A 55353-nucleotide genomic window follows, 5' to 3' on the forward strand; every position below is an offset into this window, starting at 1 on the left:
CGCATCGAGCACAGCTCGGATGCTGTGCCGGGACATGCCCTGGGCGGACTCGATCGCCCGTCGCGACAAGCCTTGATTACGCAGCTGCAGGATCTGCTTCGCTTTGATCTTCCGTACCATTACCGGTACTCCTTCCACCATGTGTCCGTCACATGGTGGGAGGAGCTTTTCAGGTGGGGCTCAACTACGCCGGTGGTGGGGCTGAACGATACGAATCACGCATCTGAACAGTGGGGCTCACTCGCACCAGAGGTGGTGCCCATCGAAGCCAATATTCAGGCAAGATCGACTGGCGGTCCATCTCTACCTGCGCTTCGTAACGTGTCGGATTGAATGCCTCATCGGCGATTGTCATCGATCCGCCTCGACGCCTCTGATTCCAGGAGAAGTCGACCCACCCCTTGCGCTGCCCGACAATGGCTACAACAGTGATCACGGTGATGACACCTGCAACGATTATCCAGTTCACCCTTCAAATCTAGTTTGATTACATTCCGAGGTGGCGAGTCTCTTGGGGCCCCTTCCCGGAGCTGTTGCGGTCAGGCCAAGTCCTTGAAGCTGTCCTCGCCGGGGCGCCAGACCATCCACGCTTCGTCGTGGAATCCCCTGAGCTCGGCGATCTCAACGTAGACGTCTTCTTTCTCAGGGTGGATCACGATCGCGCCCGTGTCGAGGTCAATGCGGATACCTGCCCCGGTGGATTCGCGACGTCACCGTGCCAGGGGTCAATCGGCGTAGAGAATCTGCGTAGCCACGGTCCTGCTGCGGCAGATGCGAACGGCTTCTAGAAGAAGTCGAAAACGAAGCGGCCAAGCGCCCGCAGAGATCGGCCAAGACTGCGCACCCACCCGATACCGCGACGTCTCGATTCTGCCCAAGTGGCGCCGGCCACCATCACTGCGGCAACCAATGCGACGAGCAGCGCGACCTCGACAATCGGGCCGGGCAGACGGACTACACCATCAAGGGCGATGACGATTCCGGCTGCGAAAAGAACTACAAGCCCGAGGACGGTCGTCCACAACGGCCAACGGGACCTTGGTCGGTGTTCCTCGGGCGGCAGCACAGGCCAGACGCTAGCACGCGAACTCCCATTCCATGCAAGCATGACACTCATGCGTGACGCCGACTGCCCGGCATCTAGAGCGGCCTACGTCACGCGTTTGAAGGAGGGCTGCCAATTCCGAGCTCCCACGGGCCCGCACCCGACCAGATCAATACGAATGCGCACGACTGCCCCAGCGTCGAGCCCTGCTTCGCCTTGCCCACCAAATCAACCGTCATCAGCTTCGGGGAGATATCGGAGGCACTGCTCATTTCCCGTCCAACCGGAGAGATCTTGGAACACTGTTCGAAGACGACACCCGCACTCTCGGCAGTGTATGCCGACGCTGCGGACGTGAAGAGATCCTGGAGCGCCTGCTGGTCCCCGGCGTCAATGGCCGCGATCACCTGCTGACGAAGCTCTCTTGCGGATCCGTCAGGGGGCAAGGACATCGTGGGCTCATCGAATACGGTGCACCCGGAAAGCACCAATCCTGCGAACGTTACAACGAAGCACAGGAGTAAACGCTGGGGGTGACCGCGATCCCTACTGGACGATATCGGCATTAGATTTCGCGGACTGACCGGGCGTCGTCGATTCCGTGGTCAAGCGTCGTGCCGGCTGCCAACTCGTTGACTTTGTTATTCGAACTCATCTCGACACGCGGCCACGCAACACGCCCAGAATTCAGTACGGCCGAGTTAGAGAGGGATCGTTGCATCGCGCTCTTCATCTTCCCCATGGGTTTGATCATTGCAGCCCCCGCGGGCATTGCCCAGAAGTGCGCAGACTCACTGCGGTGCAAGGCTGTCGACCCGGCCCAAACCATTTCCTTTTGGGTACACACGTAGGTACACGCATAGACCTGGACAGAAACGGCGGATACCAACGGTCCAAGTCACCGGAAACGCCGATAAGGCCCGGTTCGGCGTGAAAAAGTGTGCCCCTGGAGGGATTCGAACCCCCAACCGTTTCCTTAGGACGGAACTGCTCTTCCGTTGAGCTACAGAGGCTGGCTGTCAAAGTTTAGCTGGTGCGAGCCCGATCAGGATTACGCGGGCGGGTATAGGAACAGCGCGACGTCGGTCGGCGAGACCGTGCGCTTGTGATACGCGTGGCTGCCCATCCAGTTGTACTCCTCGAGCACGACGGATCCGTCACCGCCGATCGACTGCACATAAGCGACGTGGTTGTAGTTGAACCAGGCGACCGCGCCGACGACGGGGGTCTTGCTCGTGGTCCAGCCGTGGTTGGACCACGCACTCGCCCAGGCGCTCGCGTTGCCGCCGCCGGGGGTCAGGCTGTTCCAGGTCCAGCGCCAGGAAGAGCCGGTCGAACCGGCGTCTCGGTTCAGGCGCCAGGCCACGAAGTCGACACACTCGCGGTAGTAGTAACTGAGCGGGGATAGGCCGCCACCCTGCGACTCGGTGGGCATGTTGTACCAGGGGTAGTCATCACCCTCCGCACGCACGCCGTAGACGGCGAAGGCCGCCGCAGCGGCACGGGCGGTCGCCACCTGCTGGGCAGCGAGGGCCTTCTTGGCCGCGAGCGCCTGCGCCGCGAGCTGCTCTTTCGTGGTGGCAGCGAAGCCGTCACGCGAAACAGTGACCGCGGTCGCCGCTGCTGCGACGGTGAGGCCCTGCACGGTCTTGTTCCCCGACGAGTGCGTTGCGCTCGTCATGTCACCGGCTGCGCGCGGAGTGAAGGCGTACGCGGGCAATGCCGCGGTGAGGAAAATGGCCGGGATGGCGAACACGGCGATCGCGATCTTGACCGGATGCCGCCGCTTGCGTGGGAAACGACCGACCGGCTTCGCGGGCGAGGCCGAAAAACGGCTACGCGGCCTCACTGCGGGAACGACGACGGATTCGGGCTTCGGTGCCAGGAATTGCTCCGTGGCCGGGCTCAAAGCCGGGAGCGCCTCGCGCTGGGCCCGGAGTTCGCGACGAGTGAGAAAGACCTCGGGGCTCGCTTCGGAATCGGACACGCCAGACTCGGGCAACAGGATTCCTCTGGATCGTGGCGTATCAATCGGGTTCATCCCACCCTAGGGGAAACCGTCGAAGAAGTCACCCCCGGCGTTACACATCCGTTACATTGCCTGATCAGGCGGCAGGCGCAAGATACTCGTCCCATTGCGGCAATGGTCGCTCGACTCCGCGCACGACCCAGCTGGACCCGATCGGGATCTTCGGGTGGAAGAGCAGATCCCAGCCCATCTCGGCGGGAGTGCGATCGCTCTTGATGTTGTTGCAGCGCAGGCAGCAGGCCACGAGGTTGTCCCAGCTGTCCCGGCCACCGCGGGAACGGGGCTGCACGTGGTCGATCGTATTCGCAGTCCGGCCGCAGTACGCGCAGCGATGGTCATCCCTGCGGAGTACGCCGCGCCGGCTCACCGGCAGCGAACGGGAGCGCGGGAGATGCACGTACCGCGTGAGGATGATCACGCTCGGTCGATCCCACGAGCCGGTCGTCGCCCAGACCGGGTGGGCCTGGTCGGCGGCCACAATGGTGGCCTTCTGATTCATGACCAGCACGATGGCCCGTTTGAACGAGACCACGGCGAGGGGCTCGTAGCCCGCGTTCAGAACAAGTGTGCGCATTCGTTCCCTTTCGAAAAGGGCTGGACGGCTTCCAGCCATTCGATCTACTCCCTCGCACCGAGAGTCAGGGGCAAACGGGCAAACAAAAAGGGCGCTGTCACAATGACAACGCCCTACGGTCTGAAACGCGAGAACACGCGCAACTCAGACAATTTTGACTGCCGTGCCGCAACGCAAAGCGGCAGCGCACATCCATGGTGTGGATCGTGCATCGCTCGCGCATTGGCTCTCCCAAAAGACTCGCAGTACTACAGAGCATCAGGTTAACGCACAAGCGACACGCCGCGCAGCACCCCACAACACTTCGTGGGCAAGCTGTTACGCATTGTTCACATCGTTGCCGCCCGGCGAGGCCACGTCGCGGCCTCGCCAAGCCCCGTCCGAGCGACTCAGATCCCGAGGCGGACGATGTAGTACGAGCTCGTCCAGATGGGCTGCACCCTCACGGAAGCCCCCTCATAGGGCGCGTGCAGAATGTTGCCATTGCCGGCGTAGATGCCGTCGTGACCGTCCATGATGACAAGGTCACCCGGCTGCGCATCGGCGAGGGAGATGCGGGTGCCCGCGGCGCCCTGTCCTGCTGCCGAGTGCGGCAGGCTGATCCCGAACTGGGCGTAGACGTACATGACGAAGCCCGAGCAGTCGAAACCGGCCGGGGTCGACCCACCGTAGACATAGGGAACACCCTGGTACTGCAGGCCGACGTTATAGACGGATGCGAGGCTGAACGTCGGGTAGGACGGGTTCGCCAGGAAGTCGGAGACCGACGGCCCCGAATACGCGGCCGCATACGTCGTCATGGAGGCGGCCGCGGCGACGCGGCGCGCTTCGGCTGCTGCTGCGGCAGCCGCAGATGCTGCTGCCGCCTTTGCCGCGGCGATCTCTTCCGGCGTCGTGGCGCTGAAGCTGTCGCGGGCGACGCTGACGGTCGAGGCCTGGTCGGCGACGGTGAGCGACTGGGCGCCGGACCGGGTGAGGGCCGTGGATGCCGTCGTGCCGTGCGCGATATCCGTGCCGGGAGAACTCGGCGCGAACGCGTATGCGGGGATCGCCATGGTGGCGACGAGTCCGCCGGCCAGGGTCATCATCACGATGTTGGCGATGGCGCCGCGCCGGCGTGACGGGCGGGTGAAGATCCCGCGCGCGGGGGCCTCTTCACGCTGCGCCGGCGTCGGGGCCGGCCGTGCGGGTGTCGGGGCAGAACCTCGACGGGACAGTCTTCTACCTAATTCTTCGGCCAAAGTGTGTACCTCCGGCGCCTCGACAACACTAGGTAGTTGCCCCGTCCAATGCGTTGGTCGCATGTGTTACCGAACCAGGAGACGGGAAGAGAGACGTCCTGCTTCGAGCCCGGCGGCCGGTTCTGGCCTGTGGGACTCGTCCGACAGTACGTGAGGTTTCTCCGTTTGTCACCCCTTGGTGACGATTTAATAACGAACGCGTAACGAAAGGGTCATCTTTCGACCGCCGAAAACCCGGCATCCGTTCGGGTTTTGCCCCGCGAAACGGGCGGTTAGAGAGCGGCGACCGGGGTAGCCACGAAGATGTGGCTCGCGACTTCATTGGGCAGTTCGAGACCCTCAGCGAACCCCGCGACCTCGACGAGAACGTAGGAGCCGAGTGCCGAGAAAACCGCCGAATTGCCCGGCATCACGCCGGCGTTCTTGAGCTGGGCGAGGAGTTCCGGGTCGAACTGCACCGGTTCGCCGAGGCGGCGGATGACGGCGGTCACCGGGGTCGTCGACCCCGCGACGACCTCGACGAGGTTCGTGACTCCCGCCATGAATGCGACGGCGGGCGAGTCGCCCAGTTCGTCGAGCCCAGGGATCGGGTTGCCATACGGTGACTCGGTGGGATGCCCGAGCATCTCCAGGATCTTGCGCTCGACCTGTTCGCTCATGACGTGTTCCCAGCGGCAGGCTTCGTCGTGGACGAACTCCCATTCGAGGCCGATCACGTCGCTCAGCAGGCGCTCGGCGAGGCGGTGCTTGCGCATGACATGCACGGCCTTACGGCGCCCGTTGATCGTGAGTTCGAGGTGGCGGTCGCCGGACACGACGACGAGCCCATCCCTCTCCATGCGCGCGACGGTCTGCGAGACGGTCGGGCCGGAATGGCCCAGTCGTTCGGAGATCCGGGCCCGGAGGGGGACGATGCCCTCCTCCTCCAGATCGAGGATGGTGCGGAGATACATTTCGGTCGTGTCGATCAGATCAGTCATCGCCGGCCTCCCAGTGCCTCCGTGTGCGTCACAACCTTATCGCCGTGTTAGGGGTCGTTAGAATCGCCTCATGTCGAATCTGATAATTCCCTCCGAACTCTTGCCCGTTGACGGACGATTTGGCTGCGGCCCGTCCAAAGTCCGTCAGGAACAGCTTGAGTACCTCCTTAAATCTGGCACGTCCATTATCGGTACCTCCCATCGTCAGGCACCGGTGAAGAACCTGGTCGGCCGGGTCCGAACCGGCCTGGCGGAGCTGCTCCGCGCTCCGGAAGGCTACGAAGTCGTCCTCGGCAACGGCGGGTCCACCGCCTTCTGGGATGCAGCCGCGTTCTCCCTTATTTCCAAGAAGGCCCAGAACCTCGTCTTCGGCGAGTTCGGCGGCAAGTTCGCTGCCGCGGCGAGCGCACCGTTCCTCGAAGCACCCGACGTGATCAAGGCCCCGGCGGGCTCGCGCAGCGAGGCCGTTCCGACCGAGGGCGTCGACGTGTACGCCTGGCCGCAGAACGAGACCTCGACCGGTGTGATGGCGTCCGTCACCCGCGTGCACGGCGACGCCGGAGCACTGACCGTCATCGACGCCACGAGCGCCGCCGCCGGCATCGACTACGCCGCCGATCAGGCGGATGCGTATTACTTCGCCCCGCAGAAGAACCTCGCCTCCGACGGCGGCCTCTGGATGGCGCTCTTCTCCCCCGCGGCCATCGAGCGCGTCGAGCAGATCGCCGCGAGCGGCCGGTATATCCCGGAGTTCCTCAGCCTGAAGAACGCGATCGACAACTCGCGCCTCAACCAGACCCTGAACACCCCGGCCGTGGCCACCCTGCTCCTGATCGAGAACCAGCTCGACTGGATCAACGGCAATGGCGGCCTCGCCTGGGCCTCCGCACGCACCCGCGAGTCCTCCTCGGTGCTCTACGACTGGGCAGCGACCGTTGACTACGCGACGCCGTACGTCGTCAACCCCGACCACCGTTCGCAGGTTGTCGCGACGATCGACTTCGACGACGCGATCGATGCCTCCGCCGTAGCCAAGGCGCTGCGCGCGAACGGCATCTCCGACACCGAGCCCTACCGCAAGCTCGGCCGCAACCAGCTGCGCGTCGCGACGTTCACGGCGATCGAGCCGAACGACGTACGCCAGCTCGTCAAGTCCATCGAATTCGTCGTCGCCAACCTGGGCAAATAGCGGTCCTCGTGCGCCTCTGGCTGAGAGACAGCGAGCGCCGGCCCGATCCTGAGCCGGCGAAAGCGGATGCGCGCACGCCGATCCTGATCGGAGCACTCGCCTGGCTCGTGGCCGCGGGTCTCGCCCTGGTTTTCCAGGGTGAGCTCGCGGCCCGCGGGCTCGGCTGGTGGCTGTGGTGCGCGGTGGCCGGGGTCGGCCTCGGCGTCGCCGGGCTGGCCTGGCTGCGCGTGAGGCGCCGGTAGTTCGTCAGACGCTATTCGTCTTCGTCGATGTCGTCCGGGTCGATGTCATCGTCTTCTTCTTCTTCATCATCGTCGTCGTCTGCGTCGTCGTCGTCGTCGTCTGCGTCGTCGTCGTCTGCGTCGTCGTCGTCTGCGTCGTCGTCGTCTGCGTCGTCGTCATCGGTGTCGTCGTCATCGTCATCGGTGTCGTCGTCATCGTCGTCGGTGTCGTCGTCGAGAGCGTCGGCGGCCGCGGTCGCAGCGACCAGGTCCTGGGCCGTGCGGTAGTCGGCGAGGCGATCGGACCACGGGATCCACTCGGGTGCGACGAGGGCCTCGTCCCCCGGCGTGAGCTCGGTCTCGAGCACCTGCGGCAGGGATTCCCCGTCGATGCGCGAGAGCGTGACGGTCCAGCGCCAGCCCGGATACCCGGTCATGGTGCAGTCGAAGAGCAGCGACACGACCCGGTCACCCTCGACGACGTGTCCGAGGGGGTCGCCGATGGTGTCTTCCGGCGTGAAGGTAAGGAGGGCGGCCCTGGCCACCTCGACAGCCGCGACGAGTGTCTCGTCGGTGGGAACGGCATCCGCTGCCGGCGACTCGGCGTCGTCGGCCGCGGCGTCATCGGCGACGGCGTCGACAGCCGGTACGTCGAGTGTGGTGTCTTGGATCTGCTCAGGCATCGAGTTCCTCTGCGACCTTGCGAAGCATGGCGGCGATCTTGTGGCTGTGGGCGCTATCGGGGTAACGGCCGCGACGCAGGCTCGCACCGATGCCGTCGAGCACCTTGACGAGGTCCTCGATGATGATGGCCATGTCGTCAGCGGGCTTGCGGCTGAGCTTGACGAGGCTCGGCGGCGCTTCGATGATGCGCACGGACAGCGCCTGGGCGCCGCGCTTGCCATCGGCGATGCCGAATTCGAGCTTCGTTCCTGGCTTGACCGTCACTCCGGTGGGCAGCGCAGAAGCGTGGAGAAAGACCTCCTGGCCGTCATCGGAACTGATGAAGCCAAAACCCTTCTCCTCGTCGTAGAACTTGACCTTGCCGGTGGGCATCTGGACCTCGCTGAATTCCGGGCGCGCGACATGCGCGCCAACCGCACCCAGCTTATTCGGTTGCACTCGTCCCCGCCCCGTATCCTTGACACTGTGACCAATCAAACTCCACACGCCGCCGGCCGGCCGGAACGCATCCTCGCCTATATGGTCGCCGCCACCGTCGGCCTGTCGATCCTCGCGTTCTTCGCCGTCATCATCGGCACCTGGCTCGGCGCCGGCGCCAACAACGGCTTCGGCGAGGGTGTCTGGCCCGCGATCCTCGCGCTCCCGCTTGTCGGACTGCCGATTGGATTCATCCTGATCATCGTTCTCCTGGTGACGACCACCGTCCGCCGCGCTCGCGAGGCACGACAGAACGGGGAGTAACGCCGTGCTGACGCTCGCTTCACGCCTTCGTGCCCTCGACGACGCGGCGTTGCGCCGCACGATCGAGATCCGCGCGATCTCAGCCCACGGCATCCGTGATTTCTTCGACCTCGCCGAAGCCCTGCTGAACCCGGCCGCGGTCCAGGCAGCCCTCTCCCGGCTCGACCGGTCGACTCTGGCCGTGCTTGCGATCACCGCCACCGAGGCGCCCGCCGAACCGACCGAGCAGACGGGTGTACCCGGCGCGTCCCTCGGCCTCGATGCGCTCACCTCCCGCCTCACCGAGCTCGGCGGCCTGCCCGTCACCCGAGCGGATGTCGCCGCGCGCGCAGCCGTGCTCGACGAACTGATGCTCGCACTCCTGTCCGACGACGGCCTCAGGGTGTATCCGGCGGTCGCCGAGCACCTGGCCACCTGGCCCGACCTCGGCCTGCCGTCCGCCCTCGAGCTCGCATCGACACCCGCGCCCTCCGCGCTCGCGACCGTGATCACGACCGACAGCCGCTTCACCGACCGCCTCGCCGCCGAACGTGCCTTCGCGGCGGTCTCCTCAATCGCCGAGCTCGTCACCGAACTCTCCCGGGAGCCCGTGCGCGAGCTCAGCCGGGGCGGACTCGGCCTGCCGGACACCAAGCGCCTCTCGTCCGTCATGGGCATCGATATCGACGCCGTCGCCACCTACGTCGCGACAGCAGCCAGGGCGCAGCTCATCGCGCACTCGACCGGGTACTGGAACGAGACGGAGGCCGGCGAGGCCTGGCTCCTCGAGGGCACTGCGCACCGCTGGGCGGCCCTGGCCGGCTCCTGGCAGGCGGCACTGCCCGCCGACGTGCGCAGCATCCTCGCGCACCGCCCCGGCGTCTCCTGGGGCGAGGGACTGCGCAGCTTCGTGACCTGGCTCTACCCAGCAGGCGGCGAGTGGATGGACACCCGCGTCACCGAGTTCGCCCGCGACGCCGAGCTGATCGGCATCACCGCTCACCAGACCACGAGCCCGGCCGGTGCCGCTGTCCTCGCCGAAGACCTCGACGGCGCCATCGCCACGATCGGGGCGTCCCTGCCTGCAGAAGTCGGCGCCGTCTACCTGCAGAACGACCTCTCGATCGTCTCCCCAGGCCCCCTGGCTCCCTCCATCGACGCCCGGCTCCGCGGCCTCGCCGACGTCGAGAGCCGCGAACTGGCCCTCAGCTACCGAATCTCGGCGACCTCGGTCAACCGGGCGCTCGCCGCGGGTGAAACCGCCGAGTCACTCCTCGACTTCCTGCGCACGATCTCGCTCACCGGCATCCCCCAGCCCATCGAGTACCTGATCCGGGAGTCCGCAGGCCGGTATGGACGGATCCGGGTCGGCGAGGTGGCCGCACCGACCGCGCTCAGCCGGAGCTACGTCCGCTCGGACGACGATGAACTCCTCGGCACCCTCGCCGTCGACCAGACCCTCGGCCCGCTCGGACTCGTCCGCGCGGACGCCCACCGCCTCACGAGCCGGTTCACCTCGGACGTCGTGTTCTGGGCGCTCAACGACGCCAAGTACCCGGTCGCAGCGGAGAGCTCCGACGGAGAGGTCCTGCACCTCCGCAGGCACCAGCTCGCCAGGGTCCTCCCCCCTGAGGCCCCTGACCTCGCACTCATCCTGGTCGAAAAACTCCGTGCCACGGATGGCGGCGAAGACGTCGCCGCCGACGCCTGGCTCGCCCGCCAACTCGATTCGGCGATCAAGTCCAAGCAGACCGTCATCGTCAGCATTGCGATGCCGGGCGGGGTCGTCGTCGACTACCTGCTCGAACCGGCCAGTGTCGGCGGAGGCCGATTCCGCGCCAGGGACCGCCGTGCCGACATCGAACGCACTCTGCCGCTCTCGAGCATCATCAGCATCACACCTGCCCCATAAGCGGGGGTGGGCCGATGGGAGGCTCCCAGCCATGCGGGCGTAGGATTAACGGCTATGTCTGATGGCCCACTGATTGTCCAGAGCGACCGCACGGTTCTGCTCGAAGTCGCCCACCCCCTCGCCGAAGATGCGCGCCACGACCTCGCCGTGTTCGCCGAGCTGGAACGGGCCCCTGAGCACATCCACACCTACCGGATCACCCGGCTCGGCCTCTGGAACGCCCGCGCGGCGGGACATGCCGCCTCGGACATGCTCGGGACCCTCGAGAAGTATTCCAAGTTCGCGATCCCGCAGACCGTGCGGATCGACATCGAGGAGACCGTCGGGCGCTACGGCCGCCTGATCATCGAGCGCGACGACGAGGGCCAGCTCGTGCTGCAGAGCAACGACCGGGCTGTGCTGATGGAGATCTCCGGCGCCAAGCGGATCGCCCCCCTGCTGATCGGCCACCCGACCCCGGATTCCTTCCTCGTCGAACCCTGGGCCCGCGGCCAGCTCAAGCAGGAGCTCGTCAAGCTCGGCTGGCCGGCCGAGGACCTCGCCGGCTACACGCCGGGGACCCCGCACGACATCGCGCTGCTCGAGAACGGCTGGGCGCTGCGCGACTACCAGAACAAGGCCGTCGCGAGCTTCTTCGACGGCGGTTCCGGCGTCGTCGTCCTGCCCTGCGGAGCGGGCAAGACCCTCGTCGGCGCCGGCGCAATGGCCACGGCGAAGACCAACACGCTCATCCTCGTGACCAACACCGTCTCGGCCAGGCAGTGGCGCGACGAGCTCCTCAAACGCACGACCCTCACCCAGGACGAGATCGGCGAGTACTCGGGGCAGGTCAAAGAAGTCAAGCCCGTCACGATCGCGACGTACCAGATCCTCACCGCGAAGCGGAAGGGCGAGTACGCCCACCTCGAACTCCTCGACGCGATGGACTGGGGCCTCGTCATCTACGACGAGGTGCACCTCCTTCCCGCGCCGGTGTTCAAACTCACGGCCGAACTGCAGGCCCGCCGCCGCCTCGGCCTCACCGCGACGCTCGTCCGCGAGGACGGCCGCGAGGGCGACGTGTTCAGCCTGATCGGCCCCAAGCGTTTCGACGCACCATGGAAGGAGATCGAGGCCCAGGGCTTCATCTCCCCCGCCTCCTGCTACGAGGTACGGATCGACCTGCCGCAGTCCGAGCGGCTCACCTATGCCGCCGCTGCGGACGACGAGCGATACCGCCTCGCCGCGACCGCCCCGGCCAAGCTCGACGTGGTCAAGCGTCTCGTCGCCAAGCACCCCGGCGAACGCATCCTCGTGATCGGCCAGTACCTCGACCAGATCGACGAACTCGCCGACGCCCTCAACGCGCCGAAACTCACCGGGGCGACCCCCGTCGACGAACGCGAACGGCTCTACCAGGCTTTCCGGGTCGGCGAGGAGAACCTGCTCGTCGTCTCCAAGGTCGCGAACTTCTCCGTCGACCTGCCCGAGGCGACCGTGGCCATCCAGGTCTCCGGGTCGTTCGGCTCGCGCCAGGAGGAGGCGCAGCGGCTCGGCCGGCTGCTCCGTCCCAAGGAGTCCGGCCTCGCCGCCAACTTCTACACGCTCGTCGCCCGCGACACCGTCGACCAGGACTTCGCACAGAACCGCCAGCGCTTCCTCGCGGAGCAGGGGTACAGCTACACCATTCTCGACGCGAACAACCTCGACACCGACGCCCTGGTCGACGAGGCCGCAGCAGGCATCCGCTGACCTGCCCTGACCGATCCGACGGAATCGGTCAGGGCGACGGGCGCGTGTAGCGCAGGAAGAGCATGTCTCCGGCAGTGAGCACGTGGCCGAGACGCATCGGGCGTGACGCGGCCGCGGCACTGTGCGCGATACGGCCAGAGGTGCCTGCCTCGAGAACCGGGCTCAGGCTCAGGCAGAGTTCGTCAACGGCATCGGCCGTGAGCAACGCCCCGAACAGGCTCGGGCCGCCCTCACAGAGCACCTGGCGCAGGCCCCGCGCGGCAAGCTCGCGGAGCGCGAGCGGGAGATCGATCGTCGCCGCCCCGCAAACGAGCACGTCGGCCACAGCCTCGAGGTCGGCGCGCTTGTCGGCCGGTGACCCCGCGTGCGTGATGACGATCGGGCGCGTCGCGGCGTCCGTGAACAGCGGATGCCCGGCCTCGAGATCCAGGCGCCCGCTCACGACCGCGATCCGCGGCTGCGGCGGGAGCCCGTGCGCGACGCGCCAGGCCTCGACTGCGGCATCCAGGCGGATGCCACCGTAGCCCTCGGCGCGGACCGTTCCGGCGCCGACCAGGATCACGTCGGTGAGGGTCCGGAGCGTGTCGAAGACGAGCTTGTCGTCGGCATTGTTCAGGCCACCGCTCAGGCCGTCGTGGGTCGCGGCGCCGTCGAGGCTCGCGATGAAGTTCACCCGCAGCCGCGCGGCGGTCCTGTCCTCGATGCGGTAGGCGTCGAGGAGACTCGCCTGGCTGAAGTCGGTCATCGTTCAGGCCAGGTTGTGGCGCTCGTACGCCGGTTCGCGGAAGCCCAGGATCGCCTCGGTCATCCGAACGGCGTCCACGGCGGCGCGCACGTTGTGCATCCGCACGATCCGGGCGCCCTGCATGATGCTGAACACGGCGGCGGCGAGGGAGCCCTCGACACGTTCGTCACGGGCGCGGCCGAGGGTCTCGCCGATGAAGTCCTTGTTGGAGACCGCGACGAGGGTCGGGTAGCCGAGCGCGGCGATCTCGGGGAGGCGCCGGGTGAGCTCGAGCGAATGCCGGGTGTTCTTGTTGAGGTCATGGCCGGGATCGATGATGATCCGCTCTGCGGGGATCCCCCGGGACAGGGCCAGCTCGGTGCGCTCACGCAGGAACGCGGCGACCTCGCCCACGACGTCGCCGTAGCGCGGGGCCGGGTGCGGCATCCGCGGGCGAGCGAGGCTGTGCGTCACGACGAGGGTCGCGTCGCTGTCCGCGACGATGTCCGCCATCAGCGGGTCGTGGATGCCGGTGGTGTCGTTGATGACGTCGGCGCCTGCCGCGAGCGCCGCCCGTGCGACGGCCGGCTGGAACGTGTCGACGGAGATGACCGCGCCGGCGCCGCGCAAGGCGAGGACGACCGGGACGACACGGTCGATCTCCTGTTCGACGGGGACGGGCGGGCCGGGCGCGAACTTGACCCCGCCGATGTCGACCCAGTCCGCGCCATCGGATATCGCCTGGTGCGCGGCAGCGACGGCCTTGTCCAGGGCGAAGGTGGCGCCCTGGTCGAAGAACGAGTCTGGAGTGCGATTGATGATCGCCATCACCGCGATCTCGCGGTCGAAATCGAATTCGCGGCCGCCGATCATGCGCCGGGGATGGATCAGGACGGGAAACGCGGCGGTGCCGCCCGCCATCAGGAACCCACCCCTGGCGTGTCGGCGACCGCTCGACCGGCGTCGGCGCCGTGGCTCCGGGCGGCCGCGGGGCCGAGGAGGCTGTCGAGGCTGCGGGATTCGTCCCGCAGCGCGGACACGTCGACGCGCACGCGCGACCTGATCAGGTTCTGGACGGATTCGTTGACATCCCAGACATTGACGTTCATGCCCGCAACCACGCGGCCGTCGACGACCCAGAACGCGACGAACTCGCGGGCAGTCCGGTCTCCCCGGAACACCAGCTCCGCATCCCTCGCCAAATCGCCATATCCCGAGTATTCCATTCCGAGGTCGAATTGATCCGTGTAGAAGTAGGGAATCTCCTCGTAGCTCACCGCACGGTCGAGCATGGAGAGTGCGGCGGCCCGGCCGGCATTCTCGGCGTTCGCCCAGTGTTCGACCCGGAGGTGGTGCCCGAGAACGGGATGGAACACGCTCGCGACGTCACCGACCGCGAAAACCCCTGGCTCGTTGGTGCGGAAGGCCGCGTCGACGACGATGCCGTCTGCGACCTCGAGCCCCGCGTCGAGAGCGAGCCGCGTATTGGGTGTCGCGCCGATCCCGACCACGACGACGTCCGCGAGCACGACCTCTCCGGACGACCCGTCCTGGCCGGGGGTCCCGTCCGTGGCCGCCTGGAGCCGGACGCCCGTGACCCTTCCGTCCGTGCCGAGGATCTCGGCCACGCCGGTCTCCATTCGCAGGTCTACCCCGTTGGCCCGGTGGAGCGCGGCGAAGACTCCGCCGATCTCCGCGCCGACCGCGCGCTGCAGCGGCACGGCGCCCTGGCCGAGCACCGTCACGTCGTTGCCGTAGCTGCGGGCGGCCGCCGCAACCTCGAGTCCGATCCAGCCGGCTCCGACCACGACGATCCGGCGTCCCCCTGGCGCGAGCGCCGCCTTCAGCCGGGTCGAGTCGGCCACGGTGCGCAGGAGGTGGACGCCGTCCAGGTCTCCCCCGGGGCCGGGGAACGGCCGGGCGGCCGCCCCGGTCGCGAGAAGGAGCCGGTCATAGTGCAGCGTCCCGCCGCCGGCGTAGCTCAGCTGCCGCGCGTCGAGGGTGAGCGCCGTCACCGCGCGACCCCGCACGACCTCGATGTCCTGTGCGGCATACCAGTCGGCCGGGTGCACGTCGATCGAGTCGCGGGCGGATGTCCCGGCGAGGAAATCCTTGGACAGCGGCGGCCGGATATAGGGGTACTCGGCCTCCTCGCCAAGCAGAACGACCCGTCCGTCGAAGCCTTCGACGCGAAGCGCCTCTGCCGCGCGCGCCCCGGCGAGGCCGGCCCCGACGATCACACATGTTGCGATTTTCATGGCGTTCTCCCGTTCGAATCCGTCGCGGCGTCCACCTCCGATCAGCCCCGGCGGCTCCGCTCCCCACCCACAATCTACTCACGTCCGAACCACACCGGTCACTCACAGCAAAGGTCCAGCTAACGCGCAGATACTGGTCCAATGACTGATGGCCCCCGCATTCTTATTGTCGACGACGAGCCCAACATCCGGGATCTCCTCACCACCAGCTTGCGCTTCGCCGGCTTCGCCGTGCGGGCCGTCGGCAACGGCGCCCAGGCGATCTCCGCCGTGCTCGAAGAGGAACCCGACCTGATCATCCTCGACGTCATGCTTCCCGACATGAACGGCTTCGGCGTGACCAAACGCCTGCGTTCCGCCGGTTACACGGCGCCGATCCTGTTCCTCACCGCCAAGGACGACACCGAAGACAAGATCACCGGCCTCACGGTCGGCGGCGACGACTACGTGACCAAGCCGTTCAGCCTCGACGAGATCGTGGCCAGGATCAAGGCCATCCTCCGCCGCACGATGCACGCCGACGAAGACGCCGTCATCCGCGCGGGCGAACTGACCATGGACCAGGACACCCACGAAGTCCTCGTCGGCGAAGAACCCATCGAGCTCAGCCCGACCGAGTTCAAGCTGCTCCGTTACCTGATGCTCAACCCGAACCGGGTGCTCTCGAAGGCGCAGATCCTGGACCACGTCTGGGAATACGACTTCAACGGCGACGCCGGCATTGTCGAGTCCTACATCTCCTACCTGCGCCGCAAGGTCGACGCGCACTCCTCGGAGCCGCTGATCCAGACCAAGCGCGGCTTCGGCTACATGCTCAAGGCTGCCAAGGCATAGTCCCAGACTGCACAAATAGACTGGCAGCCTGATGCATCAGTCACTCACGGAGCGGTGGAACCGCATATCCCTCAGGTCCAAGATCACCGGCGTGACCGTTCTCATGCTCACGCTCGGTCTCCTGGTCTCCGGGATCGGCACGATGGCCATGCTCCGGCAGTACGTGATCCAGCAGGTCGACGCGCAGCTCCAGGCGGATGCCCAGACGACGTCGGTCGCATACACCGCGAACGCCCTCGGGCAGAATACCGGCACCGTCGTTCCCTCGGACTACTTCGTCGCCCTGTACGACGAGAACGGCGAACTCCGCTACCATTCCTGGACCGACGTGCCCGCACGCGAGCTGCCGCAGATCACCATGCCCCTTGACCTCCAGTCGGTCAACGCGCTCAACGGCCAGACCATGCGCCTGCAGGACGCCTCGCACGACACCGAGTTCCTCGCGGTCGCAGTGCCGCTCGTCACCAACGTCCACGGCACCTACGGCACCCTCGTCATGGCCGTCTCGCTCAAGCAGTCCGAGAACACCGTCGGCACCTACCTCACGATCTTCCTCGGCTTCGGCCTGGGCGTCGTGCTCCTGGGCGGCCTGATCACCCGGTTGCTCGTGACGAGCACGTTCGCCCCCCTGCGCGAAGTGGAGCGCACGGCCGCGGCGATTGCTGACGGCGACTTCAGCCAGCGGCTCGGCGGGGCGACCCCGAACACCGAGGTCGGCCGGCTCAACCGTTCCCTCAACACCATGCTCAGCAGGATCGATCGCCTGTTCAAGGAACGGGCGCGCACGATCGACCAGATGCGCCGCTTCGTCGGCGACGCGAGTCACGAGCTCCGCACCCCCCTCGTCTCCGTGCGCGGCTACGCCGAGCTCTACCGGATGGGTGCCCTGCAGACTCCGGAAGAGGTCGCCCAGGCGATGGAGCGCATCGAGAAGGAAGCGATCCGGATGGGCGGCCTCGTCGAGGACCTCCTCGAACTCGCCCGTCTGGACGAGACGAAGCCACTCGCCCTCACCCCCGTCGACCTGCTCCCCCTCGCCCGCGATGCGGCGCTCGACGCGATGGCCTCCGCCCCCGGTCGCACCATCACGGTCGTGACGGCGGCTCCCGACACGGACGAAGAGCCTGTCGTCCCGTTGGCCCCCGCCATCGACCTCGCGCACTCCACCGGCGAGGTCCCGACCTCCGCACTCGTGACGGTCCCCCAGCGGGCAGGCGAGGCCGTGGCCGTCCCGCACACGAACACGGTTTCCTTCGCCGGTGCGACCCTCGCGCGACTACGGACCCGTCGCCCCCGTAAAGCGGATGCTCTCGCCATCCTCCCCGAGCCAGTGCCGACCGCTGCCCCGACCGCCGCGATCCCCGCCGTCGTCATGGCCGAAGAGAACAAGATCCGACAGGTCATCACCAATCTGATGGGCAATGCCCTTCGCTTCAGCCCCGCTGACAGCCCCATCGAACTCGAGATCGCCGTCGACCGGCGGAACCAGCGCGCATCCGTCGCCGTGATCGACCATGGCGAGGGCATCCCGCCGCAGATCCGCGACAAGATATTCCAGCGCTTCTGGCGCGCCGACACCTCCCGTGCACGCGAGACCGGTGGCAGCGGACTCGGCCTGGCGATCGTCGCGTCGATCGTCGCCAGCCACAACGGCACCGTCCAGGTCGTCGAAACCCCGGGCGGCGGCGCGACCTTCCGGGTCTGGTTCCCTCTCGCAGAGTCCCCGAACGCGCCGCAGCGCCTCGCGATCACCCCGGCGCCCTGACCCCGGCGGCTCCTCCCCTGGCGCGGGTGGCGGTGAGTTGTCCCCAGCCGGGGCGTACTCGCCGGCCCGGCGCGGCATCCGCCATACGGTGGCAGCACACCCCTCGAAAGGACTGCAGATGCCCCGGTACCAGGTAGACAGTGAACTCGTGCTCAGCACCACGACGACGGCCAGGGCGACGCTCGGTCGGATTCAGGCGGAGGTTGCCGCGCTGCTCGGCCAACTGACCGGGCTGGAGGGTTCGTGGACCGGGCAGGCCGCCGCCGCGTTCCAGGCCGCCGTGACGGACTGGCGGGCGACTCAGCAGCAGGTTGCGCAGAGCGCTGAAAGCCTCGGCCAGGCGCTCAACCAGGCCGGCCAGCAGTATGCCGAGATCGAGCAGGCCAACGCGCGGCTCTTCGCCCGGTAGCGGCGTCCGCCGCATTGTGGCGCATGCCGGGACGCGGCGGATGCCGGACGTGCGGAGACCGGATCGGGATCGTGCCTGTCCGGACGCGAAAACAGGGCGCCTCCCGGAGGAGACGCCCTGTTGGCGGTGAAGCGGTGAAGCGGTCTAGCTATCGAGCAGGGTGGACTTAGAAGTCCATTCCGCCGGACGGGTCGCCGACCGGAGCAGCGTTCTTTTCCGGCTTGTCGGCGACAACGGCCTCGGTGGTGAGGAAGAGTCCGGCAATCGACGCGGCGTTGAGCAGCGCGGAGCGGGTGACCTTCACCGGGTCATTGATGCCGGCGAGGAGCATGTCAACGTACTCACCGGTCGCGGCGTTGAGGCCCCAACCGATCGGCAGGTTGCGCACCTTGTCGGCGACGACGCCGGGCTCGAGACCCGCGTTGAGGGCGATCTGCTTGAGCGGGGCGTCGATGGCAACCTTGACGATGTTCGCGCCGGTCGCCTCGTCTCCGACGAGCTCGAGCTTCTCGAACGCGGTCTTGCCGGCCTGGATGAGGGCGACGCCACCACCGGCGACGATGCCCTCTTCGACAGCAGCCTTCGCGTTGCGGACGGCGTCCTCGATACGGTGCTTGCGCTCCTTGAGCTCAACCTCCGTCGCGGCGCCGGCCTTGATGACGGCAACGCCGCCGGCGAGCTTGGCGAGACGCTCCTGGAGCTTCTCACGGTCGTAGTCGCTGTCGGTGTTCTCGATCTCGTTGCGGATCTGCTGAACGCGACCGGCGATGGCTTCGGGGTCTCCGGCGCCTTCGACGATGGTCGTCTCGTCCTTGGTGATGACGATCTTGCGCGCGTTGCCGAGCAGGTCGAGGGTGACGTTCTCAAGCTTGAGGCCGACCTCCTCGGAGATGACCTGGCCACCGGTGAGGATGGCGATGTCCTGCAGCTGGGCCTTGCGACGGTCGCCGAAGCCGGGAGCCTTGACGGCGACCGACTTGAAGATGCCGCGGATCTTGTTCACAACGAGCGTGGCCAGAGCCTCGCCGTCGACGTCCTCGGCGATGATGAGGAGCTGCTTGCCGGTCTGGATGACCTTGTCCACGATCGGGAGGAGGTCCTTGATGTTAGAGACCTTGGAGTTGACGATCAGGATGTAGGGGTCTTCGAAGACCGCTTCCTGACGGTCGGGGTCGGTCACGAAGTACGCGGACAGGAAGCCCTTGTCGAAGCGCATGCCTTCGGTGAGCTCGAGCTCGGTGCCGAGGGTGTTGGACTCCTCGACGGTGACGACGCCTTCCTTGCCGACCTTGTCGATCGCCTCGGCGATGATCGCGCCGATTTCAGCGTCGCCGGCAGAGATGGATGCGGTGGCCGCGATCTCTTCCTTGGTCTCGACCTCTTTGGCGTTGGCGATCAGCTCTGCGATGACCGCAGCGGTGGCCTTTTCAATGCCGCGCTTGAGGCTGATCGGGTCTGCGCCGGCTGCGACGTTGCGCAGGCCTTCGCGGACGAGCGCCTGGGCGAGGACGGTCGCGGTGGTCGTTCCGTCGCCGGCAACGTCGTCGGTCTTCTTGGCGACCTCTTTGACGAGTTCCGCACCGATCTTCTCGTACGGGTCGTCGAGTTCGATTTCCTTGGCGATCGAGACACCGTCGTTGGTGATCGTGGGGGCGCCCCACTTCTTCTCCAATACGACGTTACGTCCGCGCGGGCCGAGGGTGACCTTGACCGTGTCAGCGAGGATGTTCAGGCCACGCTCAAGGCCACGACGGGCCTCTTCGTTGAAAGCAATGATCTTTGCCATATGTGTTTCTCGTCCCTCCCGGACGTTACCAAAACGGTGATGGGTTGGCACTCAAAAGGAGAGAGTGCCAAGTCGATTCTGGCACTCAGGGGTCGAGAGTGCAAGTGAGCGCCGGGAAGCGTCGGGAGGCTACGGGACGAGTTCGACGGAGCCGGTGCCGTTCGGGATCAGTTCGATCCAGGTATTGCCCGGGGCGAGGCGAATGGTGACCCCGTTGTCGTCGATCAGCCGGATCGGGTCGGCCTGCCCGGCCTTCGACCACGTCGCGTGCACGGTCTTGCCGCCGGCGGACACCGAGCCCTCCCCCGTACCGATCATGACGGTCTTGGGCACCTCGCCGTAGGTGCCGTCGATGTCGACCCGGAGCACGAGGACGTTGGTGGCGCCCCTGCGGGCGCCGGTCGTGTCGAGGTCCGGGGCGCCCTCCTGCGAGCGCAGGTAGGCCTGTGAGGCGGTGTCCCAGCTCCAGCCGGGATAGCGCGATGCGGAGAACCGCGCGTTGATCTGGGTGATCGGGGTGCCATCGACCCCGGCGGTCGATGCCGCGATGCTGCCCGCGTACGCGAACTGCTGCACCGGCGGCGCGACAGAAGCGTTGCGCCCGACGAGTTCGGCGGCCTTCAGCACGACGTTGTGCGGCGCCTCCCTGTCGGCGACGCGGGAGAACAGGCCCGTCGTGTCGTAGTCGAAGACCGAGTTGATGACGGGGGTGGCCTTCATCATGTCGACGAAGACCTGCTGTCCGCCGGAGTAGGCGACGATCCCGCCGAACGGCGTGATGATGTCGGGGTCCATCGGCCGGATCGACCGCACCGGGCCGATCGCGTCGGGTATGTCGGACTGCCAGACGCCGACGTAACGGGTCAGTCCGCCCTCGACGAGTTCCTCGAAGACGATGTCAGCCCGATCCAGCGAGATCTGGGGCCTGGCAGCCTCGTGGTTGTCGATCTTCACAGCGAGGGACGGGTTCGCAGCCTTCCCGGCCGGCACGATCGTGCCACGAAGCGGCGCGATCGCCAGCGGCACCGGGGCGTCGACGGCAGCGGCGGTGGGTTCCACGGTCGCCGTCGGCGTCGCCGTGGTCGGCGGCTCGGTTCCGGAGCACGCCGTCATCACCAAGAGGAGGCATGGAAGAAGCACGGCAGCGAAAAGTCGTGCCGTGCTTCGCCCGTGGATTCTTGCAGTTCTTTTCGCTGTCACGCCCCACACCCTAACGCGGCAAACTCGCGGATGCCGCGCGGCTCGGGGTGTTACCCGAGATTGGGTGCGCTTGGTGTGGGTGCGCCTGATCTTTTCAGATCAGACGGGACGTACCGACTCGGCCTGTGGCCCCTTTGCCCCGGTTCCCAGTTCGAAGATGACGTGCTGTCCCTCTTCCAAAACCTTGTATCCGTGCATGTCGATGGCGGAATAGTGGACGAAGACGTCCTGTCCGCCGCCGTCGACGGTGATGAAGCCGAAACCCTTTTCAGCGTTGAACCATTTGACGGTTCCGTTCGCCATGTGTAACTCCCCAGTGCTCTGATATTTTCGGCAACCGCCCGTTGGCCGTACCGGGCCTGGCGCATGTGACTGCGTCCATCTGGTCCGACCGGTGGGATGCCCCAGGGGGCAACCGGACGAACGAGATGAGCGACCTGAGTCAAAGATTACTGAAGCCAAGAAAGAACGAAAGGGGGTTGACGAGGAGCCCCCGTGGAGTTATACAACCGGAGGCGAATGGCCGGTCAGGACGTAGGCGTGGTGCTTGACACGAAGTCAGCCCCGACGACGACCGTGAGGTCGGCCCCCGAGGTTGCGAAGTCGCTCGCGAGGAGCACCGTGGATCCCGGAAACGAAGCCGCGACCCCGCGGGCGGCGCCCTCGAGGGTCGCATCGGCGTAGTACACGGTCGTCTTGGTCACGTCTTCGGTGCTCGCGTTACTGAGCGCGCCGACGGTCCAGCCGGCCGCGGAGAGGACTTCCCCGGCAGCCTTGGCGACACCCGTGCCCTTTGTGCCGTTGAGCACGGTCACGGTGAGACTCGGATCGACCGTCGCGACGGCCGTCGGAACGGCGGTCGCGGCATCCGTCGCCGTGTCTGTCGCCGAGCTGGAGGACAGCCCGGGGATCGCGATGTTGAGTTTGTTGCTGAGCGAGGCCATCCCGAAGACTCCGAGGCCGATCAGGACGGCCGTTGCCCCCAGTGCCCACCAGAACGCAACCCAGTGGCGTCCCTTCTTTCCGGGGGCGCGATGGGCGCCCACTCGGTCGAGGGAGTGCGGCAGGTGGTCGAAGCGGTCTTTCGGATAGGTGGGAGGCATTGTGGGGCTGGGTCGATCCTCTTGTCGCGGGCGAATGGGTGGAACATCGGGGTCGAAATCCGGCTGCGCCTAGGGGGCGGGGCTGGTTCGGTGCTCCGGAGCGCGCACTGTCCGGCGCTCCCGTGCCTGCTCACGGGCTGCACGCATCCGCTGCAGGCGTTTCACCAGCATGGGATCGTGAGCCAGGGCAACAGGGGAGTCGATCAAAACGCCCAATAGTTGATAGTACCGGGCCGAGGACAGCCCGAACTCGGAACGGATCGCCTGCTCCTTGGCTCCGGCATGGGTGAACCAGCGCCGTTCGAAGCTCAGGATGCCGCGGTCGCGGTCGGTGAGGCCGCCCGGGGAGTCGGCGGGGTCCGGGTCACGCACGCCGTCCACCATCCACCTCTTTCACCATCGCCATTCGCTGCTCGAATCCTATTTGGCGTCGGCTATGGATTTGCTGGGCCACGCGGGTCGCTCCCTCCCCGGGAGGAAAAGTGCCCGGACAGGCGCGGGAGCGTGCCGGTGAGCGTCCCGGTGGGCGTCTCGGTGTGAAAGTGCTGAACGGGCCCGGGAATCGGAATACGCCCCTGCCGGGCTGAGTTTAAGCTTGCTGGGAGGGTTGGCGGCCACGCTGCACCGCGCCCTCGCCCGATGGGAAGGATGAACCATGGACTACGAAGTCACGAAGTCAGACGCTGAATGGGCCGCGGAACTCGGGCCGGAGAAGTTTGCCGTACTGCGGCAGGCCGCCACCGAGCGTGCCTGGACCGGGGAGCTGCTCGACGAGAGCCGTTCCGGCATCTACACCTGCGGCGCCTGCCACGCCGAACTCTTCAAGAGCGGCACGAAGTTCGATTCCGGGTGCGGCTGGCCGAGCTTCTATGAGTCGGTGCGCCCGGAGGCCGTCGAACTCATCGAAGACACCTCCCTCGGCGTCGTCCGCACCGAGGTGCGCTGCGCGAACTGCGGTTCCCATCTCGGGCACGTCTTCGACGACGGTTTCGGCACCCCGACCGGTGACCGCTACTGCATGAACTCCATCTCGCTCGAGTTCAAGCCGGTCGACTAGACCGTGTCCACGCCGCTCGAGGCGATCGGCGGGCGGCGTTCGTCGTCCGCAGTGACATCGGATGCCCCCTCGCACGACGACCTGCTCCCGCTCGTGGCCGCGTGTGCGCGCGTGGCCGACCACGGGGCCCTGCGACCCTGGCGCCTGATCGAGCTGCGCGGGGACGCCCGCACGCGGCTCGGGGCGGCGTTCGCCGCGGCATCCGCCCGCCTCGCTGCTGAGGCCGGTGCGGAACCGCCGTCCGCTGCGGAGTTGGCCAAGCTCGCGGGCAAGCCGCTTCGGGCATCACTGTTGATCGCGGTCGTCGCGAGCCATCGGGAGAGCGACAAGGTCGAACCGTGGGAACAGGACGTCACAGCGGCGGGTGTCGGACATGCCCTGAGCCTCCTGTTGACACACGCCGGCTGGGGTGTGATGTGGCGCACCGGGGCGTTCACCCGCACCGCTGAGGTGCACCGGCTGCACGGGCTCACCGAATCGGAGGAGTTGCTCGGCTGGCTCTATGTCGGCGGAGTGCCGTCTGGTGCGAAGCCGGGCGTCCGGCTCCCGATCGACCCTGCCGCGCACCTCACCGCCCTCTGACCACCCCCTGACCGCCGCTGACTGCCGCCATTTTCGGTTTTTGAGGGTCGCGCGCCACGTGCGCCGCTTCGCGCCAGGCAGGCCTGGCGCGAAGCGGCGCAGTTGGCGCGCGAAGGCGAGGCTTCACCGTTTCTTCACCTGAACGTCGGCAGAATGTCCCGGGTGCAGCAGGGGCGCGACGTATCCTCGTGGCGTGAGCGCAGAAATCAGCACACTCGTCCGGCCTGACACCATCTCCCTCGGCACGCTGACCGTCCTGCGGACGGCCGCCATAGCACCCCTGATCGCCCACGCTCCTGCTGCCTCCGCCTCCGCGGTTCCGCGGAGGCGGAGGCTCGACGATGCCGAAGCCACCTTCCTGGAACCGCTCGTGGATGTCGTGCTCCGGTTCCTCTGGGCGCTCGTCGGCTGCTATGTCTGGGTCGTCCTCCTCGCCAAGGGGCCGCGGCCCCGCTCGGCGAGCCGGGAGCTCGAGCCGATCGTCTGGCCGCAGGCGGACTACCCCGCTGTGGGACTGCCGGCCATCGGACTGTCGAGCGCCGGCAGCATCCGCCGACCCGTGAGCCCCGACTTCGACCAGATGAGCGCTCGCCCGTAGGTCGCTCGGCCTGCGCGTGCCGTGTTGTCGGACGGATCGCGGAACGCGCAGTCGCGCGGCGCCCACAGCCGGTCGATGGGTCCTGGAGCAGACCCGCCCGGATCGACCCGGGTCGGACCGGATCAGCACGGATCGCTTGGCCCGCCGAGCCGGGTCTGCGAGGCTGGCGGGATGACTGATGCAACGGAGACTGCAGCCAAGACGGATCTGACGCGGTACCTGGTGTCGGGTCGGGAAGCATTGATCTGGAAGCTCGACGGGCTCAGCGAGTACGACGTGCGGCGCCCGCTCGTGCCGACCGGCACCAACCTGCTCGGACTCGTCAAGCACATGGCCGGCGTCGAGGCCGGGTATCTCGGGCTCGTCTTCGGCCGGCCCTTTCCGGAACCGCTGCCGTGGACGGCGGACGACGTCGAGTTCAACGCGGACATGTGGGCGAAGCCGGACGAGTCCCGCGAGTCGCTCATCACCCTCTACCGCCGGGTCGGGGCGCACTCGAGCGCGACGATCGAGGCGCTCACGCTCGACACCATCGGCCGGGTGCCGTGGTGGACGGGCGATCGGAGCGCGGCGAGCCTGCACGAGATCCTCGTGCACCTCATCGCGGAGACGCACCGGCACGCCGGACACGCCGACCTCGTCCGAGAGCTCATCGACGGGGAGGTCGGACTCCGGCAGGGCAACGACAATATGCCGCCGGCCGACCGCGCCTGGTGGGAGGACTACCGGGAACGCGTCGAGGCGGCCGCGCAGGAGTCTGCGGAGCGCTGACCGACGCCGGTGCGACTCAGCGCGAGATGACAGTGCCGCCGAGCGAGGCGATCGCCCGCAGCAGGCGCGGGCCGGCAGCGAACCAGGCCACGATCATCACGACGACCGAGGCCGCGAAGATCCAGAATCCGGTCCAGCCGTCGTCGCTCTGCACGGCGTACATGTGGTTGAGGTTGCGGAGCGCCCCGGTCGCGAAGACCAGGGTCACGTGCACGACGACGAAGACCAGGAAGACGATCATCACGCCGACGTGGACCGCCTTGGTCGGGCGGAGCGGGACGAGTTCGCTCAGCCGGCGTGACGTCCAGAGCGGCGAGAGGCGGATGCCGGTGGCCAGCGCGAGCGGAGCGGCCACGAACACGATGGTGAAGTAGCTCAGGGTCTGGAGGGCGTTGTAGTTCACCCAGCCGTCGGAGACCGGCCAGCCCAGCGAGACGTACTGGAGCGCGGCCGACACGGCGTTGGGAATGATGTCCCAGCTGACCGGAACGATGCGCACCCACTGGCCGGTGACGAAGAGCAGCACGTAGAAGAGGAGCCCGTTGAGCACCCAGAGCACGTCGACCGAGAGGTGCAGCCAGACGTTGATGCCCATCCGGGTGGGCGCTTGTTTCGTGCGTATCAGCCCGGTATTGCGCCGGGTCCAGAACATGGTCGGCCGCCCGGCGCTGCGGACCTGCCAGCCCGAACGCACGATGAAGAGGAGGAAGAAGACGTTGAGCCCATGCTGCCAGGCCAGCCAGGCCGGGAAGCCGACGGGCGCCCCGGACGGCAGCTGCGACGTTCCCGGGAAGTCGGTCAGGAAGGATTGCACGGCCGGCAGCGAGCGGAGGCCCTTGGCGGCGAGCACGGCGGCGGCGAGCAGGCCGATCGCGAGGATGATGGCCACGGCGAGCCTGAACCAGGCGGTTCGACCGAAGCCGAGCAGTCCGGAGCGCTCTGCTGTCACCGGTCTCCCTCCCGGGCGATCGCGTCGTGCGGCATGGGCGTGCGTCCCTCTGGTCTGGCGGCGTCGGTCGACGCGATGGCGCGTTCGAGCGCGACTATGCAATCATCGACCATTTCACGCCCGGCGTCTGCCTGCAGTGTCAAACTACGACATCTTGGCGACGGCTGCGTGCACCCGGTCACCCGGGGCGGTTCAGTTTCCCGTCGAGCCAGAGCGTGTCGGACGCATCGCTGTGCGTGGTCCCGGTCCCGACGTGCTTGGCGTCGATCTTCTCGCCGTTCTTGATGACGTGCACGAGGGCCATCGCGTGACCTCGGCCCAGGTCGAAGTCCGCCTTCAGCCAGTCGACGATCACGCCGGCCTTCGTGGACGGGTCGTCGAACCCCTTCTCGTGGGCGAGGGTGATGAACTCGCGCGGGGTCAGGCCAGTCTTGTCTTCGATGTTGTCGAGGTAGGCCTGGAATGACATCTCTGCTCCTTCGCTGGTGGAATCCGAATCTCGGGCCGGTCCATCAAACCGCCTTCGGGAGCGGGTCGCAATCGTTTGGACCGGAGACCTCCCACATTCGCGGATCCGCTGTCCAGAGATGCGTGTCGGACGCGTGCTAGCGTCGGCGAGATGACGGCTCCCCAAATCACCCTTGGCGCGATCAACCTCGAGGCACATGACCCGACTGCGCTTGCCGATTTCTGGGCGTCGGTCACCGGAGCGACACCCTCACCCGGTGGCGATAGCGTCTACCTGCCGCCGGCCGGCGCGAACGGGTTCGGGATGTTCTTCCGGCCTTGTGACTCCCCCCATCCGAATCGCCGCGGCGCCCACCTGGACCTCACCGTCCCGTGGGGGTCACGACGTGCTGAGGTCGAACGTCTCCTCGGCCTGGGCGCCGTCTACCAGTGGGACGTCCTGGACGAGTTCCCACACGTGCAGTGGACCACACTGGCGGACCCGGAAGGCAACCTCTTCTGCCTGGCCGAGCATCCGCCCGCGGAGGGATCAACTCAGGACCAGTGACGTCAAGATTCTGCACGCTGGTAGCCCTGAACGCTGCACTGGCGGCACTGTGCGCAATCGGGCTGGTCACCGAATAAGAATTTCGGACGCCCTTCGGGGCTAGTCCAATGGGATGCCCGGGTCCCGGACGATATCTTCGAGAGGGATGCTCGGCTCGCCGGCTTCCAGCTCCGCGAGCGGATGAGCGGCCGTTACGTCCTCGGTACCGTCAGCCAGGGCGCGCGTGGACACCGCCGGGTCCAGCGGCACCACGCCAGTCAAGTACTCCTCAAGGTCCGCGATTTCCCGTGCGAGTGCGTCACCGCGACGGTACATGCGCAACGGTGTCGAGATGACGTGCCGCGCTGCGATCTCTGAGCAACCCAGAAGGCGACGGACTCGCTCCGCGGCGTCATCGTCACTCGACGCAGCAACGACGGCCCGAGAAACCTCCTCGATGCGGTTCCGGGCCGCGAGTAGCGTCCTCAATCTCTCCAGCCGATCTACCTCCCGAGCGAGTTCCTCTGCATTCATGTGAGTCAGCGTAGCCACCCCGAATGGCACACTGGTCTCGTGCTCACCGAACACGCCTTACTGCCCATCATCGCCGGACGAGAAGTTGAATTCGAGCGAGCCTTCACCCTGGCTCGCCCGATCATCGCCTCCATGCCCGGATGCCTCAGCGTGTCGTTGTCGCGGTCTCTCGAGTCGCAGAGCACGTACCTACTGCTGGTCGAGTGGGAGGATCTGCTCGACCACACGATCGGGTTCCGGCAGTCGCCGCAGTACCGGGATAGGCGAGATTCTCGGCGAGACAACCGCTCATCATGACCGGATCGGCGTGGATCCCAGTGTTTTCAAGGGGTGTGGGGCCGGCCACGGGACTTGAACCCGTAACCCCCACTTTACAAGAGTGGTGCGCTACCAATTGCGCCAGGCCGGCATGAGGCGGATTCCCGCCTCGGTCCCCCATCCTAAATGACGAACGGGCTCCGCGGGGCCAGACCGGCAGCATCCGCCGGTCGGGAGCCCGCTGCGGACGAAAACTGCGGACCCGTCGAGGATCAGCCCGCCGGGGTCGGCGTGGGCGTCGGCGTCGACGTCGAGTAGGTCTCTCCGGCGGACTGCAGCACGAATGCGGCGAATTCCTTGGGGTCATCGAGGGCGCCCGAGTACTGCTTGCCGTTCACGAGCACGGTCGGAGTGCCGGTCACGGCCTCGACCGTGGTGTTGGGCAGCGGCCCGGACAACGCCCGGTTGGTCGCAGCGACGACCCAGGCCTTGTAGCGCACGTCGGTGATGCAGGTATTGATCTCCGAAACGGATGACGCGACTCCGGAGCTCGTCACGAGCCCCATGATCGCTGCGTCGTCCAGCCCTGCGGTGCCTTCCTTCGGCTGGTTCGCGAAGAGTGCGGCATTGAAGGTGAAGAAGTCATTGGGGGAATAGTTGGCGACGCACGCGGCAGCGTTCGCCGAGCGGAGCGAGTACTGGGTTCCAGCCGACTTGCTGGTCAGGATAGAGATCGGGTGGATCTCGACCGTTGCGGCACCCGAGGTGACCCACTTCACGATCTGGTCGCTGTTGGTCGTTTCGAACTGGCCGCAGAACGGGCACAGGTAATCGACGTACACGCGGATGTCGGCGACGGTTCCGGTCGCATCCGGTGTGGACGGCACGGCGTCGGCGCCGGCCTTGAGGGCCGTGGTCTCGGTGACCTTCATGCCCTCGCCGATGAGAACGCCGTCACTGGCCATGTTCGCGGGGCCGGGGCCTGCGGGGCGGATCGAATTCATGACGACGAGTGCGATGACCGCGACGATCGCGAGTGCGACAACCAGGATGCCGCCCTGCAGCAGGAACCGGTTGCGACGGTTCTTCTTCTTCTGCTCGACACGCAGCTGGGTAGCCTTCGTGCGGACCGCGTCGCGTCGCTTATTTCGGGAAGGTCGACTCTCGCCAGATCCGCCAATAGTCATGAATGCTCGCTTCGGGTAGGTCTTTGGATCGACATTTCCTATGTAAATGCCCTCCAAATAATAGGACTCCAGTCTGGGAAATGACCAGACAGGGGCTGCCTTGCGACGCGTCCGCAGGGCAAAACCGCCGCAGACCCCCTGTTCGGGCGTGTCATACTGGAACAGTCGGATCCTGCCATGATGCGCAGGCCGACAATAAATCCCATCACTACGGATCGTCCGGCACGTACCTGCCGGTGAAGGAGAATACCGAAAATGGCTTCAGTCACCTTTGACAAAGCAACCCGTCTCTACCCGGGTTCCACCCGCCCCGCGGTCGACCACCTCGACCTGTCGGTTGCCGATGGTGAATTCCTCGTCCTCGTCGGTCCCTCCGGCTGTGGAAAGTCAACGTCCCTGCGCATGCTCGCCGGCCTCGAAGAGGTCAACGACGGCAACATCTTCATCGGTGAGCGCAATGTGACGGATGTTCCCCCGAAGGACCGCGACATCGCGATGGTCTTCCAGAACTACGCGCTGTACCCGCACATGACGGTGGCCGAGAACATGGGCTTTGCGCTCAAGATCGCCGGCGTCAACAAGGACGAGCGCGCCGCCCGCGTTCTCGAAGCCGCCAAGCTGCTCGACCTCGAGCCGTACCTCAGCCGCAAGCCGAAGGCCCTCTCGGGTGGCCAGCGTCAGCGCGTCGCCATGGGCCGTGCCATCGTGCGTCAGCCCCAGGTGTTCCTCATGGACGAGCCGCTGTCGAACCTCGACGCCAAGCTCCGCGTGCAGACCCGCACCCAGATCGCCTCGCTGCAGCGTCGCCTCGGCGTCACGACCGTCTACGTCACCCACGACCAGACGGAAGCCCTCACCATGGGTGACCGCATCGCGGTCCTCAAGGATGGCGTGCTCCAGCAGGTCGGTACCCCGCGCGACCTGTACGCCAAGCCGAACAACGTCTTCGTCGCCGGATTCATCGGCAGCCCGGCCATGAACCTCTTCCTCGCGGACACCGTCGAGGGTGGCATCAAGTTCGGCACCGCCACGATCCCCGTCGCCCGCGAGATCATCGCCGGCGCGACCGGCCCGAAGGTCACCATCGGTGTCCGCCCCGAGGACATCCACCTCTCGACCACGCACGGCGAGGGCCTCGAGGTGAGCGTCGACCTGGTCGAAGAGCTCGGCGCCGACGGTTACCTCTACGGTCACTCCACGGTCGAGGGCAAGCGCACCGACATCGTCGCCCGCGTCGACGGCCGTTCACACCCGAACGCCGGAGAGACGGTCTACCTGACGCCGACCGCGCACCACCTGCACGTCTTCGACGCCGAGAGCGGCCTCCGCCTCGGTGGAGCCGTCGCCGACTAGTCGACAACGATTCACCAGAACGGCCGGGCGGATTCATTCCGCCCGGCCGTTCTGCGTCCCGGCAACCCGGGACAGCCCCTGTCCGCGGGGCATCCGGCACCGGCCGCCAACCCGCACCGGTAGGCTCAATCCATGAGCGGTTCTGTCAACATCACCTCGGCCACGGCCGACCCGGCCCTCCTCGACCTGCCCTGGCACCTGCCGCTGGACGCCTGGCCGAACGAGAACATCGCCGCCCTGCCGAAGGGCCTCTCCCGTCACCTCGTACGGTTCGCGCACCTCAGCGGTCGCGTCGTCGCGATCAAGGAAACCACGAGCGAGATGGCCAAGCGCGAGTACGAAATGCTCCGCACCCTCCAGGGACTCGAAATCCCCTGCGTCGAGCCGCTCGCCGTGATCACGAACCGCACCAACGAAGACGGCGAGCCGCTGAACTCGGTCCTCGTCACCCGGCACCTCAAGTTCTCACTCCCCTACCGCGCCCTGTACTCGCAGACGCTGCGACCGACGACCGCGACCCGCCTCGTCGACGCCCTCGCCCTGCTGCTCGTGCGCGTGCACATGGCGGGCCTGTTCTGGGGCGACGTCTCGCTCTCCAACACTCTCTTCCGCCGCGATGCCGGCGCCTTCGCCGCCTATCTCGTCGACGCGGAGACCGGGCAGCTCTACCCTGGCGGCCTGTCCAAGGGCCAGCGCGAGAACGACCTCGAGATCGCCAGGGTCAACATCGCCGGCGAGCTGATGGACCTCGAGGCCGGCGGCCGCGCCGCGGACGAACTCGACCCGATCCGGGTCAGCAACGGCATCGTGAACGCCTACCGGCTGCTCTGGACCGAGCTGACCGGCTCCGAATCCTTCGCGAGTTCCGAGCGCTGGCGCATCACCGAACGCGTCGAGCGCCTGAACGACCTCGGCTTCGACATCGAGGAACTCGCCATCAAGACGGATGCGACCGGCTCGACCGTGCGCATCCAGCCCAAGGTCGTTGACGCGGGGCACCACCAGCGCCGCCTGCTGCGGCTGACCGGCCTCGACGCCGAGGAGAACCAGGCCCGGCGCCTGCTCAACGACCTCGACGCCTATCGCCTCGCATACGGCGACCCGGCGAGCGACGAAGAAGCCCTCGCCCACGAGTGGGTCGTCCGGGTCTTCGAACCCGTCATCCGCGCGATTCCGCGCGACCTCAAGGGCAAGCTCGAGCCGGCAGAGGTGTTCCACCAGCTGCTCGACCACCGCTGGTACATGGCCCAGAACCAGTCCAGGGACATCCCGCTCGCCGAAGCGGTCACGTCCTATGTGCAGGATGTCCTGCGTCACCGCCGCGACGAGGCGACCGTGATCGAACCCGCGACCGGGTCCATCACGCTTCCGATCGACGTCACGAACGACGACGTCGCCGCGGGCGCCGGCGATACCAGCGCTGACGACGCCCAGGACTGGCGCCTCAAGGTCTAGACGTCCGGTCGGGCGACGTCCGGATGCCGCGGTCCGGGGCATCCTCCGTCATGGCGAACCCTGACCCGGTGAAGGGTCAGGCGGTGGCGGCTGCCTTGGCGGCGGCGAGCTTGACGGCCTTGGCGACCTTCGCTGCCGCGCGCAGGCGGGAGATCTCGTAGAGCGTAACGCTCGCGGCGATGCCGGCGTTGAGGGACTCGGTGCTCGCGCTGATCGGGATCGAGACGATTGCGTCGCAGGTTTCGGTGACGAGGCGCGACAGGCCCTTGCCCTCGCTGCCGACGACGACGACGATCGGGCGCTCCGCGAAGCCGAGGCCGAGCTCGGGCAGCGAGGTGTCTCCGCCGCCGTCGAGGCCGATCACAAGCACACCGACCTCCTTGAGCGACTTGAGCGTCTGGGTGAGGTTGCTCGCCATGGCGACGGGCGTGCGCGCTGCCGCACCGGCGGAGGTCTTCCACGCGGAAGCCGTGACGCCGACCGACCGGCGCTGGGGCACGATCACGCCGTGGCCGCCGAATGCCGCGGTCGAACGGATGATGGCGCCCAGGTTGCGGGGATCGGTGATGCCGTCGAGGGCGACGAACAACGGCTTGAAGCCGCGGCTGATCGTGAGCTCGAGGAGCTCCATCGGGTGCGCGTACTCGTACGCGGGCACCTTGAGCGCGAGGCCCTGGTGCACGGCGTCGCGGCCGGCGAGGCGGTCGAGTTCCGGGCGCATCACTTCGAGCACGGGGATGCCGCGGCCCGTCGCGAGGGTCAGGACCTCCTTGACCCGGTCATCCATTTCAATGCGGGTTGCGATGTACAGGGTGCTCGCGGGGATCTTCGCGCGCAGGGCCTCGAGCACCGAGTTGCGCCCGGTGACGATCTCATGCTCGTCGATCGACTTCGCCTTGCGGGTGGAGGTGCCACCGCCGCCGGAGTTGGCGGTGGAGCGCTGCCCGCCCTGCGAACCCGTCGTGGGGCGGCTGCGGCCACCGCCGGCCGCTGCGAAGCGGTCCTGGGCGGCCTTGCGCTTCCCGGCGGGGTGGTACGGACGGTCTTCGGCCTTGGGCGTGGGCTTCTTACCCTCGAGGGCCTGGCGGCCCTGTCCGCCGGAGCCGACCTGGGGGCCGCGGCTGCCCTTGCGCACGGACCCGGTGCGAGCCTTGCGGTCTGTGTTCTTCATCAGTCAAAACTCCAATGCGCACCCGAGGGGGTGTCTTCGATGGTAATTCCGGCGGCGACGAGCTCGTCCCGGATACGGTCTGCGGCCTTGTAGTCGCGGCTTTCCCTGGCGGTCTCCCGGTCGGAGAGCAGGCGCTCGACGAGGGCGGTGAGTGCGACCATGGCTGGTTCGTCCGTCGCGACGGCCCAGCCGGGCGACAGGGGGTTGATGCCGAGGACCTCGCTCATGGCGAGCACCTGGCCACGGGCGGCAGCGGCGGCGCGCAAGTCTTCGGCGTCGAGCGCCGCGTTGCCGGTGCGCACGGTCTCGTGCAACACGGCGAGGGCCTGGGGCACGGCGAGGTCGTCGTCCATGGCGACCGCGAACTCGTCGGGGACGAGCTCGACGCCGCTCGAGGCGAAACGCGTCTCGGCGAGGCGGCGGTCGGCCCTGTCGAGGAAGCTCTCGATGCGTTCGAGGGCGGCTTCGGCCTCGGCAAGGGAGTGGTCGGTGTAGTCGATCGTGGAGCGGTAGTGCGCGGCTCCGAGGTAGTAGCGCACGACGATGGCCCTGGCCTGGTCGAGCAGCTCGGCAGCAAAGACGGAGTTGCCGAGGGACTTGGACATCTTCTGGCCGTGCACATGCACGAGGCCGTTGTGCATCCAGTACTTCGCGAACGCGTCGCCGGCCGCCGTTGACTGGGCGAGTTCGTTCTCATGGTGCGGGAACCGCAGGTCGAGGCCGCCGCCGTGGATGTCGAAGCCCGCGCCGAGGTAACGGCTCGCCATCGCGGAGCACTCGATGTGCCAGCCGGGCCGGCCTGGTCCCCAGGGGGATGGCCAGGACGCCGAGGCCGGTTCGTCGGCCTTGTGACCCTTCCAAAGGGCGAAGTCGCGCGGGTCGTTCTTGCCACGCGGGTCGGCGTCCGCCGCCGCTTCCATGTCGCCGCGACCCTGGCGGGTGAGCGCCCCGTACTCCGCCCAGCTGTTGGTGTCGAAGTAGACGTCGCCGGAGCCGTCGGCCGCCGGATACGCGTGGCCGCGGTCGATCAGTCGGGTGATCAGGTCCTGCATCTGCTGGATGCTCGCCGTCGCACGTGGCTCGTACGTGGGGGCGAGGATGCCGAGGCGCTGGTACCCGGCCGTGAACTCGAGTTCGTAGCGGTAGGCGAGCGCCCACCACTGCTCTGCGGTGCCTGCCGCGTTGGCGAGGATCTTGTCGTCGATGTCGGTGACGTTGCGGATGAACGTGACGTCGAAGCCGCGGTAGGTGAGCCAGCGCCGGAGCTGGTCGTAGACCAGGGCGCTGCGCAGGTGGCCGATGTGCGGAGACGACTGCACGGTCGGCCCGCACACGTAGATACCGACCGCACCGGGGGTCGTCGGAATGAAGTCGCGCAAGGCCTGGGCCCGGGAATCGTACAGTTGGATCGTCACACGTCCCAGCTTAGAACAGGGCCGGTTTCCGGCAGCGGGATGAGGGGCACGATGAGGGCCGTCGCGAGGGCCGCGATGCCCTCGCCGCGCCCGGTGAAACCGAGCCGGTCCGTCGTCGTTGCGGACACGCTGACCGGCGCGGACAGTATCCCGCTGAGGTATTCCTCGGCCTCGAGTCGGCGCGGGCCGACCTTCGGGCGATTGCCGATGATCTGGACGGTGACGTTGCCGACCCGGAACCCGGCCGCGGTGACCCGGCGGAGGGTTTCGCGGAGGAACACGTCGCCGTGCGCACCTTCGAGACGCGGGTCGGCCACGCCGAAGACACCGCCGACGTCGCCGAGGCCGGCCGCGGACAAGAGCGCGTCGCAGATGGCGTGCACGGCGGCGTCGCCGTCGCTGTGCCCGGAGAGGCCGCGCTCCCCCGGCCAGTGCAGGCCGGCGAGCCAGAGCGGCGAGGCATCGTCGTACCCGTGCACGTCGAGGCCCGAACCGATCCGCGGTGACGGCGCCTCGGCCTGCTGGCCGACCGCGGCGGCATCCGTGCGGGCACGCTCGTCGAGGAGGGCCTCGGCCCGGTGCAGGTCCCACGGGGTCGTGATCTTGAACGCGAGCGGGTCTCCGGGGATGACCCCGACCGGATGTCCGGCGGCCGCGACGATCTCGGCGTCGTCGGTCGGGGTGCCCGCGGGGTCTGCGGCGCTCATGGCGGCGAGCAGCACGCCCCGGGGAAAGCCCTGCGGCGTCTGCACGGCCGAGAGGGCCGAACGGTCGACCGTCGCGCGGATGGTGCCCTCGGCGTCGACGTGCTTGATGGTGTCGACGAGGGCGAGACCGGGGACGATGCCGTGCCCGGTCGACCGCACAGCGGCGACGACGGCGTCGCACAGTCCGGCAGGGGTGAGTGCGCGGGCGGCATCGTGCACGAGGACAGTCTCGACGCCCGGGCGCAGCACGGCGAGGCCCCGGTTGACAGAGTCAGCACGAGTGGGGCCGCCCACCACGACGTCGACGTACGACGCGACAGCCCCGGCGGCGGATGCCGCGATCACCCGGGCCTCGGAGAGGTGGCTGTCCGGCGCCACGACGATCACCTGGGCAGGTTCGACCATTCCGAACACGGAACCGAGCGCGCGCTCGAGGAGCGTGCGACCCCTGAGCAGGACGAACGCCTTCGGCTCCGTCGCTCCGAGCCTGGCGCCACTGCCCGCGGCGACGACGATGACCGCGACCGCGGGGGCTGCGTATTCAGTCATGTCTGGAGGCTATCTGTTGGAGGGCGGATGCTGCGGGATAGTTCACACCGGAACGTTCACACCGGAACGTGCGAAAGGCGGCACCTCGCGGCGCCGCCTTTCAGCGTGTGAAAAAAGTCAGGGTGGGTCAGGAAGCCAGAACCTCGTCGAGGACCGTTGAGGCCTTCTCTTCGTCGGTCTTTTCGGCGAGGGCCAGCTCGCTGATCAGGATCTGGCGGGCCTTGGCGAGCATCCGCTTCTCACCGGCGGACAGGCCGCGGTCCTGGTCGCGGCGCCACAGGTCGCGGACGACCTCTGACACCTTGATGACATCGCCGGAGGCGAGCTTTTCGAGGTTGGCCTTGTACCGGCGGGACCAGTTGGTGGGCTCCTCGGTGAACGGGGCGCGCAGCACCTCGAACACCTTGTCGAGGCCCTCACGACCGATCACGTCGCGCACGCCGACGAGGTCGACGTTCTCGGCGGGAACCTCGATGGTGAGGTCTCCCTGAGTGACGTTGAGCTTCAGGTACAGTTTTTCCTCACCCTTGATGATCCGCGTCTTCACTTCCGTGATTGTCGCGGCACCGTGGTGGGGATAAACGACGGTTTCGCCTACTTCAAAAAGCATGTATGGATATCCCTTCAGCAACGTCTAGGATACCACAGTGAGGGGTGGTAGGGTTTGCGACCCTGACCGGGGCATGGGCCGGCGGGGCCACGAGGCCGGCCTCCCCGATACGCTAGGCTCGAAGCGAAATCTGCGGCGTTCGCGCCTTCAGGCGCACCGTCGAACTGTTGGAGGTCTTGTGAGGGCTCGAGTCTTGCTGTCCGTGTTGCTGACGGCCGGTATCCTGCTGGGTACCAGTGGATGCAACCTGCTGGCCCCGCAGTCAACGACCAAACACTACGACGCGAGCGACGGGGTCAGCGGCAACGTCGGCGACCTGCAGGTCCGCAACGCGATCGTGCTCTCGACGGACGGAAAGACCGGGAGCCTCCTCGTCACCGTGGTCAACCCGAGCGATTCAGCGCACAGCCTGTCCGTGCAGTACACGGCCACGACCGGCAAGGTCACCCAGCAGCTGACACTGAAGCCTCAGTCGAGCACCGCGATCGGTGCGACCGGCGGCCCCGGGATCACCCTCGAGAACATCGACGCCCCGCTCGGCTCGCTGTTCCCCGTCTACTTCCAGTACGGCACCGAGACCGGCCTCCAGTTGCTCACGCCGGTACTCGACGGCACGCTCCCCCAGTACTCGACCCTGCTGCCGACCACGGCGCCGTAGCGCCCGGCAGACGCAGGCAAGGCCAGACCGGGCCAGACCGGGTCAGGCCGGGTCAGGCCGGAACTGGTCGAGCCCGACCGGTTCGGACCCGACCGGTTCGAACCAGACCGGTTCGGGCCAGGCCGGGTCCGGCGTCGAAGCCGACCGGGTCAGGCCTCGAAGCGGTAGCCGAGGCCACGCACGGTGACGAGCATGGTCGGCTCTGACGGCGTCGCCTCGATGCGCGAGCGGATCCGCTTGATGTGGACGTCGAGGGTCTTGGTGTCGCCGAAGTAGTCGGTGCCCCAGACCCGGTCGATCAGCTGGCCGCGGGTCAACACCCGGCCGGCGTTCCGCAGCAGGAACTCAAGAAGCTCGAACTCCTTGAGCGGCATGTTCACCACGGTGCCGCTCACTGCGACCGTGTGGCGTTCGATGTCCATCCGGACGGTGCCCGCCGTGAGCATGTTCTCGTCGTCCTCGGTCTGGTCGGTGCGCCGACGTGACACCGCACGGATGCGCGCGAGCAGTTCCCTGGTCGAGTACGGCTTGGTCACGTAGTCGTCCGCGCCGAGTTCGAGTCCGACGACGATGTCGACCTCGGAGTCCTTCGCGGTGAGCATGATGATCGGGACCTGGGAGCGGGTGCGGATCTCGCGGCACACTTCGGTTCCGGGGATGCCGGGGAGCATCAGGTCCAGCAGGATCAGGTCGGGTCCGATCCGGTCGAATTCGCTGATGGCGCTCGGTCCGTCCTCGGCGACGGTGACCTCGTAGCCTTCGCGTTCGAGCAGGAAGCTCAACGGCTCGCTCAGCGCTTGTTCGTCCTCAACCAAAAGAATGTGGGTCACGGGGTCTCTCCTGTTGTGGCCAGGGCGGTGTGACTCGCCTCAGGCAGCCGGATGGTGAACGTCGAACCGCTGCCCGGTTGGGACCAGACGCGGATGTCGCCGCCGTGGATCTGCACGATGTGCTTCACGATGGAGAGGCCGAGGCCCGTTCCACCGGTGTGACGCGACCTGGCCTGGTCGACCCGGAAGAATCGTTCGAAGATGCGGTCGAGGTCGGCCTCCTGGATGCCGACGCCCTGGTCGGTCACCGTCACCTCGACGACGCCGTCGTGGTGACGCACTCCCACACCCACCCGGGATCCCTCAGCGGAGTAGTGCACCGCGTTGGCGACCAGGTTGTGCACGGCCATCACGAGGAGGCGTTCATCGCCCGTGACAAGGGCGCCGGAGGGCTGGCCGACGGCGAGCGTGATGCGTGCGGCATCCGCAACGACCCGGCTCTGGTCGACGGCCGCCGCGACGACGTCGTCGATCGGGAGGTCTTCCGGCTCGGACAGGGAGTCCTGTGCCTGGAGCCGGGAGAGCTCGATGATCTCCTGCGTCAGCCGGGTCAGGCGCCCGGACTCCGTCGTGAGCCTGCTGGCGAACCTGCGCACCTGCGCCGGCTCGTCGGCGGCCTGGTTGAGCGCCTCGGCGAGCAGGCCGACGGCGGCGATCGGGGTCTTGAGTTCGTGGCTGATGTTGGCCACGAAGTCGCGGCGCACCTCGTCGAGGCGGAAGGCCTCCGTGCGGTCCTCGGCGAGCAGCAGCACGTAGCGGGTGCCGAGCGTGGCCAGGCGCACGCGCACGCGCATGCTCGCGTCGCCGAACGGCCCGCGGGAGAGGATCAGGTCTTCGGCGATCGGTTCCCCGGAGCGCCGCACCTTACCGGCGAGCTCGAGGAGTTCCGGGTGCACGATCTGCCGGTTCCAGACCATCCCCATCGACACGGCGGCCGGGGATGTCTTCATCACATTGTTGGAGGGGTCGAGCACGACGGCCGCGGTGTCAAGTGCGTCGAGGACCTGGTCGATGCCGTCCGGCACGGCCGGGTTGACCACCTCGGAGGCGCGACGGCCGTGGCGTTCCGCGATCTGGAGCAGGCTGATGAACCCGGCACCGACCATGAGGCCCAGTGCCAGAGACACCAGCACGAGCCACGATGATTCCATTCCACCAGATTACTGACACAAAAAAGCGGAACGAACCGTGCCGGGCCGCTGGGCGGCTACTTTAGGTAGTATTCAACACTCCGGCACCTGCCGTTAACCTCTGTCGACAAAGATTCGCTGGGGGCCAGGTGGTTTCCACGTTTCTGCGCGTATCGCGCGCCCAGGAAGGAACACAGACGTATGCGTGAAGTATTCCAGCAGGAGCTCGCCGAGGTTCAGGACCGCCTCGTCGAGATCTCCCGTCTCGTCGGCATCTCGATCGCGAAGTCGACCAGGGCTTTCAACGAGTCCGACGTCAACCTCGCCGAAGAGGCCATCAGCGAAGACGACAAGATCGACGAACTCACCATCGAGCTCGACGAACTCGCCATCACGATCCTGGCGCGCCAGCAGCCGGTCGCCCGCGACCTGCGCATCGTGGTGAGCGCCCTCCGGATCAGTTCGTCCCTCGAGCGGATGGGCGACCTCTCCACCCACATCGCGCAGCTCGCCCGCTACCGTTTCCCCGACAAGGTCGTTCCGCAGAGCCTGCGGGGCACCTTCGGCGAGATGGGCGCCCTGCTCGTGACCATCTCGACGATGCTCACCGAGTTGCTCACCACCCAGGACGTCAAGCTCGCCGAGGTCATCCGCAACGAAGACGACAAGGTCGACGCCCTGCACCTGAGCGTCTTCGACGCCGTCCTCGCGGAGACCTGGAAGGGCGAGGCCGCCGACACGGTCGACTCGACCCTCGCGAGCCGGTATCACGAGCGCTTCGCCGACCACGCCGTCTCGATCGCCAAGAAGATCCAGTACCTCGGCACGGGGGCCTGGCAGCAGAGCACGACCGGCGTCCAGTAGTCCGCCCGCACCACTCGAACCGCCGCACCACTCGAACCGCCGCACAACCGAAACGCCGCACAACCGAAACGGCCCCGGAAGCGAATGCTTCCGGGGCCGTTTTCGGTGGGGACTGTCGATAGCGGACTAATGGGGCGGGAGTTCTACTTCTTGCTGCCCTGGGCGGCGACGGCCGCGGCACCGGCGGCGGCGGCCTCGGGGTCGAGGTACTGGCCCGCACCGATCGGGACGAGGTTCTCGTCGAGGCGGTAGACGAGCGGGATTCCGGTCGGGATGTTGAGCTCGGCGATGTCCGCGTCGCTGATGTTGTCGAGGTGCTTCACGAGGGCGCGCAGCGAGTTGCCGTGGGCGGTGACGAGAACGGTCTTGCCTGCACGGAGGTCCGTCGCGATGTCGGACTCCCAGTAGGGCAGCATCCGGTCGACGACGTCGCTCAGGCACTCTGTGCGGGGCAGCTCCTCGCCGAGGCCCGCGTAGCGCGGGTCGTGCGCCTGGGACCAGGGGGAATCGTCGGCGAGCACGGGCGGCGGCACGTCGAAGGAGCGGCGCCAGAGCTGGAACTGCTCCGGGCCGAACTTGGCGAGGGTCTCCGCCTTGTCGAGGCCCTGCAGGGCGCCGTAGTGGCGCTCGTTGAGGCGCCAGGAGCGCTTCACGGGGATCCAGAGGCGGTCGGCTTCCTCGAGCGCGATGTTCGCGGTCTGGATGGCGCGGCTAAGGAGTGACGTGTGCAGGACGTCGGGCAGGAGGCCGGACTCTGCGAGGAGCTCACCGGCGCGCTTGGCCTCGGCAGCTCCTTGCTCGCTCAGGCGAACGTCTACCCAACCGGTGAAGAGGTTCTCTTGGTTCCATAGGCTCTGGCCATGGCGAAGGAGGATGAGATTGTATGACATGACTCCAACTCTATCGAGAGCCGGGGCGGTGGTCGGTGGCCGGGGGTCAGTGCCCGGGGGTGCGGATGCCCAGCCGGGGCAGCCGGGGGATCTCGGCGACCGAGCCGGCCGACTGCGGAACGATGACCTGCTGGGTCGCGGCGACCGCGATCTCCTCGCTCAGCACCTGGAGCACGACCGTTGCAGGCACGGTGCGTTTGACGACGGCGAGGGCGATCGGGCCGAGCTCGTAGTGGATCGCACTCGAGGTGATCGAGCCGACGCCGCGACGCTCCGTGTCGCCGTCGGGGAGGCGACGGACGGCCTGGACTTCGTCACCGTGCACCGGCAGCACGCCCTGGGAGCCGTCGAGGTGCAGAAGCACGAGCCGACGCGGGGGGTGCCCGAGGTTGTGCACCTTCGCGACGGTCTCCTGGCCGCGGTAACAGCCCTTGTTCAGATGCACGGCGCTGCGCAGCCAGTCAAGCTCGTGCGGGAGGGTCCTGTCGTCGACCTCTGTCGCCCGGCGGGGCCGCCAGGCCGCGATCCGGAGCGCCTCGAGGGCGAGCAGACCGGCCGCGCGCACGGTGCCGCGGCGGACGGCCAGAGTCACGGCCGGAAGCGCGGTGCGGGGCACGAGGGCCTCGGTCCAGTGCCAGTCAGCGCCGGGATGCGCGGGGTCTTCCGCATACTGGAAGCCGCCGGTGACGACGGCAGCCCACGGGTCATGCCAGACGAGGGGGGTTCCGTTCGGCGCGGCGGGTTCGAGCGCGGGCGCGGCAGCGGCGAGGTCGCCGATGCTCCCCATCGTGCCGACGACGGCGTACTCATCGGTGCGGTCGCGCAGTTCGACCCGCAGCATGAAGCGCATCCGGTCGAGCCACGTAAGCAGTGCGGGCAGTTCGGCGGCCTCGACGACGAGCCACGCCTCCATGCCGTCGTCGACGAGCCGTACCGCGTGCTCGACGTGCCCGGTCGGGTCGAGAACGAGGGTCTCGGCCGACTCCCCTGGCTTCAGAAAGCGCAGTTCCTGGCTCGTGATCGAGTTGAGCCAGGTCAGCCGGTCCGGGCCGGAGACGCCGAGCACCGCACGGTTGGAGAGGTCGACGATGGCCTCGCCGGCGAGCAGGTGACGCTGTTCGATCATCGGGTTGCCATAGTGGGCGGCGACGCCGGCATCGGGGCCGGTCGCCTGCACGGCGCCGGGCAGGTCGAGCAGGGCTGAAGCGGATGCTGTCGGCGGGGTCATGAGGACTTCTTCCGGGGTTTGCGTAACGCTGAGGCGCACATCGGGGACAACGCGGGAACCGCCGGGATTATTCGACCCGCTTGAGGCGGCCGGAGGCGTGCGTGCGCAGGCTCTGGCCGAGGGCGGCGATGTCCCACGCCCAGAGCAGGTGGCCGTCGACGAGACCGTACAACCGGGTCGCGGCCGAGTACGCCTTCGCGCCCTGGGTGCGCATCACCGCGTCGGTCGCGAGGTCGATCCGCGGCCCCTTGACCTGGCCGAGGTAGATCTCGGCGGCACCGCCGGGATGCACGAGCGTCACGTCGATGTCGAAGCCGCCGTCGGCATTGCGGAGCGTCTCCACGGCGGACGCCGTCGTATAGGGGTGCTCGCCCTCTGCCGGCAGCAGCCCGGGCCCTGGGTCGCCGGCGCCCTGGGGACGACTCAGGCGCCAGTACCCTGTCTCGGTCATGAGCGGGGTCTTCCCGACGAAGGCGGACGCGGCCCCGTCGACCGCCTCGGCGTCGTCGTCGACGCTCGCTGCGGCATCCGCTTCAAGCCAGGTGTATGAGCTGTAGTTAAGGTGCGGGAGGCCGTCATGGCTGAAGCTCAGCCGCTGGCCGAACTCACGTGAGACCCGATGACCGTCCGGCAGGGCATAGTCGATGACACCTGACCCCTCCCAGACGCCGAGGAGCCACGAGAGCGGGACGAGTTCGGACGGGAGCTGGGTCGGGAGCTCGAACATCGAGGGTTACCGCTGCCCCCGGAACAGCTTGAACAACACGATGCCGGAGACCCAGGCGATCGACAGGCTCGCGAGCGCGAGGAGGCCCAGGAAGAAGATTTCGAGCGCGAGGATTGACATGACACCACCTTAGCTCCCGGCGAGAGCCGAAACGCCTGCGCGCGGGTACCCGGCGCGGCTTTACCAGTTCGTTACAGAAGCCCGGCGAGCGCGAAGATTCCGGTCGCGGCGGCGAGGACGAGGACCGCGCCGACGAGGCTCAGCGTGACCCGGTGCACGTAGCCCTCTTTTTGCCCGGTCGCGAGCTGGATGGAGAGGGTGCCGATGGTGCACCCCGCGAGGGAGAGGCCGATCCACACCAGGGAACGACCGGGCGCCGCGAGGGCCCCGGTGAGCACAGAACAGACCACGGCGAACGCCCAGACCAGGCCGACGCTTCTCCACTGCCACTTCACTCTTCCATTGTGCCCTGCCAGGGGAGCAATCGGCTGCACGTGGCTGCACGCTAGGATTGGCCAACAATGGTTGGAGGGCCCGCGTGGCGCAATTATTGATCCTGACCTCCGCGGTCGGCGGGGAGGTCCTGCCGGCGCTGGCGTTGCTCTCGCATGGAATCCGCGTCATTCCGGCCCAGCCCGACCAGCTCATCACCGCCCCGGACTCCGATGTCATCCTCGTCGACGCCCGCACCAACCTGATGGCCGCGAAGTCGCTGTGCCAGATCATGCAGACGACGGGCAGTCAGGTCCCGCTGCTGCTCGTGATCACCGAGGGCGGCCTCGCCGCGGTCAGCCCCGGCTGGGGCATCGACGACGTCATCCTCGACACGGCGGGTCCCGCCGAGGTCGACGCCCGCATCCGCCTCGCCGCCGGCCGCACGCCGCGGGCCGAGGAGTCCGCGCTGATCCGCGCCGCCGGTGTCGTCATCGACGAGGCGAGCTATTCCGCGAAGGTCTACGGCCGACCGCTCGACCTCACGTACAAGGAATTCGAGCTGCTCCGCTTCCTCGCGGCCCATCCCTCCCGGGTCTTCACGCGTGAGCAGCTGCTCAGCGAGGTCTGGGGCTACGACTACTTCGGCGGTACCCGCACGGTCGACGTGCACGTCCGCCGCCTCCGCGCCAAGCTCGGCGACCAGGAATCCCTGATCGGCACCGTGCGCAACGTCGGATACCGCTTCAATGTGCAGGAACCAGAGGCCGTGCGTGATCAGTCCGTCGCACGGGCCTGACGACAGCGCCTTCGCGCTCTCCTGGGCCGCGGTGACGGATGCCGCCGAACGCGTCGACGGGTATGCCCCGCTCAACGAGCAGGCCACCCTCGATCTTGCGGCCGGGCGCCGCGCTCCCTTTCTGCTTCGCGACGGCGACGCCGCCGTCGGAGCCCTCGTCCTCGGCTCTGGTGAGCTCGACCTCGTCGTGCACCCCGGGTTCCGCAGGCACGGCCACGCCACCGCGGCCCTGACCGAGCTCTTCGGCGATCCCGCGTACGCGGTGGATGCGCCGGACGGCCTGACCGCCTGGGCGCACGGCGATCACCCGGCGGCCCGCGCCCTCGCCGGGCGCTTCGGCTTCGACGCCGTCCGTCGACTGCTCCAGCTGGAACTGGCGCTCCACGCCTCGTCCGCTCCCCCGGCATCCGCCGCCCCGGAGGAGGCTTCCGCCCGGGAGAAGGACGACGCGATCGTGATCACCGCGTTCGACGCCGCCGCCGACGCCGACGCCTGGGTGACCCTGAACGCGCGGACCTTCGCCACCCACCCCGAGCAGGGCGGCATCACAGCGGCCGACCTCGCCGACCGCATGAACGAGGCCTGGTTCGACGCGGGCGACTTCCTCGTCGCCCGCGTCGGCGACGCCCTGGTCGGCTACAACTGGCTGAAGATCGAGCCGGGAGCAGCCGAGGGTGAGATCTACGTGGTGGGGGTGAGCCCCGAGTGGAGCGGGCACGGCCTCGGACGCCGCCTGATGACCGCGGGGCTCGAGCGTCTGCGCCGGCGCGGGGCGACCAGCGCGACGCTCTACGTCGAGGGCGACAATGTGCCTGCCGTGCGGCTGTATCGGTCCCTCGGATTCACCGATCGCAGTGTCGACGTCCAGTACCGCCGCCGAACCCGATAGGCACTGTTCACCCGGAACCGTCGCACCGGCAGGTCCTGCGGTGTCAGGATGGACTCATGGACGGCGAAAACATTCAGGACGAATCGGGTCTCGGAAGCGACTTCGATGACGATTTCGATCCCCTGACCGGCAAGGACGACCCGGAACTCCCCACCAACCGGTATCTCGACCGGGAATTGAGCTGGCTCGCGTTCAATCAGAGGGTGCTCGAACTCGCCGAGGACCCACTGCTCCCGGTTCTCGAGCGCGCGAACTTCCTCGCCATCTTCTCGAGCAACCTCGATGAGTTCTTCATGGTCCGCGTCGCGGGACTCAAGCGCCGCATCCTGACCGGACTCGCCGTGCCGACGAACATCGGTACCGCACCGCAGGACGCCCTCTCCGACATCTCGGCGATGGCGCATGTGCTCCAGGACCGGCACGCCCGCGCCTTCCAGGACCTCGTCAGCCCGGCCATGATGGCCGCCGGCATCCACATCGCCACCTGGGACAGCCTCGACGAGGCCGACCACCGCTCGCTCCGCGACTACTTCTCCAACCAGATCTTCCCGGTGCTGATGCCCCTCGCGGTCGACCCGGTGCATCCGTTCCCCTACATCTCCGGCCTCTCCCTCAACCTCGCCGTCCGGGTACGCAACTCGAAGACCGGCAAGCAGGAGTTCGCGAGGCTCAAAGTGCCGACGATGCTGCCGCGCTTCGTGCGCGTCGACCGCCGCGAGGGCTTCGACAACGTGCGCTTCATCATGCTCGAGGACCTCATCGCCAACCACCTCGGCGACCTGTTCCCCGGCATGGACATCCTCGAACACCACGTCTTCCGGGTCACCAGGAACGAGGACGTCGAGATCGAGGAAGACGAGACCGAGAACCTGATCAAGGCCCTCGAGAAGGAACTGCTGCGCCGCCGGTTCGGCCCGCCCATCCGCCTCGAGATCACCGAGGACATGGACGAGGTCACCCTCGGCCTGCTCGTGCGCGAACTCGACGTCACCGAGCAGGAGGTGTACCGGCTGCCCGCCCCGCTCGATCTCGGCGGACTGTTCGACCTGCGCGTCGACCGCCCGGACCTGCGCTACGTCAAGCATGTGCCGACCACGGCCGTTCAGCTCCTCGCGCCAGAGCCGAACGCCGAGCCCGACATCTTCAGCTCGATCGCGCGCCGCGACATCCTGCTGCACCACCCGTACGAGTCCTTCGCGACGAGCGTGCAGGCATTCCTCGAGCAGGCCGCCGCCGACCCCGACGTGCTCGCCATCAAGCAGACGCTGTACCGCACCTCCGGCGACAGCCCGATCGTCGAGGCTCTCATCGCTGCCGCCGAATCCGGCAAGCAGGTGCTCGCCCTCGTCGAAATCAAGGCCCGCTTCGACGAGCAGGCCAACATCTCCTGGGCACGCAAGCTCGAGAAGTCCGGCGTGCACGTCGTCTACGGCCTCGTCGGCCTTAAGACGCACTGCAAGCTCGCCCTCGTCGTGCGCAACGAGAACGGCGTGCTGCGGCACTACAGCCACATCGGCACCGGTAACTACAACCCGAAGACCAGCAGGCTCTACGAGGACCTCGGCCTGCTGACCGCGGACCCCCAGGTCGGCAAGGACCTGACCCGCCTGTTCAACGAGCTCTCCGGGTACGCGATCGAGAAGAAGTTCAAGCGGCTTCTCGTCGCGCCCCTGCACCTGCGTCGCGGGCTGTTGAAGGCGATCAACCAGGAGACGCAGGCCGCCCTCGACGGCAAGCCCTCCGGCATCCGCATCAAGGTCAACTCGATGGTCGACGAGGCCATCATCGACGCGCTCTACCGGGCCAGCCAGGCCAGGGTCCCCGTCGAGGTCTGGGTGCGCGGCATCTGCAGCCTCACGCCGGGCCTCCCCGGTGTCAGCGAGACGATCAAGGTGCGGTCGATTCTCGGCCGCTACCTCGAGCACTCCCGGATCTTCTCCTTCCACAACGGCGGGGACACCCAGGTGTACATCGGCAGCGCCGACATGATGCACCGCAACCTCGACCGACGCGTCGAGGCCCTTGTGCGCCTCGTCGACCCCGATCACCTCACGGAGATCGATGGGCTGTTCAACCGCGCCATGGACGACCGCACGGCATCCTGGTGGCTCGACAACACCGGCGAATGGACCCGCCACCACCTCGATGACTCCGGAAAGCCGCTCGACGACATGCAGGACCGATTGATGCAGCAGATCTCCCGACGCGTTCGGCCGACGGGTCGCCGATGAGTGCGGTCCTCCCGAACGGAGCGATCCACGCTGCCGGTGCGGTCTGCTGGCGCCTGATCGACGGCAAGATGAACGTCCTGCTCGTGCACCGCACGGTCTACGGCGACGTCACCATCCCCAAGGGGAAGGTCGACCCCGGCGAAACGCTGCCGCAGACGGCCGTGCGGGAGATCGAGGAAGAAACCGGACTCGCGGTCGCCCTGGGCGTGCCGCTCGGCGAATCGCGGTACTCGCTCGGAAACGGCAGGGAAAAGATCGTGCAGTACTGGGCAGCCGAGGTGCACCCCGAGGAGATCCAGCGCTCGACCTTCGTGCCGAACAGCGAGATCGCGGCTATCGAATGGGTCACGATCAAAAAGGCACGCAGCTACCTCAGCTACGCGCAGGACGTCGAGATCATCGACGCCTTCGCCGAACTCGTCGACAGGGGCGTGACGACGACCTTCGCCCTCATCGCCCTCCGGCACGGCAAGGCCGTCACCGGTTCAAGCTGGGCCGGCCCGGACAGCACCCGTCCCCTCACCGAACGCGGCGTCGCCCAGGCCGTCGAACTCGTGCCGACCGTGGCGGCGTGGCGCCCGCGCCGCATCGTTTCGAGCACGGCCACCCGGTGCATCACGACCGTCGCCCCGCTCGCGGCCGCGACAGGCATCCCGATCAAGCGCACGGAGCTCTTCAGCCAGGACGCCTTCGAACAGGGCGTAGCGGATGTCCGCGCCGGCATCGGCAAGCGCATCCGCTCCCGCAAGACCGCCGTCATCTGCAGCCACGGCCCGGTGCTGCCCGAGATCCTGCACGAGATCGCGCTCGCCACGGGGAGCACCTTCGGCCTCTACATCGAGGAGGCCTCCCACCTCGACATCGGATCGTTCTCCGTCGTGCACCTGTCCCGCGAGAACCCGAGCGCCGGGATCCTCGGCATCGAAACCTACCGACCGAGCGTCTGAGGGCCCGCCGGCCCGCCGAACAGCCCGTTCACGTTAACCTTCCGTTCATCTTCCGGAGGGGGTGTCGTTAAGCCGTCGGATTATCGTCTGACCGGGGCCAGCACCGGCCCCGCCCTGCAGTCAGTTTCACTGCTGTCAACCCTCGAAAGGGAAAATTCGTGAATCTCAAGCGTTTTGGCCGACCCGCAGTCATCGCCGTCGCCGCCGCTCTCGCACTGTCCTCGTGTGCCTCCAACGAAGCCGGAACCGGCTCGAGCACCACCGCAGCGACGACCAGCACCTTGACCGGAACGCTCACCGGCGCCGGCTCGTCCGCCCAGGGCTCCGCCCAGGAAGCCTGGATCGCAGCGTTCCAGACCTCCAACCCGAACGTCACGGTCAACTACGACCCGTCCGGCTCCGGCGCGGGCCGCTCCACCTTCATCGCGGGCGGCTCCGACTTCGCCGGCAGCGACTCCGCGCTCAACGACACCGAGCTCGCCGGAACGTTCGCGTCCTGCGCCGCCGGCGCCAAGGCCGTCGACCTGCCCGTCTACATCTCCCCGATCGCGGTCATCTTCAACGTCGCCGGCGTCACGGACCTCAAGCTCGACTCCGCAACCCTCGCGCACATCTTCCGCGGCGAGATCACGACCTGGAACGACCCGGCCATCGCCGCGCTCAACTCCGGCGTAACCCTTCCGGCAACGGCGATCACCGCCGTGCACCGCTCGGACGACTCGGGCACCACGAAGAACTTCACCGACTACCTCTTCCAGACCGCACCGACCGTGTGGACCGACAAGGCAGCCGACGCATTCCCGATCCAGGGCGGCGAAGGCGCCAAGGGCACCTCCGGTGTCGTTGACGCCGTGACCAACGGCGTCGGCACGATCGGCTACGCGGACGCATCCAAGGCCGGCAAGCTCGGCGTTGCGAAGATCAAGGTCGGCGACACCTTCGTCGGTTACACCGCGGAAGCCGCGGCCGCCGTCGTCGCCGAGTCCCCGCTCGTCACGGGCCGCGACGCGAGCGACCTCGCCATCAAGATCAACCGCACCACGACCGACGCGACGCACTACCCGCTCGTGCTGGTCAGCTACGCGGTCGTCTGCACCGAATACGCCAAGCCCGCCCAGGGCGAGCTCGTCAAGGCGTACGTGACGTACATGGCCAGTGCTGACGGCCAGAAGGTCGCCGCATCCGCCGGTGGCGCAGCGCCGCTCTCGACCGACCTGGCCGACAAGGTCGCCGCGGTTCTCGCGACCGTCAAGTAACACCCGTTTCACCGGCACGACCCGCACTACCAGCTCCACCGAAGTCTGCCCGGTCCGGGCCCGCGTCGTATCAGCGGCCCGGACCGGGCAGACTGGGGTGTACGGCCCCCGGACCGCGCATCGTTTTCGCTTCACCACCCGAACCTCAGGGAGACGCCCGGCATGACCTCCGTAGTTGCCCGCGATCGAATCCGCGCCCCCCAGCGTCCCGGCGATGTGATCTTCTCAACGGCGACCGTCGTCGCCGGCAGCCTGATCCTCGCCGTGCTCGCCGCCGTCGCCGGGTTCCTGCTCGTCCAGAGCCTGCCGGCCTTCGTCGCGGCACCCGCCGATTTCAGCGGCGGCTTCACCAACTTCTGGGCCTACGTCTGGCCGCTCGCCTTCGGCACGCTCTGGTCGGCACTGCTGGCCATGATCATCGCGATCCCGCTCGCGATCGGCATCGCCCTCTTCATCTCGCACTACGCCCCCCGGCGGATCGCCCAGGGCCTGGGCTACGTCATCGACCTCCTCGCCGCCGTGCCGTCCGTGGTCTTCGGCCTGTGGGGCATCGGCGTGCTGGCCCCGCTCGTCCAGCCGTTCTACGCGAACCTCGTCGACTGGTTCGGCTGGTTCCCGCTCTTCGCCGGACCGGTCTCCGGCACCGGGCGCACCATCCTCACCGTCGCCATCGTGCTCGCGGTGATGGTGCTTCCGATCATCACCGCACTCTGCCGGGAGATCTTCCTGCAGACTCCGGTGCTCTACGAGGAAGCCTCCCTCGCCCTCGGCGCCACCCGCTGGGAGATGATCTCAATGGCGGTGCTTCCCTTCGGCCGCTCCGGCATCATCTCCGCCTCGATGCTCGGCCTCGGCCGCGCCCTCGGCGAGACGATGGCGGTCGCGATGGTGCTCTCGCCGAGCCCGACGGTGCTCTTCCAACTGCTGACCTCGCAGAACCCGACGACCATCGCCGCGAACATCGCCCTGAACTTTCCTGAGGCGCACGGCGTCGGCGTGAACATCCTCCTCGCCACCGGCCTGATCCTCTTCGTCATCACCCTCGCGGTCAACATGATCGCCCGCTACATCATCAACCGCCGCAAGGCCTTCTCGGGAGCGAACTGATGAGCAGCACGACCGCCACCCGGGCCGCGAACACGCCCCAGGCCAACGCATACGCCGCCGGCAAGCTGCCGAGGAACTCCACGCTCTACGTCCTGCTGGCAAGCTGGATCGTCACCGGAGCGGTCTTCCTGGTGCTCCAGCTGTCGGGGGCCACCTCCGGCTTCAACATCGTCGGCACGGTCTTCTTCGGCACAGTGCTCTACTGCGTCGCCATCTACGCGCTCTCCTACGCCGTCGAAGGCGTGCGCCGGGCGAAGGACCGCCTCGTCACCGCCCTCGTCACCGCCGCCTTCGTGATCGCACTGCTGCCGTTGATCTCACTTGTCTTCACGACGGTCGTCAACGGGCTGCCGGCCTTCCTCACCCCGACGTTCTTCACCGAGTCGCAGCGCAACGTCGTCGGCGCGGGCGGCGGCGCCCTGCACGCCGTCATGGGCACCCTCGAGATCACCGGCGTCGCCACGCTCATCTCGGTGCCGATCGGCCTGCTCGCCGCTATCTACCTCACCGAGTACGGACGCGGCCGGCTGGCCCAGGCAATCACCTTCTTCGTGGACGTGATGACCGGCATCCCCTCGATCGTGGCAGGCCTGTTCGCCTTCGCCTTCTTCTCCCTGCTGTTCCAGGATGCGGGCATCCGCTTCGGCTTCGGCGGTGCCATCGCTCTCTCGGTGCTGATGATCCCGGTCGTGGTGCGCTCGAGCGAGGAAATGCTCAAACTCGTGCCGAACGAGCTGCGCGAGGCCGCATACGCCCTCGGCGTGCCGAAGTGGCTGACCATTCTCAAGGTGGTGCTTCCGACCTCGATCGCCGGCATCGTCACGGGAATCATGATCTCGATCTCCAGGGTCATCGGCGAGACGGCCCCGCTGCTGATCATCTCCGGCTTCACGGCGAGCATGAACTACGACCTGTTCAGCCAGCGGATGATGACCCTCCCGGTGTTCGTGTACACCCAGTACGCGAACCAGGGCACGGACACCCAGGCGTATCTCGACAGGGCCTGGGCCGGCGCACTCACCCTGGTGCTCATCGTCATGCTCCTGAACGGCCTCGCGAGGCTCATCGCCAGAATCTTCTCCCCCAAGCTCGGCCGCTAGGCTCCACCCGGCCGCTGGCCGCAACTCGAAGGATCACATGTCCAAGCGCATTGAAGTCAACGACCTCAACGTCTATTACAGCAAGTTCCTCGCTGTCGAAAACGTCACGCTGACGATCGAGCCCCGCACGGTGACCGCCCTGATCGGGCCGAGCGGGTGCGGTAAGTCCACCTTCCTCCGTACCCTGAACCGGATGCACGAAGTCATCCCGGGCGCCTACGTCACGGGCGAGGTGCTCATCGACGGCAACAACCTCTACGGCCCCGGCGTCGACCCGGTACTCGTGCGCCGCCAGGTCGGCATGGTGTTCCAGCGGCCGAACCCGTTCCCGACCATGTCGATCGGCGACAACGTCCTCGCCGGCGTGAAGCTCAACAACCGCCGCATCTCCAAGTCGGACGCGGATGCCCTCATCGAGAAGTCCCTCCAGGGCGCCAACCTCTGGAACGAGGTCAAGGACCGCCTCGACAAGCCAGGCTCGAGCCTCTCCGGCGGCCAGCAGCAGCGGCTCTGCATCGCCCGTGCGATCGCCGTGCAGCCCGACGTGATCCTGATGGACGAGCCGTGCTCGGCCCTCGACCCGATCTCCACCCTCGCGATCGAGGACCTCATCGAGGAGATGAAGGCCGAATATACGATCGTGATCGTCACGCACAACATGCAGCAGGCATCCCGGGTCTCCGACCGCACCGGCTTCTTCAACATCGCCGGCACCGGCAAGCCGGGCAAGCTCATCGAGTACAACGACACCACGACGATCTTCTCCAACCCGTCGGTGCAGGCGACCGAGGACTACGTCTCCGGTCGCTTCGGCTAAACCCGCGCCTGCCCCGACCGCTTCGGCGGTCTAGTCGGTGCGGCCGAGCAGGTACGCGTTGAAGACGCGGGTGCGCGGCAGGTCGGTCGCGAGCGGCAGGCCGTCGAGTTCGGTCACGGCCACGACCAGGCGGATGCTCGACAACAGCCAGACGGCATCCGCCGCCCGCAGCTCCGCGACCGTGATGTCGCGGTACTCCACCGGTTCGCCCTGCTCCCTGAGGTGCTCGAAGAGGCTCTGCTGGGTGGTGCCGTGCAGGATCGCACCGCTCGGCGCCGGCGTCACGTAGACGCCGTTCGAACGGATGACCACGCTCGACGTCGGGCCCTCCATGACGTAGCCGTCGTGCGTGAGGAAGATCGTGTCGTCGGCCCCACGGCGCCGCGCCTCGCGGAGGGCGGCCATGTTGATCGCGTAGCTGAGTGTCTTCGCACCCATCAGCAGCCACGGGGCGACCTCGGCGACCCCGCGCGGGTACCCGCGGTCGAGGGTGATCACCCGCACCCCGTTCTCGCGCGCGGCGGAGTGGTCCGGCGCGCGGGTCGCGTGCAGCCACGCGGTCGGTGCAGGCCCGGATTGGACGCCGCGGCTGAGTACGAACTTGAGGGCGAGCTCGCCCTCGTGCGGAACCCGCGCCACCGCGTAGGCGATGGCCTCTCGCCACTGCGCCGGGTTCGGCACCGGGAGGTCGCAGATCTCCGCCGAGTGCCTCAGGCGGGTGATGTGCGCCTCGACCTCCTGCGGGTGCCCGTCGACGACGCTGAGGGTCTCGAAGATGCCGTCACCGCGCTGGGTGCTCAGCTCCCCCACCCGGAGAGCCGGAGCGGCCGAATCCATCTCGTGGAAGGTGCCCGCAAAGTCCGCCTGGGCGGAATCGGCGGGCACCGGGTCGATCAGAAGGGTGAATGGCAGCGTCATGCCCCGAGCCTAGTTGCGGATCAGGAACTCTGGATGGCCACGATCGGCGTCGTGGTGGGTTGCTTCGAGCCGCCCTTGGGTTCCACGGTCATGCCGATCGTGTCGCCTGAGGTGAGGCTGCCGTCGAGGACCCGCCAGGCGGTTCCGCCGCTCGCGCTGACGCTCGTGTCGAGGAGACCGGCCGAGACCGCTCCCCCGGCTCCGATGTACCAGAGCTGGTAGTCCTTGTCGCCGGAAAGCGCAGGCAGGCCGTCGACGACGAGCGCCGAAAGGCTGCTCGTATCGGACCAGACCAGGGTGGCCTGATGGCCGTCCGCGGTCGTCGCCGAGGCGCGCTGCACGTCGGGTGCCGCGTTGAGCTGGGCGAGGGATGCCGCCTGCTGGGCCGCGAAGGAATCGGACGTGCCCGAGGTGCCGGCCAGTCCCAGGCCGACGAAGGTACCGCCGATGAACAGGGCGACCGCAGCGGCCGCAGCGGCCAGCAGGCTCGCGGGGCGCTGGAACCAGCGCTTTCTGGCCCGCTCTGCTGCGCTCGCGCCGGAAACCGAGCGGCTGCCCGCGCCGGCTGCGGACGGGGGAACGGGCGGGACGGCGGCGAGGCCGGGAGCCGCGGGGGCGGCATCCGCTGCCGGTGCTGTTGTCCGGGTGCTCGCCGGCCCGGCGAGGGGGGCGAGTTGCGGGGTCGAGGAGAGTTTCGCCATCAGCGAGGCCTTGAGGGCGGCTGAGGGCTGCACGGGGGCGGTCGCGAGACCCAGGGCCACCGCCGTGTCGCTCAGTTCGGCGGACTCGATTCGGGCCTCTTCGGAGGACTCCAGGTGCGCCTCGAAGGCGGCGCGCTCCCTGGCCTCGAGGGCGTTGAGCGCGTAGGCGCCGGACAGCTCGCCGGGGTTGCGCTCCGGGGTGCCGGTGTTCTCGGTGCCGGTCATGATGCCACGCCCAGTTCGTCGCGAAGGCGGATGAGCCCGTCCCTGAGCCTCGTCTTCACGGTCCCGAGCGGGATATGCAGTTGGGCGGCGACTTCGCTCTGGCTGAAGCCCCCGTAGTAGGCAAGACTGATCGCCTGGCGTTGCAGTTCGGTCAGTCTGGACATCGCCTTCTCCACCCTTTCATGCTCGATTCGTGTTTCTACGGTCTCGGACACGTCGTCGTAGGCAACCGCGAGGTCACGGATGCCGATCTTCGTGTCCCGGTCGCGGCCGGCCTGCGACGACCTGATCCGGTCGACCGCACGACGGTGCGCCATGGTCATGATCCAGGTGGAAGCCCCGCCACGCGCCGGCTCGTACCGCGTCGCCGATTGCCAGATCTCCAGGAAGATCTCCTGGGTCACTTCTTCCGACTGGGCGTGGTCGATGAGCAGGCGCTTGACCAGACCGAGCACCCGAGGGGCCATCTGGTCGTACAGTTCCCCGAAGGCCGCCTGGTCGCCAGTGGCGACCCGGGTAAGCAGCTCCTCTTTTGAGGGAGGCGCTGTCGACTCGGTGTCAGCGGCGAAGTCAGCAGTCATGAGAACCAGCATGTCAGGTCTTATCCCGTTCCATGACTAGTGTTCGGCGCCGAACACGAAATGGATTGGTCAGAAAAGGCTGAAGGCCGGGCCGCAGAACGCCTCTCGGCGCGAGGCCGCTCAGAGCGGCGAATATTGGAGCCCGGGGTTACTGCGGCCCGACCAGCATCCAGTGTAAACGACGAGGACGGATGTTTATTCCTAGTCGAGCGAATCGCTGCGCCACAACCGGGCGCACGATCCGAACTCCTGGGCCGTCGTCGAGAACCGCAGGGCGCGAGTGGTCAGCTCTGAGGCGCGGGACACCCCCGATGCGGCGAGTTCCGTCGCGTCAAGGTCGTCGGCGACACTCGCGCATCCGCTTGCGATAACCCGGCAGAACGCCGCGGCACGGTCGAGCGCGACGGCGAAGTCGCCCGTGAAGATGC

General features: G+C 67.5%; 61 protein-coding genes and 2 tRNA genes (1 of these 63 only partly in view). 26 read left to right on the forward strand and 37 right to left on the reverse strand.

The genetic code is table 11. The features are described 5' to 3' along the window. Window positions 1-184: 184 nt before the first annotated feature. The 7 genes from E3O50_RS09435 to E3O50_RS09465 form a co-directional block, all read right to left on the reverse strand. Window positions 185-469: a hypothetical protein gene (locus E3O50_RS09435; protein WP_134558844.1), complete on the reverse strand. Its 285-nt coding sequence runs from the start codon at window positions 467-469 to the stop codon at window positions 185-187. Window positions 470-1155: 686 nt separating this feature from the next. Beyond that, entirely contained in the window at window positions 1156-1452 is a 297-nt protein-coding gene (locus E3O50_RS09440; RefSeq protein ID WP_134558845.1) for a hypothetical protein, read from the reverse strand. A gap of 534 nt (window positions 1453-1986) precedes the next feature. Continuing rightward, window positions 1987-2058: transfer RNA gene (locus tag E3O50_RS09445), tRNA-Arg, on the reverse strand. 38 nt (window positions 2059-2096) lie between these two features. Continuing rightward, window positions 2097-3032, reverse strand: coding sequence for a CHAP domain-containing protein (locus E3O50_RS09450; RefSeq protein WP_134558846.1), 936 nt, complete (start codon window positions 3030-3032; stop codon window positions 2097-2099). Window positions 3033-3150: 118 nt separating this feature from the next. Continuing rightward, complete coding sequence (locus tag E3O50_RS09455) at window positions 3151-3648, reverse strand: HNH endonuclease (protein ID WP_134450064.1); 498 nt, start codon at window positions 3646-3648, stop codon at window positions 3151-3153. A gap of 389 nt (window positions 3649-4037) precedes the next feature. Continuing rightward, window positions 4038-4889 carry a C40 family peptidase gene (locus tag E3O50_RS09460; protein ID WP_198413393.1) on the reverse strand — a complete coding sequence of 284 codons (852 nt, stop codon included), beginning with the start codon at window positions 4887-4889 and terminating at the stop codon, window positions 4038-4040. Between the two features lie 272 nt (window positions 4890-5161). Continuing rightward, a complete protein-coding gene (locus E3O50_RS09465) occupies window positions 5162-5869 on the reverse strand; it encodes a metal-dependent transcriptional regulator (protein ID WP_134450063.1) in 708 nt (235 codons plus the stop codon). A gap of 70 nt (window positions 5870-5939) precedes the next feature. Between E3O50_RS09465 and serC the strand changes: the two genes are divergently transcribed. Then, window positions 5940-7058 (forward strand): phosphoserine transaminase, encoded by a 1119-nt coding sequence (serC, locus tag E3O50_RS09470; RefSeq protein WP_134558847.1) that lies wholly within the window; start codon window positions 5940-5942, stop codon window positions 7056-7058. 8 nt (window positions 7059-7066) lie between these two features. Next, window positions 7067-7300: a DUF2530 domain-containing protein gene (locus tag E3O50_RS09475; RefSeq protein ID WP_134450061.1), complete on the forward strand. Its 234-nt coding sequence runs from the start codon at window positions 7067-7069 to the stop codon at window positions 7298-7300. Window positions 7301-7311: 11 nt separating this feature from the next. Here the strand turns inward: E3O50_RS09475 and E3O50_RS09480 are convergent, their stop codons facing one another. Both E3O50_RS09480 and E3O50_RS09485 read right to left on the reverse strand, forming a co-directional pair. Next, window positions 7312-7962 carry a DUF3027 domain-containing protein gene (locus tag E3O50_RS09480; RefSeq protein WP_134558848.1) on the reverse strand — a complete coding sequence of 217 codons (651 nt, stop codon included), beginning with the start codon at window positions 7960-7962 and terminating at the stop codon, window positions 7312-7314. Then, window positions 7955-8335: a cold shock domain-containing protein gene (locus E3O50_RS09485; RefSeq protein ID WP_134450059.1), complete on the reverse strand. Its 381-nt coding sequence runs from the start codon at window positions 8333-8335 to the stop codon at window positions 7955-7957. Before E3O50_RS09485 ends, E3O50_RS09480 begins: the two co-directional genes overlap by 8 nt. 93 nt (window positions 8336-8428) lie before the next feature. Here E3O50_RS09485 and E3O50_RS09490 point away from each other — a divergent pair, with 93 nt between their 5' ends. From E3O50_RS09490 to E3O50_RS09500, 3 genes are read left to right on the forward strand one after another with little or no spacing between them, the layout of a single operon-like run. Further along, window positions 8429-8704, forward strand: a complete 276-nt coding sequence (locus E3O50_RS09490) for a hypothetical protein (protein ID WP_134450058.1) — start codon at window positions 8429-8431, stop codon at window positions 8702-8704. Window positions 8705-8708: 4 nt separating this feature from the next. Continuing rightward, complete coding sequence (locus E3O50_RS09495; RefSeq protein WP_134558849.1) at window positions 8709-10595, forward strand: helicase-associated domain-containing protein; 1887 nt, start codon at window positions 8709-8711, stop codon at window positions 10593-10595. A gap of 54 nt (window positions 10596-10649) precedes the next feature. Next, window positions 10650-12326: a DNA repair helicase XPB gene (locus tag E3O50_RS09500; RefSeq protein ID WP_134450056.1), complete on the forward strand. Its 1677-nt coding sequence runs from the start codon at window positions 10650-10652 to the stop codon at window positions 12324-12326. A 28-nt stretch (window positions 12327-12354) separates the two neighbouring features. On the opposite strand, the gene E3O50_RS09505 is transcribed toward E3O50_RS09500, so the two are convergent. From E3O50_RS09505 to E3O50_RS09515, 3 genes are read right to left on the reverse strand one after another with little or no spacing between them, the layout of a single operon-like run. Next, window positions 12355-13071, reverse strand: coding sequence for a pyrimidine reductase family protein (locus tag E3O50_RS09505; protein WP_134558850.1), 717 nt, complete (start codon window positions 13069-13071; stop codon window positions 12355-12357). A gap of 3 nt (window positions 13072-13074) precedes the next feature. Then, a complete protein-coding gene (gene folP, locus E3O50_RS09510) occupies window positions 13075-13971 on the reverse strand; it encodes a dihydropteroate synthase (RefSeq protein WP_198413392.1) in 897 nt (298 codons plus the stop codon). Continuing rightward, window positions 13971-15308 (reverse strand): FAD-dependent oxidoreductase, encoded by a 1338-nt coding sequence (locus E3O50_RS09515; protein ID WP_134450054.1) that lies wholly within the window; start codon window positions 15306-15308, stop codon window positions 13971-13973. Before E3O50_RS09515 ends, folP begins: the two co-directional genes overlap by 1 nt. Before the next feature lie 141 nt (window positions 15309-15449). On the opposite strand from E3O50_RS09515, the gene E3O50_RS09520 reads away from it, so the two are divergent. From E3O50_RS09520 to E3O50_RS09530, 3 genes are all read left to right on the forward strand, one after another. After that, entirely contained in the window at window positions 15450-16142 is a 693-nt protein-coding gene (locus E3O50_RS09520) for a response regulator transcription factor (RefSeq protein ID WP_134450053.1), read from the forward strand. Between the two features lie 31 nt (window positions 16143-16173). Next, window positions 16174-17907: a HAMP domain-containing sensor histidine kinase gene (locus tag E3O50_RS09525; RefSeq protein WP_134558851.1), complete on the forward strand. Its 1734-nt coding sequence runs from the start codon at window positions 16174-16176 to the stop codon at window positions 17905-17907. Between the two features lie 118 nt (window positions 17908-18025). Further along, complete coding sequence (locus E3O50_RS09530) at window positions 18026-18316, forward strand: WXG100 family type VII secretion target (RefSeq protein WP_134450051.1); 291 nt, start codon at window positions 18026-18028, stop codon at window positions 18314-18316. Between the two features lie 166 nt (window positions 18317-18482). On the opposite strand, the gene groL is transcribed toward E3O50_RS09530, so the two are convergent. The 5 genes from groL to E3O50_RS09555 form a co-directional block, all read right to left on the reverse strand. Further along, complete coding sequence (groL, locus tag E3O50_RS09535) at window positions 18483-20102, reverse strand: chaperonin GroEL (RefSeq protein ID WP_134450050.1); 1620 nt, start codon at window positions 20100-20102, stop codon at window positions 18483-18485. Window positions 20103-20231: 129 nt separating this feature from the next. Further along, window positions 20232-21215 (reverse strand): DUF3048 domain-containing protein, encoded by a 984-nt coding sequence (locus tag E3O50_RS09540; protein ID WP_134558852.1) that lies wholly within the window; start codon window positions 21213-21215, stop codon window positions 20232-20234. A 186-nt stretch (window positions 21216-21401) separates the two neighbouring features. Next, entirely contained in the window at window positions 21402-21605 is a 204-nt protein-coding gene (locus E3O50_RS09545; RefSeq protein WP_134362230.1) for a cold-shock protein, read from the reverse strand. Window positions 21606-21829: 224 nt separating this feature from the next. Further along, window positions 21830-22405: a LytR C-terminal domain-containing protein gene (locus tag E3O50_RS09550; RefSeq protein WP_134450048.1), complete on the reverse strand. Its 576-nt coding sequence runs from the start codon at window positions 22403-22405 to the stop codon at window positions 21830-21832. Window positions 22406-22474: 69 nt separating this feature from the next. Then, window positions 22475-22789, reverse strand: a complete 315-nt coding sequence (locus E3O50_RS09555; protein WP_134450047.1) for a DUF3263 domain-containing protein — start codon at window positions 22787-22789, stop codon at window positions 22475-22477. 271 nt (window positions 22790-23060) lie between these two features. On the opposite strand from E3O50_RS09555, the gene msrB reads away from it, so the two are divergent. The 4 genes from msrB to E3O50_RS09575 all read left to right on the forward strand — a co-directional run bounded on the left by msrB (window position 23061) and on the right by E3O50_RS09575 (window position 25413). Continuing rightward, complete coding sequence (msrB, locus tag E3O50_RS09560) at window positions 23061-23462, forward strand: peptide-methionine (R)-S-oxide reductase MsrB (protein ID WP_134450046.1); 402 nt, start codon at window positions 23061-23063, stop codon at window positions 23460-23462. Between the two features lie 3 nt (window positions 23463-23465). Beyond that, window positions 23466-24044: a nitroreductase family protein gene (locus E3O50_RS09565; RefSeq protein WP_134450045.1), complete on the forward strand. Its 579-nt coding sequence runs from the start codon at window positions 23466-23468 to the stop codon at window positions 24042-24044. 193 nt (window positions 24045-24237) lie between these two features. After that, window positions 24238-24642 carry a hypothetical protein gene (locus tag E3O50_RS09570; RefSeq protein ID WP_134558854.1) on the forward strand — a complete coding sequence of 135 codons (405 nt, stop codon included), beginning with the start codon at window positions 24238-24240 and terminating at the stop codon, window positions 24640-24642. 171 nt (window positions 24643-24813) lie between these two features. Continuing rightward, a complete protein-coding gene (locus E3O50_RS09575) occupies window positions 24814-25413 on the forward strand; it encodes a DinB family protein (RefSeq protein WP_134450043.1) in 600 nt (199 codons plus the stop codon). Window positions 25414-25429: 16 nt separating this feature from the next. Here the strand turns inward: E3O50_RS09575 and E3O50_RS09580 are convergent, their stop codons facing one another. From E3O50_RS09580 to E3O50_RS09585, 3 genes are read right to left on the reverse strand one after another with little or no spacing between them, the layout of a single operon-like run. Then, the gene (locus E3O50_RS09580) at window positions 25430-26362 is read right to left on the reverse strand and encodes a hypothetical protein (RefSeq protein WP_166787425.1); all 933 of its coding nucleotides are present in this window, start codon (window positions 26360-26362) and stop codon (window positions 25430-25432) included. Beyond that, complete coding sequence (locus E3O50_RS19125; RefSeq protein WP_166787424.1) at window positions 26359-26505, reverse strand: hypothetical protein; 147 nt, start codon at window positions 26503-26505, stop codon at window positions 26359-26361. The genes E3O50_RS09580 and E3O50_RS19125 overlap by 4 nt, the downstream gene beginning before the upstream one ends. 35 nt (window positions 26506-26540) lie before the next feature. Beyond that, on the reverse strand, window positions 26541-26831 hold the full coding sequence (locus E3O50_RS09585; RefSeq protein WP_134450042.1) for a DUF4287 domain-containing protein: 291 nt from the start codon (window positions 26829-26831) through the stop codon (window positions 26541-26543). A gap of 150 nt (window positions 26832-26981) precedes the next feature. Between E3O50_RS09585 and E3O50_RS09590 the strand changes: the two genes are divergently transcribed. Next, on the forward strand, window positions 26982-27377 hold the full coding sequence (locus E3O50_RS09590) for a VOC family protein (protein WP_134450041.1): 396 nt from the start codon (window positions 26982-26984) through the stop codon (window positions 27375-27377). A gap of 99 nt (window positions 27378-27476) precedes the next feature. Here E3O50_RS09590 and E3O50_RS09595 read toward each other — a convergent pair whose 3' ends face one another. Then, the gene (locus E3O50_RS09595; protein WP_134450040.1) at window positions 27477-27890 is read right to left on the reverse strand and encodes a hypothetical protein; all 414 of its coding nucleotides are present in this window, start codon (window positions 27888-27890) and stop codon (window positions 27477-27479) included. A gap of 39 nt (window positions 27891-27929) precedes the next feature. Here E3O50_RS09595 and E3O50_RS09600 point away from each other — a divergent pair, with 39 nt between their 5' ends. Beyond that, window positions 27930-28187 carry an antibiotic biosynthesis monooxygenase family protein gene (locus E3O50_RS09600; protein WP_134450039.1) on the forward strand — a complete coding sequence of 86 codons (258 nt, stop codon included), beginning with the start codon at window positions 27930-27932 and terminating at the stop codon, window positions 28185-28187. A 36-nt stretch (window positions 28188-28223) separates the two neighbouring features. On the opposite strand, the gene E3O50_RS09605 is transcribed toward E3O50_RS09600, so the two are convergent. Both E3O50_RS09605 and E3O50_RS09610 read right to left on the reverse strand, forming a co-directional pair. After that, a tRNA-Thr gene (locus E3O50_RS09605) sits at window positions 28224-28299 on the reverse strand. Between the two features lie 121 nt (window positions 28300-28420). After that, window positions 28421-29335 (reverse strand): thioredoxin domain-containing protein, encoded by a 915-nt coding sequence (locus E3O50_RS09610; RefSeq protein WP_134450031.1) that lies wholly within the window; start codon window positions 29333-29335, stop codon window positions 28421-28423. A gap of 255 nt (window positions 29336-29590) precedes the next feature. Between E3O50_RS09610 and ugpC the strand changes: the two genes are divergently transcribed. Both ugpC and E3O50_RS09620 read left to right on the forward strand, forming a co-directional pair. Then, a complete protein-coding gene (ugpC, locus tag E3O50_RS09615; protein WP_134450030.1) occupies window positions 29591-30688 on the forward strand; it encodes a sn-glycerol-3-phosphate ABC transporter ATP-binding protein UgpC in 1098 nt (365 codons plus the stop codon). A 132-nt stretch (window positions 30689-30820) separates the two neighbouring features. Further along, window positions 30821-32143: a DUF4032 domain-containing protein gene (locus E3O50_RS09620; RefSeq protein WP_134450029.1), complete on the forward strand. Its 1323-nt coding sequence runs from the start codon at window positions 30821-30823 to the stop codon at window positions 32141-32143. 76 nt (window positions 32144-32219) lie between these two features. Here the strand turns inward: E3O50_RS09620 and rlmB are convergent, their stop codons facing one another. From rlmB to E3O50_RS09640, 4 genes are all read right to left on the reverse strand, one after another. Next, complete coding sequence (gene rlmB / locus E3O50_RS09625) at window positions 32220-33314, reverse strand: 23S rRNA (guanosine(2251)-2'-O)-methyltransferase RlmB (RefSeq protein ID WP_134450028.1); 1095 nt, start codon at window positions 33312-33314, stop codon at window positions 32220-32222. Continuing rightward, window positions 33314-34729, reverse strand: a complete 1416-nt coding sequence (cysS, locus tag E3O50_RS09630) for a cysteine--tRNA ligase (RefSeq protein WP_134558856.1) — start codon at window positions 34727-34729, stop codon at window positions 33314-33316. The genes rlmB and cysS overlap by 1 nt, the downstream gene beginning before the upstream one ends. Continuing rightward, window positions 34726-35985, reverse strand: a complete 1260-nt coding sequence (gene ispD / locus E3O50_RS09635; RefSeq protein WP_134558858.1) for a 2-C-methyl-D-erythritol 4-phosphate cytidylyltransferase — start codon at window positions 35983-35985, stop codon at window positions 34726-34728. Before ispD ends, cysS begins: the two co-directional genes overlap by 4 nt. Window positions 35986-36112: 127 nt before the next feature. Beyond that, window positions 36113-36595, reverse strand: coding sequence for a CarD family transcriptional regulator (locus E3O50_RS09640; protein WP_035879449.1), 483 nt, complete (start codon window positions 36593-36595; stop codon window positions 36113-36115). 178 nt (window positions 36596-36773) lie between these two features. Between E3O50_RS09640 and E3O50_RS09645 the strand changes: the two genes are divergently transcribed. Beyond that, entirely contained in the window at window positions 36774-37253 is a 480-nt protein-coding gene (locus E3O50_RS09645; RefSeq protein ID WP_134558860.1) for a hypothetical protein, read from the forward strand. Between the two features lie 149 nt (window positions 37254-37402). Here E3O50_RS09645 and E3O50_RS09650 read toward each other — a convergent pair whose 3' ends face one another. Both E3O50_RS09650 and E3O50_RS09655 read right to left on the reverse strand, forming a co-directional pair. Beyond that, window positions 37403-38083: a response regulator transcription factor gene (locus tag E3O50_RS09650; protein WP_134450024.1), complete on the reverse strand. Its 681-nt coding sequence runs from the start codon at window positions 38081-38083 to the stop codon at window positions 37403-37405. Continuing rightward, window positions 38080-39234 (reverse strand): ATP-binding protein, encoded by a 1155-nt coding sequence (locus tag E3O50_RS09655; RefSeq protein WP_134450023.1) that lies wholly within the window; start codon window positions 39232-39234, stop codon window positions 38080-38082. The genes E3O50_RS09650 and E3O50_RS09655 overlap by 4 nt, the downstream gene beginning before the upstream one ends. Before the next feature lie 180 nt (window positions 39235-39414). Between E3O50_RS09655 and phoU the strand changes: the two genes are divergently transcribed. Next, window positions 39415-40077 (forward strand): phosphate signaling complex protein PhoU, encoded by a 663-nt coding sequence (gene phoU, locus E3O50_RS09660; protein ID WP_134450022.1) that lies wholly within the window; start codon window positions 39415-39417, stop codon window positions 40075-40077. Between the two features lie 143 nt (window positions 40078-40220). Here the strand turns inward: phoU and E3O50_RS09665 are convergent, their stop codons facing one another. From E3O50_RS09665 to E3O50_RS09680, 4 genes are all read right to left on the reverse strand, one after another. Further along, window positions 40221-40967 (reverse strand): phosphoglyceromutase, encoded by a 747-nt coding sequence (locus E3O50_RS09665; protein ID WP_134450021.1) that lies wholly within the window; start codon window positions 40965-40967, stop codon window positions 40221-40223. 46 nt (window positions 40968-41013) lie between these two features. After that, window positions 41014-42195, reverse strand: coding sequence for a folate-binding protein YgfZ (locus tag E3O50_RS09670; RefSeq protein WP_134558862.1), 1182 nt, complete (start codon window positions 42193-42195; stop codon window positions 41014-41016). A 67-nt stretch (window positions 42196-42262) separates the two neighbouring features. Then, window positions 42263-42922: an FABP family protein gene (locus E3O50_RS09675; RefSeq protein WP_134558864.1), complete on the reverse strand. Its 660-nt coding sequence runs from the start codon at window positions 42920-42922 to the stop codon at window positions 42263-42265. 191 nt (window positions 42923-43113) lie between these two features. After that, entirely contained in the window at window positions 43114-43377 is a 264-nt protein-coding gene (locus tag E3O50_RS09680; protein ID WP_134450018.1) for a hypothetical protein, read from the reverse strand. 83 nt (window positions 43378-43460) lie between these two features. Here E3O50_RS09680 and E3O50_RS09685 point away from each other — a divergent pair, with 83 nt between their 5' ends. The 8 genes from E3O50_RS09685 (at window position 43461) to pstB (ending at window position 52500) form a co-directional block, all read left to right on the forward strand. After that, window positions 43461-44153 carry a response regulator transcription factor gene (locus E3O50_RS09685; protein WP_241975327.1) on the forward strand — a complete coding sequence of 231 codons (693 nt, stop codon included), beginning with the start codon at window positions 43461-43463 and terminating at the stop codon, window positions 44151-44153. Then, window positions 44128-45042, forward strand: a complete 915-nt coding sequence (gene mshD / locus E3O50_RS09690) for a mycothiol synthase (RefSeq protein ID WP_198413631.1) — start codon at window positions 44128-44130, stop codon at window positions 45040-45042. Before E3O50_RS09685 ends, mshD begins: the two co-directional genes overlap by 26 nt. Before the next feature lie 56 nt (window positions 45043-45098). Continuing rightward, on the forward strand, window positions 45099-47273 hold the full coding sequence (locus E3O50_RS09695) for an RNA degradosome polyphosphate kinase (RefSeq protein WP_134450016.1): 2175 nt from the start codon (window positions 45099-45101) through the stop codon (window positions 47271-47273). Next, entirely contained in the window at window positions 47270-48220 is a 951-nt protein-coding gene (locus E3O50_RS09700; protein WP_134450015.1) for an NUDIX domain-containing protein, read from the forward strand. The genes E3O50_RS09695 and E3O50_RS09700 overlap by 4 nt, the downstream gene beginning before the upstream one ends. A gap of 158 nt (window positions 48221-48378) precedes the next feature. Continuing rightward, the gene (gene pstS, locus E3O50_RS09705; protein WP_134450014.1) at window positions 48379-49476 is read left to right on the forward strand and encodes a phosphate ABC transporter substrate-binding protein PstS; all 1098 of its coding nucleotides are present in this window, start codon (window positions 48379-48381) and stop codon (window positions 49474-49476) included. A gap of 162 nt (window positions 49477-49638) precedes the next feature. Next, on the forward strand, window positions 49639-50583 hold the full coding sequence (gene pstC / locus E3O50_RS09710; protein WP_134450013.1) for a phosphate ABC transporter permease subunit PstC: 945 nt from the start codon (window positions 49639-49641) through the stop codon (window positions 50581-50583). Then, window positions 50583-51683 carry a phosphate ABC transporter permease PstA gene (gene pstA / locus E3O50_RS09715; RefSeq protein ID WP_134450012.1) on the forward strand — a complete coding sequence of 367 codons (1101 nt, stop codon included), beginning with the start codon at window positions 50583-50585 and terminating at the stop codon, window positions 51681-51683. The genes pstC and pstA overlap by 1 nt, the downstream gene beginning before the upstream one ends. A 37-nt stretch (window positions 51684-51720) precedes the next feature. Continuing rightward, window positions 51721-52500, forward strand: coding sequence for a phosphate ABC transporter ATP-binding protein PstB (pstB, locus tag E3O50_RS09720; RefSeq protein WP_134450011.1), 780 nt, complete (start codon window positions 51721-51723; stop codon window positions 52498-52500). 30 nt (window positions 52501-52530) lie between these two features. Here the strand turns inward: pstB and E3O50_RS09725 are convergent, their stop codons facing one another. The 4 genes from E3O50_RS09725 to E3O50_RS09740 all read right to left on the reverse strand — a co-directional run. Beyond that, the gene (locus tag E3O50_RS09725; RefSeq protein WP_134450010.1) at window positions 52531-53418 is read right to left on the reverse strand and encodes an aminodeoxychorismate lyase; all 888 of its coding nucleotides are present in this window, start codon (window positions 53416-53418) and stop codon (window positions 52531-52533) included. Between the two features lie 20 nt (window positions 53419-53438). Then, complete coding sequence (locus tag E3O50_RS09730; protein ID WP_134450009.1) at window positions 53439-54344, reverse strand: anti-sigma factor; 906 nt, start codon at window positions 54342-54344, stop codon at window positions 53439-53441. Continuing rightward, the gene (locus E3O50_RS09735) at window positions 54341-54925 is read right to left on the reverse strand and encodes a sigma-70 family RNA polymerase sigma factor (RefSeq protein ID WP_241975328.1); all 585 of its coding nucleotides are present in this window, start codon (window positions 54923-54925) and stop codon (window positions 54341-54343) included. The genes E3O50_RS09730 and E3O50_RS09735 overlap by 4 nt, the downstream gene beginning before the upstream one ends. Before the next feature lie 201 nt (window positions 54926-55126). Then, window positions 55127-55353, reverse strand: partial view of a DNA-directed RNA polymerase subunit beta gene (locus tag E3O50_RS09740; protein WP_134450007.1) — the 3' end only. It continues 418 nt past the right edge of the window; 227 of the gene's 645 nt are visible here — the last part of the coding sequence; its start codon lies beyond the right edge, outside the window; its stop codon occupies window positions 55127-55129.

The sequence above is a fragment of the Cryobacterium sp. MDB1-18-1 genome (genome assembly GCF_004402735.1).
Taxonomy (GTDB): domain Bacteria; phylum Actinomycetota; class Actinomycetes; order Actinomycetales; family Microbacteriaceae; genus Cryobacterium; species Cryobacterium glucosi.

Coding starts and splice junctions, on each gene's coding strand:
- ispD (WP_134558858.1), bottom strand. CDS start 35,985: ATGACTGAATACGCAGCCCCCGCGGTCGCGGTCATCGTCGTCGCCGCG.
- E3O50_RS09550 (WP_134450048.1), bottom strand. CDS start 22,405: ATGCCTCCCACCTATCCGAAAGACCGCTTCGACCACCTGCCGCACTCC.
- E3O50_RS09465 (WP_134450063.1), bottom strand. CDS start 5,869: ATGACTGATCTGATCGACACGACCGAAATGTATCTCCGCACCATCCTC.
- pstA (WP_134450012.1), top strand. CDS start 50,583: ATGAGCAGCACGACCGCCACCCGGGCCGCGAACACGCCCCAGGCCAAC.
- E3O50_RS09735 (WP_241975328.1), bottom strand. CDS start 54,925: ATGACTGCTGACTTCGCCGCTGACACCGAGTCGACAGCGCCTCCCTCA.
- E3O50_RS09520 (WP_134450053.1), top strand. CDS start 15,450: ATGACTGATGGCCCCCGCATTCTTATTGTCGACGACGAGCCCAACATC.
- E3O50_RS09725 (WP_134450010.1), bottom strand. CDS start 53,418: ATGACGCTGCCATTCACCCTTCTGATCGACCCGGTGCCCGCCGATTCC.
- E3O50_RS09575 (WP_134450043.1), top strand. CDS start 24,814: ATGACTGATGCAACGGAGACTGCAGCCAAGACGGATCTGACGCGGTAC.
- E3O50_RS09620 (WP_134450029.1), top strand. CDS start 30,821: ATGAGCGGTTCTGTCAACATCACCTCGGCCACGGCCGACCCGGCCCTC.
- E3O50_RS09670 (WP_134558862.1), bottom strand. CDS start 42,195: ATGACCCCGCCGACAGCATCCGCTTCAGCCCTGCTCGACCTGCCCGGC.
- folP (WP_198413392.1), bottom strand. CDS start 13,971: ATGGCGGGCGGCACCGCCGCGTTTCCCGTCCTGATCCATCCCCGGCGC.
- E3O50_RS09480 (WP_134558848.1), bottom strand. CDS start 7,962: ATGCCTGAGCAGATCCAAGACACCACACTCGACGTACCGGCTGTCGAC.
- E3O50_RS09730 (WP_134450009.1), bottom strand. CDS start 54,344: ATGACCGGCACCGAGAACACCGGCACCCCGGAGCGCAACCCCGGCGAG.
- E3O50_RS09525 (WP_134558851.1), top strand. CDS start 16,174: ATGCATCAGTCACTCACGGAGCGGTGGAACCGCATATCCCTCAGGTCC.
- groL (WP_134450050.1), bottom strand. CDS start 20,102: ATGGCAAAGATCATTGCTTTCAACGAAGAGGCCCGTCGTGGCCTTGAG.
- E3O50_RS09595 (WP_134450040.1), bottom strand. CDS start 27,890: ATGAATGCAGAGGAACTCGCTCGGGAGGTAGATCGGCTGGAGAGATTG.
- E3O50_RS09545 (WP_134362230.1), bottom strand. CDS start 21,605: ATGGCGAACGGAACCGTCAAATGGTTCAACGCTGAAAAGGGTTTCGGC.
- E3O50_RS09675 (WP_134558864.1), bottom strand. CDS start 42,922: ATGTTCGAGCTCCCGACCCAGCTCCCGTCCGAACTCGTCCCGCTCTCG.
- E3O50_RS09455 (WP_134450064.1), bottom strand. CDS start 3,648: ATGCGCACACTTGTTCTGAACGCGGGCTACGAGCCCCTCGCCGTGGTC.
- serC (WP_134558847.1), top strand. CDS start 5,940: ATGTCGAATCTGATAATTCCCTCCGAACTCTTGCCCGTTGACGGACGA.
- E3O50_RS09695 (WP_134450016.1), top strand. CDS start 45,099: ATGGACGGCGAAAACATTCAGGACGAATCGGGTCTCGGAAGCGACTTC.
- E3O50_RS09540 (WP_134558852.1), bottom strand. CDS start 21,215: ATGACGGCGTGCTCCGGAACCGAGCCGCCGACCACGGCGACGCCGACG.
- E3O50_RS09655 (WP_134450023.1), bottom strand. CDS start 39,234: ATGGAATCATCGTGGCTCGTGCTGGTGTCTCTGGCACTGGGCCTCATG.
- phoU (WP_134450022.1), top strand. CDS start 39,415: ATGCGTGAAGTATTCCAGCAGGAGCTCGCCGAGGTTCAGGACCGCCTC.
- E3O50_RS09515 (WP_134450054.1), bottom strand. CDS start 15,308: ATGAAAATCGCAACATGTGTGATCGTCGGGGCCGGCCTCGCCGGGGCG.
- pstB (WP_134450011.1), top strand. CDS start 51,721: ATGTCCAAGCGCATTGAAGTCAACGACCTCAACGTCTATTACAGCAAG.
- ugpC (WP_134450030.1), top strand. CDS start 29,591: ATGGCTTCAGTCACCTTTGACAAAGCAACCCGTCTCTACCCGGGTTCC.
- E3O50_RS09610 (WP_134450031.1), bottom strand. CDS start 29,335: ATGACTATTGGCGGATCTGGCGAGAGTCGACCTTCCCGAAATAAGCGA.
- E3O50_RS09585 (WP_134450042.1), bottom strand. CDS start 26,831: ATGTCATTCCAGGCCTACCTCGACAACATCGAAGACAAGACTGGCCTG.
- rlmB (WP_134450028.1), bottom strand. CDS start 33,314: ATGAAGAACACAGACCGCAAGGCTCGCACCGGGTCCGTGCGCAAGGGC.
- E3O50_RS09665 (WP_134450021.1), bottom strand. CDS start 40,967: ATGTCATACAATCTCATCCTCCTTCGCCATGGCCAGAGCCTATGGAAC.
- E3O50_RS09505 (WP_134558850.1), bottom strand. CDS start 13,071: ATGACCGACTTCAGCCAGGCGAGTCTCCTCGACGCCTACCGCATCGAG.
- msrB (WP_134450046.1), top strand. CDS start 23,061: ATGGACTACGAAGTCACGAAGTCAGACGCTGAATGGGCCGCGGAACTC.
- E3O50_RS09530 (WP_134450051.1), top strand. CDS start 18,026: ATGCCCCGGTACCAGGTAGACAGTGAACTCGTGCTCAGCACCACGACG.
- E3O50_RS09555 (WP_134450047.1), bottom strand. CDS start 22,789: ATGGTGGACGGCGTGCGTGACCCGGACCCCGCCGACTCCCCGGGCGGC.
- E3O50_RS09640 (WP_035879449.1), bottom strand. CDS start 36,595: ATGCTTTTTGAAGTAGGCGAAACCGTCGTTTATCCCCACCACGGTGCC.
- E3O50_RS09700 (WP_134450015.1), top strand. CDS start 47,270: ATGAGTGCGGTCCTCCCGAACGGAGCGATCCACGCTGCCGGTGCGGTC.
- E3O50_RS09500 (WP_134450056.1), top strand. CDS start 10,650: ATGTCTGATGGCCCACTGATTGTCCAGAGCGACCGCACGGTTCTGCTC.
- E3O50_RS09485 (WP_134450059.1), bottom strand. CDS start 8,335: ATGCCCACCGGCAAGGTCAAGTTCTACGACGAGGAGAAGGGTTTTGGC.
- pstC (WP_134450013.1), top strand. CDS start 49,639: ATGACCTCCGTAGTTGCCCGCGATCGAATCCGCGCCCCCCAGCGTCCC.
- E3O50_RS09590 (WP_134450041.1), top strand. CDS start 26,982: ATGACGGCTCCCCAAATCACCCTTGGCGCGATCAACCTCGAGGCACAT.